This is a genomic window from Kitasatospora sp. NPDC002965 (assembly GCF_040611255.1).
Classification (GTDB): Bacteria; Actinomycetota; Actinomycetes; order Streptomycetales; family Streptomycetaceae; genus Kitasatospora.
In genome coordinates, this window is sequence record NZ_JBEXNT010000029.1 from 1 (window position 1) to 41,825 (window position 41,825).

At 75.0% G+C, this 41,825-nt stretch carries 31 protein-coding genes, 1 tRNA gene, 2 pseudogenes and 1 riboswitch; of the genes and pseudogenes, 12 read left to right on the forward strand and 22 right to left on the reverse strand.

What is annotated here, in order from left to right:
* Positions 1-2,756: pseudogene (locus ABZY91_RS14675) on the forward strand (PAS domain S-box protein); the annotation flags it as partial.
* Between the two features lie 148 nt (positions 2,757-2,904).
* Here ABZY91_RS14675 and ABZY91_RS14680 read toward each other — a convergent pair.
* Positions 2,905-4,566, reverse strand: coding sequence for a long-chain fatty acid--CoA ligase (locus ABZY91_RS14680; RefSeq protein ID WP_355402476.1), 1,662 nt, complete (start codon positions 4,564-4,566; stop codon positions 2,905-2,907).
* A 609-nt stretch (positions 4,567-5,175) separates the two neighbouring features.
* Positions 5,176-6,054: a DUF1906 domain-containing protein gene (locus tag ABZY91_RS14685; protein WP_355402478.1), complete on the reverse strand. Its 879-nt coding sequence runs from the start codon at positions 6,052-6,054 to the stop codon at positions 5,176-5,178.
* Positions 6,055-6,206: 152 nt separating this feature from the next.
* On the opposite strand from ABZY91_RS14685, the gene ABZY91_RS14690 reads away from it, so the two are divergent.
* A complete protein-coding gene (locus ABZY91_RS14690; protein WP_355402480.1) occupies positions 6,207-7,280 on the forward strand; it encodes an EamA family transporter in 1,074 nt (357 codons plus the stop codon).
* A gap of 221 nt (positions 7,281-7,501) precedes the next feature.
* On the opposite strand, the gene ABZY91_RS14695 is transcribed toward ABZY91_RS14690, so the two are convergent.
* The 8 genes from ABZY91_RS14695 to ABZY91_RS14730 all read right to left on the reverse strand — a co-directional run bounded on the left by ABZY91_RS14695 (position 7,502) and on the right by ABZY91_RS14730 (position 16,824).
* Positions 7,502-8,344, reverse strand: a complete 843-nt coding sequence (locus tag ABZY91_RS14695; RefSeq protein WP_355402482.1) for a pyridoxal 5'-phosphate synthase — start codon at positions 8,342-8,344, stop codon at positions 7,502-7,504.
* A 416-nt stretch (positions 8,345-8,760) separates the two neighbouring features.
* Positions 8,761-9,090 carry a hypothetical protein gene (locus tag ABZY91_RS14700; protein ID WP_355402484.1) on the reverse strand — a complete coding sequence of 110 codons (330 nt, stop codon included), beginning with the start codon at positions 9,088-9,090 and terminating at the stop codon, positions 8,761-8,763.
* A 419-nt stretch (positions 9,091-9,509) separates the two neighbouring features.
* Entirely contained in the window at positions 9,510-10,874 is a 1,365-nt protein-coding gene (locus tag ABZY91_RS14705; protein ID WP_355402486.1) for an FAD-linked oxidase C-terminal domain-containing protein, read from the reverse strand.
* A 286-nt stretch (positions 10,875-11,160) separates the two neighbouring features.
* Positions 11,161-12,573 (reverse strand): MFS transporter, encoded by a 1,413-nt coding sequence (locus tag ABZY91_RS14710; RefSeq protein ID WP_355402488.1) that lies wholly within the window; start codon positions 12,571-12,573, stop codon positions 11,161-11,163.
* A 60-nt stretch (positions 12,574-12,633) separates the two neighbouring features.
* Positions 12,634-13,467, reverse strand: coding sequence for a MerR family transcriptional regulator (locus ABZY91_RS14715; RefSeq protein WP_355402490.1), 834 nt, complete (start codon positions 13,465-13,467; stop codon positions 12,634-12,636).
* A gap of 116 nt (positions 13,468-13,583) precedes the next feature.
* Complete coding sequence (locus ABZY91_RS14720) at positions 13,584-14,699, reverse strand: peptidoglycan-binding protein (protein WP_355402492.1); 1,116 nt, start codon at positions 14,697-14,699, stop codon at positions 13,584-13,586.
* Positions 14,700-14,920: 221 nt separating this feature from the next.
* Positions 14,921-15,008, reverse strand: a tRNA-Ser gene (locus ABZY91_RS14725).
* Between the two features lie 64 nt (positions 15,009-15,072).
* Positions 15,073-16,824: a trypsin-like peptidase domain-containing protein gene (locus tag ABZY91_RS14730; protein ID WP_355402494.1), complete on the reverse strand. Its 1,752-nt coding sequence runs from the start codon at positions 16,822-16,824 to the stop codon at positions 15,073-15,075.
* Positions 16,825-17,130: 306 nt separating this feature from the next.
* Positions 17,131-17,278: riboswitch (TPP riboswitch) on the forward strand.
* A gap of 166 nt (positions 17,279-17,444) precedes the next feature.
* On the opposite strand from ABZY91_RS14730, the gene ABZY91_RS14735 reads away from it, so the two are divergent.
* The 4 genes from ABZY91_RS14735 (at position 17,445) to ABZY91_RS14750 (ending at position 21,890) form a co-directional block, all read left to right on the forward strand.
* Complete coding sequence (locus ABZY91_RS14735; RefSeq protein ID WP_355402495.1) at positions 17,445-18,797, forward strand: cytosine permease; 1,353 nt, start codon at positions 17,445-17,447, stop codon at positions 18,795-18,797.
* Between the two features lie 132 nt (positions 18,798-18,929).
* Entirely contained in the window at positions 18,930-19,754 is an 825-nt protein-coding gene (locus ABZY91_RS14740) for a glycerophosphodiester phosphodiesterase family protein (RefSeq protein WP_355402497.1), read from the forward strand.
* Positions 19,755-20,081: 327 nt separating this feature from the next.
* On the forward strand, positions 20,082-20,711 hold the full coding sequence (locus tag ABZY91_RS14745) for an ATP-binding protein (RefSeq protein WP_355402499.1): 630 nt from the start codon (positions 20,082-20,084) through the stop codon (positions 20,709-20,711).
* A gap of 192 nt (positions 20,712-20,903) precedes the next feature.
* Positions 20,904-21,890 carry a DUF5926 family protein gene (locus tag ABZY91_RS14750; RefSeq protein WP_329884908.1) on the forward strand — a complete coding sequence of 329 codons (987 nt, stop codon included), beginning with the start codon at positions 20,904-20,906 and terminating at the stop codon, positions 21,888-21,890.
* A 226-nt stretch (positions 21,891-22,116) separates the two neighbouring features.
* Here ABZY91_RS14750 and ABZY91_RS14755 read toward each other — a convergent pair whose 3' ends face one another.
* A complete protein-coding gene (locus tag ABZY91_RS14755) occupies positions 22,117-22,770 on the reverse strand; it encodes a bifunctional DNA primase/polymerase (protein WP_355402501.1) in 654 nt (217 codons plus the stop codon).
* An 865-nt stretch (positions 22,771-23,635) separates the two neighbouring features.
* On the opposite strand from ABZY91_RS14755, the gene ABZY91_RS14760 reads away from it, so the two are divergent.
* Positions 23,636-25,261 (forward strand): PP2C family protein-serine/threonine phosphatase, encoded by a 1,626-nt coding sequence (locus ABZY91_RS14760; protein ID WP_355402503.1) that lies wholly within the window; start codon positions 23,636-23,638, stop codon positions 25,259-25,261.
* 242 nt (positions 25,262-25,503) lie between these two features.
* Positions 25,504-26,982: an aminopeptidase P family protein gene (locus ABZY91_RS14765; protein ID WP_355402541.1), complete on the forward strand. Its 1,479-nt coding sequence runs from the start codon at positions 25,504-25,506 to the stop codon at positions 26,980-26,982.
* A 94-nt stretch (positions 26,983-27,076) separates the two neighbouring features.
* Here ABZY91_RS14765 and ABZY91_RS14770 read toward each other — a convergent pair whose 3' ends face one another.
* Both ABZY91_RS14770 and ABZY91_RS14775 read right to left on the reverse strand, forming a co-directional pair.
* The gene (locus tag ABZY91_RS14770; protein WP_355402505.1) at positions 27,077-28,597 is read right to left on the reverse strand and encodes a hypothetical protein; all 1,521 of its coding nucleotides are present in this window, start codon (positions 28,595-28,597) and stop codon (positions 27,077-27,079) included.
* Positions 28,594-29,127, reverse strand: coding sequence for a SigE family RNA polymerase sigma factor (locus ABZY91_RS14775; protein ID WP_329885012.1), 534 nt, complete (start codon positions 29,125-29,127; stop codon positions 28,594-28,596). Before ABZY91_RS14775 ends, ABZY91_RS14770 begins: the two co-directional genes overlap by 4 nt.
* A 384-nt stretch (positions 29,128-29,511) precedes the next feature.
* Between ABZY91_RS14775 and ABZY91_RS14780 the strand changes: the two genes are divergently transcribed.
* On the forward strand, positions 29,512-30,579 hold the full coding sequence (locus ABZY91_RS14780; RefSeq protein WP_355402507.1) for a helix-turn-helix domain-containing protein: 1,068 nt from the start codon (positions 29,512-29,514) through the stop codon (positions 30,577-30,579).
* A gap of 75 nt (positions 30,580-30,654) precedes the next feature.
* On the opposite strand, the gene ABZY91_RS14785 is transcribed toward ABZY91_RS14780, so the two are convergent.
* Positions 30,655-31,452 carry a MerR family transcriptional regulator gene (locus ABZY91_RS14785; RefSeq protein ID WP_329948337.1) on the reverse strand — a complete coding sequence of 266 codons (798 nt, stop codon included), beginning with the start codon at positions 31,450-31,452 and terminating at the stop codon, positions 30,655-30,657.
* 252 nt (positions 31,453-31,704) lie between these two features.
* On the opposite strand from ABZY91_RS14785, the gene ABZY91_RS14790 reads away from it, so the two are divergent.
* Positions 31,705-32,445: an aquaporin gene (locus ABZY91_RS14790; protein WP_355402510.1), complete on the forward strand. Its 741-nt coding sequence runs from the start codon at positions 31,705-31,707 to the stop codon at positions 32,443-32,445.
* Here the strand turns inward: ABZY91_RS14790 and ABZY91_RS14795 are convergent.
* The 8 genes and pseudogenes from ABZY91_RS14795 to ABZY91_RS14830 form a co-directional block, all read right to left on the reverse strand.
* A complete protein-coding gene (locus ABZY91_RS14795; protein WP_355402543.1) occupies positions 32,409-33,563 on the reverse strand; it encodes a hypothetical protein in 1,155 nt (384 codons plus the stop codon). The two genes, ABZY91_RS14790 and ABZY91_RS14795, sit on opposite strands and share 37 nt — an antisense overlap.
* 226 nt (positions 33,564-33,789) lie before the next feature.
* Entirely contained in the window at positions 33,790-35,079 is a 1,290-nt protein-coding gene (locus ABZY91_RS14800) for an LPXTG cell wall anchor domain-containing protein (RefSeq protein WP_355402512.1), read from the reverse strand.
* Between the two features lie 417 nt (positions 35,080-35,496).
* Complete coding sequence (locus ABZY91_RS14805) at positions 35,497-36,081, reverse strand: NAD(P)H-dependent oxidoreductase (RefSeq protein WP_355402514.1); 585 nt, start codon at positions 36,079-36,081, stop codon at positions 35,497-35,499.
* A gap of 212 nt (positions 36,082-36,293) precedes the next feature.
* On the reverse strand, positions 36,294-36,722 hold the full coding sequence (locus ABZY91_RS14810; RefSeq protein WP_355402545.1) for an NAD-binding protein: 429 nt from the start codon (positions 36,720-36,722) through the stop codon (positions 36,294-36,296).
* Positions 36,714-37,181, reverse strand: a pseudogene (locus ABZY91_RS14815) (NAD(P)-binding domain-containing protein); the annotation flags it as partial. The gene ABZY91_RS14810 and the pseudogene ABZY91_RS14815, both read right to left, overlap by 9 nt.
* Before the next feature lie 219 nt (positions 37,182-37,400).
* Positions 37,401-37,826, reverse strand: a complete 426-nt coding sequence (locus ABZY91_RS14820) for a hypothetical protein (protein WP_329884899.1) — start codon at positions 37,824-37,826, stop codon at positions 37,401-37,403.
* Between the two features lie 43 nt (positions 37,827-37,869).
* Complete coding sequence (locus ABZY91_RS14825) at positions 37,870-38,286, reverse strand: PPOX class F420-dependent oxidoreductase (protein ID WP_329885010.1); 417 nt, start codon at positions 38,284-38,286, stop codon at positions 37,870-37,872.
* Between the two features lie 293 nt (positions 38,287-38,579).
* Positions 38,580-39,140 carry a heme-binding protein gene (locus tag ABZY91_RS14830; RefSeq protein WP_329884898.1) on the reverse strand — a complete coding sequence of 187 codons (561 nt, stop codon included), beginning with the start codon at positions 39,138-39,140 and terminating at the stop codon, positions 38,580-38,582.
* Between the two features lie 383 nt (positions 39,141-39,523).
* Here ABZY91_RS14830 and ABZY91_RS14835 point away from each other — a divergent pair, with 383 nt between their 5' ends.
* Positions 39,524-40,753, forward strand: a complete 1,230-nt coding sequence (locus ABZY91_RS14835) for a sensor histidine kinase (protein WP_355402547.1) — start codon at positions 39,524-39,526, stop codon at positions 40,751-40,753.
* Entirely contained in the window at positions 40,750-41,394 is a 645-nt protein-coding gene (locus tag ABZY91_RS14840; RefSeq protein ID WP_329884897.1) for a response regulator transcription factor, read from the forward strand. Before ABZY91_RS14835 ends, ABZY91_RS14840 begins: the two co-directional genes overlap by 4 nt.
* Positions 41,395-41,825: the final 431 nt, after the last annotated feature.

Below are 41,825 nucleotides of genomic sequence, written 5' to 3' on the forward strand. Positions count from 1 at the left end.
GCTTCGACGGCCCGGGCTCGTCCACCGAGGGCAAGCCGGACGACAAGGCGGGGAAGAAGGCCGCCGAGCGCGTGCCGGTCGCCCTGGACAAGGTGGTCCGCCGGGCGGTCGAGCACGCCGGCGAACTGGTCGGTGCCGGCCGGGTGCGGTTCTCCGTGCACGCCGCCGCCGTCGAGGTGATCGCCGACGAGCAGCGGCTCGCCCAGGCCCTGGCCCACCTGGTCGCCGACGTCAGCGGCGTCGGCCTCTCGCTGGACGCCGAACCCGCCCTCCCCTCCCCCGGCCTGACCGCGCCCGGACTCAACCCGGCCGGCGGGACCGCGCTGCCCGCCGGCGGCGGGGACGCGCCGATGGTCGTGCTCGCGGCCGCCCAGCGCGGCGAGGTCGCCCGGGTGGAGATCCGCGGCCCCGGCCGCGGCGGCAGCCCCGTCCACCTGCCGATAGCCCGCGCGGTGGTCGAGCGCCACGGCGGGGTGCTCCAGCCCCACGAGCTTCCGGGCCGCGCCGGCACCACGTACGTCGTCGAGCTTCCGCTGGACCCGGCCGCGGCGAAGGCAGCCGCCGAGCGCGCGGGTGCCGAGGGCCGCTCGGACCGGCCCAAGGAGAGCGACAGCGCCGTCCTGCCGGACCTGCCGGGCATCCCGGAACTGCCCACCGCGCGTAGTGAGGAGCCGACCGCGTCGGCCGCCGAGCCGGCCGCCGGGTCCGAGGGCGGGCCGGCCACGGCCGCCGGTCCGGCCGGGGCGACCGGGCCTTCCGATCCTTCCACCGCTTCCGTCCCCTCCGGGAGCACCGGGCCCGCCGGACCTGCCGGACTCTCCGGACTCTCCGGACTCTCCGGACCTGAGCGGGCCGCCGCCGAAGGTGCCCCGGCCGAGGAGCCGACCGCCGAACGCCGTGGCCGCCGCGGCCGACCCGCGGTCGAGGAGGCTCCGCTGGACCCGGCCGCGGACCGGCCGTCCCCCGGACACGCCTCCGGGCCGTCCGACCGGGGCGCCGACCCGTCGGCCGACCCGTCCGTGAACCACGGCGCCGCGCCCGGCGGACCCCAGGCCGCCCCCGGCCCCGTCGATCCGGCCGTACCCGCCGACCAGTGGCCGAACGCCCCGGCACGAATCGAGCGGGCCGTCCCCGAGCAGTGGAACGGCACCGGCAACGACCCCGCGTACGGGCGGCAGGGCCTCGGCGGCCCGGCCGGCCCCGAGAGCGACCCGTGGGGCAAGGACGACGGCCGCTCCGGCACGGCGTACGCGGTACCGGTCGAGACCGGGCACCTCGACCAGCGCGCCGAACAGAACGCCGGACAGCACCCAGAGCGGCAGACCGGCCCGCGGGGCGACGGCGGCCCGGGCCGGGACACCGGCGGCGACGCCGGCCCCCGCGGCCCCTTCGCCCTCGGCCCGGGCACCGGTGCGGCCGAGGCCGGCGCCGACGGCGCACCCACCGACGCCACCGCCGCCAACGCCCCGGAGGGCGACACCGGCCAGGAGCCCAAGCCGTCCCGTCGGCGCCGGGCACTGCCGGGCGCCGAGGACTCCTCCGGCGGGTTCGCCCTGCCCGGCGTCGCCGACTCCCCTCTCTACCCGGGCCTGGAGCACGCCCTGCCCGCCGGCCCCGCGCCCGCACAGCCCGAACCGGCCGCCGCGCCCACCGGCCGGCGCCGCCGCCTGGCCGTCCCGCCCGGCCCCGGCGCCGAGACGCCCGGCACGCCGGACGGCGCCCCGCCGGCACCGTCCGCGCTGCCCGCGCTCCCCTCCGCGTCCCCGTCCGGCCCGTCCGCCCCCGGCGACCAGCGGGAGGACAGCCCCCTCCCGGTCGGCACCGGACTCGGCGAGCTGGCCCCGCCGCGCCCGCTCGGCGCGCCCGGCGCCACTCCGCTCGGCCCGGTCGCCATCGCCCCCGACGCACCGCAACCCGTCGCCGCGAACCGGCCGGCCCCGCGGGTGATGGCCGAACTGCCCGCCGCACCGACCGCCCAGGACGAGGCCGCGTACACGTCGATGCCCGCCCCGGGCGCCGACGGCGGGCCGCGCCGCCTGCTCGTCTGGCCCGAACCCGACCCGGCCACCCGCCAGGCGCTCCAGGACCGCGGCTACCGACCGGTGATCGTCCGCTCCCGCGAGGAGGTCGACGCCCAGGTCTCCGGCTTCCCCGCCGCGCTCTTCGTCGACCCGCTGACCGGCCCGATCACCCGCACCGCGCTGCAGTCGCTGCGCACGGCGGCGCTCAACAGCCGGGTCCCGGTCGTGGTCACCGCCGGCCTCGGCCAGGCCACCCGCGACGCCGCGTACGGCGCCGACCCGGCCGTCCTGCTGCGCGCCCTCGCCCCGCGCGACGGCGAGAACCACGCCCCCCGCGTCCTGCTGGTCGAGGGCGACCCGGACATCGCCGCCGCCATGATCGGGAGCCTGGAACGGCGCGGCATGCACGTCGAGCACGCGGTGGACGAGAACGACGCCGTCGCCCGGGCCAGCAGCGTGCAGCCCAACCTGGTGGTGATGGACCTGTTCCAGATCCGCCGCCGCCGGGTCGGCCTGCTCGACTGGCTGCGCACCAACGACCGGCTGCACCGGACCCCGCTGGTCGTCTACACCTCGGTCGACCTCGACCCCCGCGAGCTGCCCCGGCTGCGCACCGGTGAGACGGTGCTGTTCCTCGCCGAGCGCTCCACCAGCGACGACGTCCAGTCCCGGATCGTCGACCTGCTCGGACGGATCGGCGCCATGGGCGAGGCGGGCGTCGCGGCCGCGGGCTGACCCCCGCGGGGTCCGCTCGTCAGAGCCGCTCGCCGGGTCCGCTCGCCGGGTCCGCCCGCCGGGTCCGCCCGCCGCCGGGAACGGCGAGGGCCGGCCACCCCGTTCCCGGGAGTGGCCGGCCCTCGCCGTTCGTCGCGCCCGCCGTCCCCTACTCCTTGCCGAGCAGGGTGACGTCCAGCCGCTCCGCCGCGTAGTCGGCGCGGATCACCTTCTTGTCGAACTTGCCGACCGAGGTCTTCGGCACCGTCTCGACGATCGCCCAGCGCTCGGGCAACTGCCAGGAGGCGATCCGCCCGGCCAGGAACGCCCGCAACTCCCGGAGACCGGCCGTGGCACCCGGGCGGAGGACCACCGTCGCCAGCGGCCGCTCGCCCCACTTCTCGTCCGGGACTGCCACCACGGCGGCCTCGGCGACCTCGGGGTGGGCCATCAGGTGGTTCTCCAGGTCCACCGAGGAGATCCACTCGCCGCCGGACTTGATCACGTCCTTGGCCCGGTCCGTGAGCGTGAGGTAGCCGTCGGGGGTGATGGTGCCGACGTCACCGGTGCGCAGCCAGCCGTCCTCGGAGAACTTGTCGTCCGGGCGCTCCGGGTCGCTGTCCGCGCCCCCGTAGTACGCACCCGCGATCCACGGGCCGCGCACCTCCAGCTCGCCCGCCGAGGCGCCGTCGTGCGGCATCCGCTCTCCGCCGGGACCGATCAGCCGCGCCTCGACGGAGGCCGGGAAGACGCCCTGGGTGACCCGGTACGGCCACTCCTCCTCCGGCGTGAGGCCGCCGGGCGGCTGGGCGAAGGAGCCGAGCGGCGAGGTCTCGGTCATGCCCCAGGCATGCACGACCCGGATGCCGTGGCGCTCCTCGTAGCCCTCCATCAGCGCCGGCGGACAGGCCGAGCCGCCGATGACCACCATGCGCAGGCTGGAGGTGTCGTAGTCCCCCGCGTCCAGCTCGTCCAGCAGGCCGCTCCAGATGGTGGGCACGGCGGCGCTGACGGTGGGTCGCACCGCGGCGATCATCTCGGCCATCGGCCGGGGCTGGAGGAACCGGTCCGGCATGAGCAGGCTCGCGCCGGACATGAAGGCGGCGTGCGGGATACCCCACGCGTTGACGTGGAACATCGGGACCACCGGCAGCGCGACGTCGCGGGGGGTGAAGGCGAAGTTGTCCCCGGTGTTCACCTGGAGACAGTGCAGGTAGACCGAGCGGTGGCTGTAGAGCACGCCCTTCGGGTCACCTGTGGTGCCGGAGGTGTAGCAGAGCACGGCAGCCCGGCGCTCGTCGATGTCCGTCAGCCAGGGGTAGGAGGACGGCCGGTCCGCGATCAGGTCCTCGTACTCGTGCACGGTGCCCGCGAAGCCGTCCAGCACGGACCGGTCGCCGGGCCCGCTGACCACGATGTGCCTGAGCGTCGGGTTGAGGTCCGGGAGGACCGCGGCCAGCAGCGGCAGGACGGTGCCGTTGACGAGGACGACCCGGTCGGCGGCGTGGTTGATGATGAACGACAGCTGGTTCGCCGGCAGCCGCAGGTTGAGCGTGTGCAGCACCGCGCCCATCGCCGGCACCGCCAGGTAGGCCTCCAAGTGCTCCGCGTTGTTCCACATCAGCGTCGCGACCCGGTCGTCCGCCGTCACGCCGAGCTCGTCCCGCAGCGCGCACGCCAGCTGCGCGGCCCGCGCCCCCACCTCCGCGTAAGTCCGGACCACCGGACCGGTCCCGTCCCAGGTGGTGACGGTCGAACGCCCGTGGATGGTCGACCCGTGCTCAAGAATCCTGGCGACGGTGAGCGGTACGTCCTGCATCGTGCTGAACACGGGTCCTCCTCGACCTGGGCGGCACTGCGGCGGCTGCTGCCCCTGAGAACCGCCCCGGCCACCGGGCCGGCTACTGGGCGGTAACGCGGGCAGCCGAGCCCGATTGTGCCCCGCCGCCTGCCCGATGTCAGTATCCCGACCCCGTTGCCCCGATCACGACTTCGTCCCGGTCCCGCCCGACCGGTCGCCGCGCCGCCCGGGCGGTCGGCCCGGTACCACAGTCCGGAAGGCCCGGTGGCGCGCGCGGGGCGGGCGGGATACTGGGGGCATGGGTGACGGACGTGGCGAACGACGGGTGGGACGGGGGCCGGCGGAATTTCGGGTGCCGTGCCCGTGCTGCTCGGGCGGGGTGCGGACGCAGGCGCGGGTCGGGGTCCGGGCGGACCGGACCGGGACGGGGTACATCCCGGAGACCTGCCGCTACTGCCACGGGCAGGGGTGGTTGGCGCTCACGCTGCGGGAGTGAGCGGGGGGCGGTCCGCCGACCGCCGACCGCCGACGGGCCTTGCCGGGCGGCGGCACGGGTCGGGCCGTTGCCGTCGACCGTTGCCGTCGGGCCGCTGCCGTCGGGCCGCTGTCCGACCCGGGCGCGGCGCGACTGCCGGCCGGTCAGCCGGCCAACGGGGCGTCGACCTGGTTGCGGTCGACGATGAGCGTCGCGCCGCCGTACGTCTCCTCGACGTTGCCGCGGTACTGGTGGACGCGCTGGTGGTCGGCCCAGAGGTCGGAGGTGAGCGGTCCGCCGCCGACGGTGTCGGCGTGGTCGTCCCAGCGCGCGTACCAGAGGGTGTCGGGCAGCGGGGAGCTACCGGCGCGGGCGGCGGCCGCGAGATCGGCGATGCCGGAGTCGAGGCTGGAATAGAAGCCGGACCGGAACCCCGCCGTGTGCAGGCCCTCGGTCCAGCCGAGGGTGAAGTCGACGACGCCCTGACCGCAGGCCGGGTCGCGCATCGGGTACGCCTCGATGTCCAGGAAGACCGGGCTGCCCTCGCCGATCCCGACCGCCCGGAGTCCCGCGACCGCCTCGGCCGCCTCCTCCCGGCCCTGCTGGACGGCCCGGGCCGGGTCGATCCGCTTCGGCTTGCGCTTGAGCTCGCTGCACGGCGCCTGCAGGCCGACGTGCACGGGCAGGAACCGCCAGCCCATCTCGCGGGCCTGCCGGACCCAGTCCGCGGTGAGCCTCGGCTGGGTGCAGCCGCGCTGCCCGCCGCTGGTGTAGATGCCGAGCGCGCCGTACGGCGAGCTGTCGCGCCAGGCCCGCAGGGTCTCCAGCGGCGGCGCGGTGCAGGCGTCGAAGGCGGCACCGGCGTAGAGGTCCCGGGTGCGGAGGGCCGGCGGCCCGAACCGGTCGGGGAGGACGGTGGGGCGGATGCGGGGGACGGCGGCGGCCGCCGGAGCGGCCTCGTCGGCGCTCGCGCCCGGCCCGCCGGCGGCCAGCAGGAGGACGAGGGAGGCGGCGGCGATGGCCGCAGGGCGGAGATAGCGCACGCCGCCTTGATACTGACGGACCGTCGGGCACGGGCGGCTGCCGCGCCGCACGCGCCCTGGAAGCTCACCCTTTCGGACGCACCCGTCCGTATCCGTCCCGATTTTTGTAACGAGCTTGCTGCCCAGTGGCTCCTTACGGCAAACTCGCCAGCATGCCCACGCCCAACCCCACCGGAACCGCCGCCCCGCCGTCGGCCGCAGCCGTCGCCGAGGTCCTTGCCATGCCGCCCGCCCCCGTGGGCGATCCCGTCGGCGAGCGCGGTGGCCGGCGACGAGGCGACGCCCCCGGAGACGGGCTGCCGCCGGACGCACGACCCGGCCGACCGTCCGGCCGACGGTTCCCGAACTTCCTGCGGCGCCCGGAGCGGATCCCGGCGCCGCTCCTCTGTCTGACCGCGATGTTCCTGGTGCAGACCGGGATCGCACTCTCCAAGCCGCTCTTCGGTCCGCTCGGGGTGAGCGGTACGACCTTCCTCCGGCTCAGCTTCGCGGCGGTCGTCCTGCTCGCCGTCACCCGGCCGCAGCTGCGCGGGCGCCACCCGCGCGACCTGGCCGCCGCCGGACTGCTCGGCATGGCCTCCGCAGGGATGACCCTGCTGTTCGCCGGGGCGATCGACCGCCTGCCCATGGGCACCGCCGCGACGATCGAGTTCCTCGGCCCGCTCGCGGTGGCGCTGTTCTTCGCCCGCCGTGCCAGCCACCTGCTCTGGGCGCTGCTCGCGGCCGGCGGGGTGGCGCTGCTGACCCTGCTCGGCGAGGGCGGGGACGGGAGCGGGTCGGGGCTCGACCCGGTCGGTCTGATGTACGCGTTCGGCGCGGCCGCCTGCTACGCCGCGTACATCCTGTTCACCGACAAGGTCGGGGCCGCGTTCCAGGGGTTCCAGGGGCTGGCCGTCTCGATGACGGTCGGCGCGCTGGTGGTCGCGCCGTTCGGGCTCGGCGAGGCCTGGGACGGTCTGACCGAACCGGGGGCCTCGCCGCTGATGCTGCTGCTCGCGGTCGCCGGGGTGTCGCTGCTGCTGCCGGTGATCCCGTACGCGCTGGAGATGACGGCACTGCGGAGGATGCCGCAGCGGGTGTTCAGCGTGCTGGTGAGCCTGGAGCCGGCGGTCAGCGCGCTGGTCGGGCTGGTGGTGCTGGGGCAGCTGCTGGGTGCGTCGCAGCTGGCCGGGATCGGTTGCGTGGTGGCCGCGAGCGTCGGGGCCACACTGACCGGCCGGCGCTGAACCGGCCTGCTTGGACCGGCTTGGTCGGACCTGCCGACGACGGACCTGTCGACGACGGAACGGCCGGCGGGAACACGGCCAGCGGGGACACGGCCGGCGGGCCCGGGGCGCGTACCACTCGGTGCGCGCCCCGGCCCGTTCCCTACGGCCTCACGCCTCACGGCCTCACGGCGTTGCGGCCCTGAGGCATCGCGGCGCCACGGCCTTACGGCGACGGGGCGCTACGGCCAGAGCAGGGTGCGGGACCACTCCGGTGTCCGCACCGGCCCGGTCCGCGTGTAGCGGAGGCGGACGTGGTGGCGCTCCGCGTGGCCCTGCCAGAACTCCACCTCGTGCGCCCAGAGCGTGTAGACCGTGTGCCCCGCGGCGACCGCGTCCGGGGTGGCCTCCAGCCGGCGACGGGCGACCGCCACCGCCTCCTCGTACTCGGCCGGCGAGGCCAGCGGCTCGCTCTGGCGACCGACCAGCGCGCCGATCCGGGCGGCCGGGGACCGCGTCGCGAACTCGGCTGCCGCGACCTGGTCCGCAGCCCGCTCGACGGTGCCGCGGACCCGCACCTGGCGGCCCAGCTGCGGCCAGTACACGGTGATCGCGGCGGCCGGGTGGTCGCCGAGCTGGCGGCCCTTCGGGCTGTCCGCGGCGGCGGAGAAGACCCAGCCGGTGCCGGCGGCGTCGATGTCGCGCAGCACCAGGACCCGGGCGTCCGGCATGCCGTCGGCGTCCACGGTGGAGAGCGTGACCACCTGCGGGTCCAGCACCCCCGCGTCGAGCGCGGTCGCGAGCCAGTCGACGAACAGCGGGCCGGGCTCGGCCGGGGCCGCCTCGGCGTCGAAGGTCGGCAGCGGGCGGGTCATCGGCGGACGGCCGAGCAGCAGCTCGGGCACGGACCTGGGCTCGGGCCGGTGTTCCGTCCCCGGCGCCGCGGCCGGGCCCTGGACCGGCTGCGAGGCCGGCTGCGAGGCCGCCTCCGGGGCCGGCTGCGGGTTCTGCCCGCGGCCCGACTCCGGGCCCGGTACCGGCCTGGTCCCGCCCGGACCGGTCAGGCCCTCCTCCTCCGCTGCCATCGCGCCCTTCCTTCCGGTTGCCGCTGCCGCAGTCCCGCAACGGGCGGGCCACCGGGGCCCGGGCGCGCGGGGTGCGCTGTCGGAGCGCAACCGTACCGCCGCACGGTGACGAACCCGGGCGCGGGCCCTGGAATGAGGGCTCCCTCCGGGACGCCGTCCCGGGCACAGGGGCGGGCCGAGTGCTCGACGCACCGGTCCGGACGCGCCCGTGGGCGGCACCGACGTGCGGTGCCGCCCACAGGACCGGTTCGCGGTGACCCTTTCCGCTACCCGGTTACGCATCTCGCGATCTTTTCCGACCGCTTCGCTTCGATTCACTTCACTGTCTGCCTCGAACCCCGCCGCGGATGCTCAGCTCACCCACGACCACCCACCTCCGGCGCCCCCGCCGGCGATGGTTCACGGTCCATCGGCGCTCAGTTGAAGATCGGGGCGAAGACGACGTTGAAGTTCTTGTTGGACTGGCCGGCCAGGATGGCCCCCGAGTTGTCCTTCACCGCGAGGGTGTTGGCCTGGTTCGAGGCCCCGGCCCCGGTGGCCGTCTGCTGGTTCGAAACGTAGTTGCCGTCGACCGAGCCGAAGATGTTGCCGGTCCCGATGTTGGACACCACCCCGCTGTTGGACCCGTCGTTGGCGAGCGCGCCGTTGTCGGCGGCGGCGGCACCGGCCCCGGCGAGGAGCAGTCCCGCCGCGAGCGGGGCCGCCACCAGAAGACCGGCCACCTTGCGGGTACGGATGCGAGCCATGAGAGCCTCCAAGAAACGGTAAATCGTGCAATGTGTGCGGGAGTTCGCCGGCCAGACGAACACCTGCGGGCTGCGACGCCGAGGGAAAGACTTCCGCAACAAATCGACAAAGCACTACCTCACGGCAGGCTTTTCGCCCTTTAGCGTGATATCCAGCAGCCCGGTGCATAACCCGGGCCCAAACGGAAAGCGCGCCGACACACCGCCACCGACCTGCCGTATCGCCCGAACGGTCGGACACGATCGAAGCTCCAGGGGCGGCGCGACGAGCAGCACACGGAGAACCCGGCGCACAACCCTGGCGCGAAACATCCCTGAACGCGCCCCCTGAAAGTTCGGTCGCGCTACCGTGTCGACATAGTGAGCCATTCTGCGACAGTCTGACAATCCGGTGATTCACCGATCGGCCGGGAATCCGATCAGATCGCTTTACCGGGGTTGAGAATGCCCAACGGGTCGAAGACCGCCTTCAGCTGCCGCTGCAGCTCCCACGCCACCGGACCGAGCTCCCGCGCCAGCCACTCGCGCTTGAGCAGCCCGACCCCGTGCTCCCCGGTGATCGTGCCGCCCAGCTCCAGCCCGAGCGCCATGATCTCGTCGAAGGACCGCTGCGCCCGCGCCGTCTGCTCGGCGTCCGCCGCGTCGAAGATGACGATCGGGTGGGTGTTCCCGTCCCCCGCGTGGCTCACCACCCCGATGGTCAGCCCGTGCCGCTCGGCGATCACCGCGACGCCGGCCAGCATCTCGGCCAACCGTGAACGCGGCACCGCCACGTCGTCGATCATCGTGGTGCCCAGCCGGTCCAGCGCGGGCAGCGCAAGGCGGCGGGCCTCCAGCAGCATCTCCGACTCCGCCTGGTCGTCGGCCGGCACCACCTCGGTCGCCCCCGCGGCCCGGCAGAGATCCCCCACGGCGGCCAGGCGGTCCACCCGGTCCGGACCGTCGAAGGCCACCAGCAGCAGCGCCCGGGTCGACTCCGGAAGTCCCATCTGCCCCAGCTCGTTGACCGCCCGGACCGACACCGCGTCCATCAGCTCCATCAGCGACGGCGTGAAACCGCGCGCCATCACCTCGCAGACCGCTTCACACGCCGCGGCCGCGCTCGGGAACTCCGCCGCCAACGCCAACTGCGGCTCGGGTGCCGGCCGCAGCGCCACCACCGCCCGGACCACCACGCCCAGCGTGCCCTCCGAGCCGACCAGCAGCCGGGTCAGGTCGTAGCCGGCGACGCCCTTGGCCGTCCGGCGCCCCGTGGTCAGCAACCGCCCGTCCGCCAGCACCACGTCGAGCCCGAGCACGTACTCGCTCGTCACGCCGTACTTCACGCAGCACAGCCCGCCCGCGCCGGTGCCGATGTTGCCGCCGATCGTGCAGGACTCCCAGCTCGACGGGTCGGGCGGATAGGCGAGCCCCGACTCGGCCGCCGCCCGGGAGAGCTCGGCGTTCACCACACCGGGCTCGACCACCGCGATCCGGTTCACGGGATCGAGCTCCAGGATCCGGTTCATCCTCACCATCGACAGCACGATGCAGCCGTCCACGGCGTTGGCCGCGCCGGAGAGCCCCGTCCGCGCCCCCTGCGGGACCACCGGGACACGAAGGGCCGTGGCGGTCCGCATGACGTGCTGCACCTGCTCGACCGTCTCCGGGAAGACCACCACGGCCGGGACACCGGCCTCGCAGAACCCCGCCATGTCGCGGCTGTAGGCGGCCGTCACATCCGGGTCCACCGCCAGCGCTCCGGGAGGGAGACCCTCTGCCAGCCGGTCCGTCAGATCACTCATCGCCGCCTCCGCCCGCGCGGCCCGGGCCTGCCGCACCGGTGCCGCCGCTGTGTCGCTCCGTCAACGTGCCGGCGCCCCGGCCTCCCTCGCCGCCGTCGTGCTCGTGCCGTGCGGGGCAGGGGCAGCACCACGGGCCACCGCTCCGGACCGGCCCTCCGACCGCGTCCGGCTCTCGCACTCTGCCCGGCGCCCGGCCACCCGGCAAGTACGCAGCTCCGCGCCCCACCCGCACGCACCCAAGCACCCAAGCGCCCAGGCTCCCAAGCGGCCGGCTACCGGCTACCGGCTACCGCTCAGGGCGGCCGGACGGCCGCAGCGCCCTGGAGCCCAGCGCGGCGAGCCCTGCCGCGGCGGTGGCCGACGCACAGAGCACCGTCGGCACCCGGGCGCCGGCCGCGTCGGCGAGCAGGCCGAGAAGACCGGTCGAGACCACCAGCGCCGCGCTCTGCACGAGCGTCAGCAGTGCCTGCACCCTGGACAGGTGGCCGACCGGTGCGGCGGCCAGGACGAGCGGGCCGAGCCGGCCGGCGAACAGTCCCGACCCCACCCCCGTCACCACCCCGCCCAGCGCGGCCACCCCGGGGTCCGGCGCCCAGGCCAGCACCGCGACACCCAGGGCCGCCGCACCGAGCCCGACCCCCGCCACAGCCCCCGGCCCGACCCCGGACCTCGCCCCGGACACGGCCCTCCCCGGCCTCCGACGCGAACCACCCCGGCCCCGACCGCCGCGCAGCGACAGCAGGACCGCCACGGCGAGCACCCCCGCGCCCTGCCCGCCCGCCACCAGGCCGGCCGCACCGGCACCCCACCCGCGCTCCCGCGCCAGCAGCGGCACGAGCAGCGAGCCCACCGGCAACAGGACCCCCGCCGCCGCCCCGGTGAGCAGCAGCGCCGCCCGCAGCAGCCGGTCCCCCTCCGCCGACCGCACCCCTGCGGCCGCCTCACGTAGCAGCCCGGGCACGACGCCGGCTGCCTCCGCCACACGCTCCCCCGCCCCGCCCTTCGCCGGGGCCGCCTCCGGGGCCGCCGGAGCCACCTCCGCGTCCCCTCTGACCCGCACCCGCAGCAGCACCAGCAGGAGGACCGCGAAGCTCACCGCGTCCGCCAGGGCCGCCACCGGCAGCCCGCCCACCGCGACCAACGCCCCGCCGATCGGCGCCCCGAGCAACGCGGCCACCTGACCAGCGGCCTGACGCAACGCCAGAGCGCGGGGCAGTTGCCCGGGCTCCACCAGCCGGCGCGGCATCGACCCGCTCGCCGGAAGGTAGAACGCGTCGACCACCCCGACCACCACGGCCGCCACGACCAGCAGCCGGAGCGGTGTGCCCCGACCGCCCGCCGCCACGGCCAGGGTGAGCGTCGCGGCCAGCATCACCGCGTCCCCGGTGAGCATCACCCGGCGTGCGCCCCACCGGTCGGCGACCGCACCGCCCAGCAGGACCAGGACCGTGCGCGACACGGTGATCGCCGTGAGCACCAGGCCGGCCGCGCCGCCGCCGTGCGCGGCCGCGGCCCAGCCCAGGGCGAAGTACAGGGCGGCGTCGCCCAACGCCCCGACCTGGGCACCGGCCAGCCAGAGCAGGTAGGACCCCGGCAGGCCCGGGCGGCTCGTGTCGTCGGACCCGCCCCGGTCGTCGGATCCGCTCGGGCTACCCGGGCTGCCGGCTCCGTCGGGCGCGGTCGCACCGGTGATCGTCATGCCGGCCGACGCTAGGACCCTCGACCGGCTTGAGGGCAAGCGCTCCGACCGATGCGGCGCCTACGCCCGGCCCACCGGCTCCTGGAGCTCGGTCACCCAACCGGCCGGGTCGTCCGGGCACTCCAGGTAGAGCTCCCGCGCGTACCCGGCCGAGCGGTACCCGTTCTCGTCGATGAACCGCGCCAGCGCCTGGAAGGAACCCAGCGTGTCGTCCATCGAACCGCGGTGCACCACGGTCACCGCCTCCTCGATCTCCGGCAGGTCGACCACAGCGAAGCCGTGCTCCCCACCCGGCTCCACCGAGGCCCCGACCGGCACGGCCACCCGTACCAGCACCGCCGCCCCGTCCCCGTCCGGGAGGTCCTCGTAGCAGGCGACGGACGGTCCTGTCTCCGCCACTCCGGCCGCCGCCAGCCTGCCGCAGAGCTCCGCGAACAGCGGCCCGACCACCGGCCCGACGTCCTCCGGCTCGTAGCTCGCCGCGACCGCCGTCAACTCGGCCACCCGCACCGACGGCACGCGCTTCACCACGACATCGTGCGTGGACATGGTCCCCTCGCTCTCGATCGTCCGGAGCCTCGCCTCGACCCGGGTCAGCCGCTCCGCGTCCGCCGCCATCGCTGCGGCGAGCTCGGCCCGCCGCAGCCGCAGCATCCCGCGCAGCTCGGCCGCGCCCACCTCCTCGTCCAGGACGGCCCGCACCTGCTGCAGCGTGAAGCCGAGGTCCTTGAGGGCGATGACGCGGTTGAGCCGGGCGAGTTGGGCCGCCTCGTAACAGCGGTAGCCACTGACCGGGTCGACCCGGGCCGGGCGTAGCAGCCCGATCGCGTCGTAGTGGCGCAGCATGCGGACCGACACCCGGCCGTGCTTGGCGAAGTCTCCGATGTTGAACATGATGCCTCCAGTGCAGACCCTCACACCGTGTCATGGTCAAGCAGCGGGACTCCGCCCTCCCTGCACTCCTCCCGGTCGCCCTCTCGCCGTCGTCGTGTCCGGACCGTCCCCGCCGCTCAGTCCGTGACGTCGAACCCCCGCCGGTCCCCCAGTGCCTGCAGGCTCCGCTGCCCGGGGATCCCGTTCGCGTCACCGCCCGAGTAGCCGAGGCTGCGCTGGAACGCCGCGTACGCCTGCACCGACCGGGTGCCGAGCGAGCCGTCCACCCAGCGCTGCTCCAGGAACCCCTCGTCGGCCAGCGCCTGTTCGACGATCCGGACCTCGCCGCCGTACGTCTGGTGGCCCTGCTCGGCCCCCGGATCGGTACGCGCCGCCGCCACGACGTGGGCCAGCGAGACGCGCCGCGGCGAGGGCAGCCGGCCGAGCAGCCTGCGCAGCGACCCCTCGCCCGGGACCCCGTCCGCGTCGGGCCCCGACAGGCCCAGACTGTGCTGGAAATCCTGGTAGTTGAGGGTGTCGGCGTCCCGCCAGTCCTGGTCCGGCCCGGACTGGTAGTGCCGTCCGAAGCCCTGCCGGACCAGCGTCTGGCCCACCTCCAGGACGTGCGGCCCGTGCGCCCCGTAGCCGTACTCCAGGCCGTTGAGGGTCACCCGGTACCGGGCCGGGCCGGCGGAATCGGCCCGCGGCGGGGGCACCGGCGCCCCGCCGCCCGCCTCCGCCACGATGCCGGGCAGCACGACCTCGCGGAACTGTCGCGCCCGGACCTCCCCCGGGCAGGCCGTCCCGCCGTCCGACCACTCCGGGAACATCCGGTGCACCCCGAACCCGGCGGCGTCCGAGGACAGGCAGGCCCGTAGCGGGATGTCGTGCCGCTGGTGCAGCCAGACCCCGAGCGCGATCAGCGCCCTCACCTGCGCGTCCGTCCACGGGTCGGTGCTCCGGTCGTCACTCGCCGACTCGATGCTCACCGCCCCGGTGCCGTCGGCCCGGCGGTTGGCGCGCATGTTGGCGTCGGCGCGGGTCTCGGTGCCGACGAACTGACCGACCGAGCCGTCGTACCCCACCCCGAAGTGCGACTCCAGGTTGGTCGAGTCCCGCCAGTACTCGTACATCCGCCGCGGCGTCCACGGCGCCGCCACACTGTGGAAGATCACCTGCGTCGGCGTGATCGCCGCCTGCTCGTCCGACTCGGGCTGGAGCTCCATCTTCTCCGCACCGGGGTACCAGGCCATCCGTCTCTCCTCGCCAGGCCCAGGGCAGTCCGCCCCTTGCATCCGGCTAAACGAGACGCACACCCCCACACGAGGACACCTCTGCCCCAAACCCCCCGTTCAGGTGAAACCGGGACAACTCCGATCCCCCGGGCCCCACCTCCCCCCACCCCCGAAAACACCGAAGGCGGGTGCCGGAAGCTTCCGGCACCCGCCTTGAGCAGGTGGTTTTCTCCAACCAGCGGAGAGCGTGGGATTCGAACCCACGGTACGGGGTCACCGCACGACAGTTTTCAAGACTGTTCCCTTAGGCCGCTCGGGCAGCTCTCCAGGCGGAGGTCAGCCTAACGGGTCCGGCGGGCTTCGGTGCACCGGGTTTCGGGGCGGGGTGGGGTCAGTTGTCGCCGACGCGCTCGGCGAGGGTGACCTTGGTGTTCAGGGTCTGGCCGTTGCGGGTGTACTCGACGTCGACGGTCTCGCCGGGCTTGTGCGTCCAGATCTTGCTGACCAGGGCGGGACCGTTCTCGATCGGGCTGCCGCCGAGCTTGGTGATGACGTCGCCCGGCTTGAGGCCGGCCTTGTCGGCGGCGCCGCCGGGGGTGACGGCCGGGGTGCCCTGGATGTCGCGGGTCTGGATCTGGGCGCCGTCGCCCTTGTAGTCGTCGTTGCGCAGGACGTCGAGCTTCGCGTACACCGGCTTGCCGGTCTTGATCAGGGTCTCGGCGACCCACTTGGCCTGGTTGACCGGGATCGCGAAGCCCAGGCCGATGGAGCCGGCCCGGCCGTTGCTGGAGGCGTTGGACTGGATCGCCGAGTTGATGCCGATCACCGCGCCGCCGGAGTCGAGCAGCGGACCGCCGGAGTTGCCGGGGTTGATGGAGGCGTCGGTCTGCAGGGCGTTCATGTAGGAGGACTGGGCGCCGGTCTCGTCGCCGGAGGCGACCGGGCGGTCCTTGGCGCTGATGATGCCGGTGGTGACCGTGGACTCCAGGCCGTACGGGGCGCCGATGGCGATGGTGGAGTCGCCGACGTTGACCTTGTCGGAGTCGGCCAGCGGAAGCGGCGTCAGCTTGCCCTTGGGCGGGCTGTCGAGCTTGATGACGGCGACGTCGTAGCCCTCGGCGCGGCCGAGCACGGACGCGTTGTAGGACGAGCCGTCGGCGAACTTGACGGTCAGTTTGCCGCCGCTGGACGCGGGCGCGACCACGTGGTTGTTGGTGAGGATGTGGCCCTCGGTGTCGAAGACGAAGCCGGTGCCGGTGCCCGACTCGCCGTTGCCCTGCGCCTTGATGGTGACGACGCTGGGCAGCGCCTTCTGCGCGATGCCGGCCACCGAACCCGGGGCGGCCTCGTTCTTCTGGGAGTTGTTGGCCTGGACGGTGGTGCTGGTGCGGTCGGCCGCGGCGCTGACGCTCTTGTCGTCACGGTCCGCGACGACGACGCCGACCGCGCCGCCGGCGATGCCCGCGACCAGGGCGACGGCCGCGACCAGGGCGATCAGGCCGCCGCGCTTCTTGCGCGGGCCGCCGGGCGTGGGGGCGCCGGGGTACTCGGACGGGTAGCCGAGCGGGCCGCCGGGGCCGCCGGGCGCGCCCGGGCCGCCCGGGGTGATGTCGTGCGCGGCCCAGCCGCCGAGCGGCTGGCCGGCGCCGAACGGGTGGTGCTGGCCGGTCGCGCCGTGGCCCTGCGGCGCGGCCGGGGCGCCGTACGGGTCGTGGGCGGCGAGGGCGGCCGGCGGGACCGGCGTGCCGGGAGCCGGCGTGGCGTACGGGTTGCCGACCGGCGCGGTGGGCGCGACCGGGGCCGGTGCCACCGGGGCGGCCGGCGCGGGCGGCAGGACCGGCGGCGGGGCGTCGAGGTACCCCGCGTCGGCGGCCGGCGCCGGGGCGGCCGGCGCCGGCTCCGGGGCGCTGACCTTGCTGAACGCCAGCGTGGGCGTGAACCCGCCGTTGCCGCCGTTGCCGCCGTCGGCGGCCGGAGCGGCCTGATCGGACGGGGACCGTTCGGCAGCGGGCGTCGCTACGGGGGAGGGGACGGCCGCAGACTGCTGCGCCGGACCGTCAGGACCGGGAACCACCACCCCCTGGCCGCCGGAGGGCTGCTCCCCCTGCGGCCCGGTGGACCCAACCTCGCGCTCGGTGCTCACGGACGACCTCCATAGCTGACAGGACCAACAACCATAGTTTTTCGCACACTCGATTCGATTGCCGTAAGGAGGCTTCTGAAGAAGTCATAAGAATCCTTAGGCCGTCCAGACAAACCCCGGAACATCCGGCCCCGCGGGCCCCCTGCGCGCCGGCTCCGCGCCCGGGCCACAGCCCCTTCGTACCCCCACCGCACTCCCGCCACGTTCCTGCCGCACCCCCGCCGCGCCCCTGCCGCACTCCGTCGGCCCCGGCCTCCGGCCCCCTGGCCTTGGCGTTCTCCGCCGTGCCGGTTAGCCTGTCGCTCAAAACTGACACGCGGGAGCTTGGACCCACCAGGCTGAGAGTGCGCCGGTCGACCGTACGCCACGGAATCCGCGGGCGGGCGTCGAGGGGGCGCAGACCGCCGGAACCTGTCCGGGTAATGCCGGCGTAGGGAGTATCGGCCATGCCGCCTGCTTCGCCATCCTCGTCCTCGGGCACGCCCGCGTCCAAGGGTCTGCCCCCCTCCGGGGACGCCGGGGGCACCGTCCCCGGTTCCCGGGCGGCCGATTCCGGCCGTCCCGCCGGTGCCGCCGGTGCCGCCGTCCTGGACCGCCCCGCGGCACCGGACGGAGCCCGTGTGGAGGCGCCGCTGGTGCTGGACACCGAGCCGCCGCGCACGCTCCGCTTCCGCGACCACTTCGCGCTCTGGATGAACCTCGGCGTCTCGCTCATCGGCTTCACCACCGCCGCCACCGTGCTCGGAGCGCCGGGCAGCGAGCTGTCGCTGGCCGCCGCCGTGACGGCGATCGTGGCCGGCACCGTGGTCGGCACCGCGATGCTCGGGGTGGCCGCGTTGATCGGCGCCCGCACCGGCGCGCCCGCCATGGCGAACCTGCGCGGGCTGTTCGGGACCCGGCTCTCGTACGTGCCGACGGTGCTCAACATCGTCCAGTGCATCGGCTGGGGCGTGTACGAGCTGCTGGTGATCGCGATGGGCGCGCAGACCGTCGTCGGCACCGGCGGCTACCGCTGGGTCTTCGTCGTGCTGGCCGGCGCCGTCACCACCGCGCTGACCATCTGGCCGCTCGGCGCGATCGCGGTGCTGCGCCGCTTCGTCGCCGCGGCGGTGGCGGTCGCGATGGTGTACTTCACCGTCCAGCTGGGCCGCAACGGCGTGTCCGACCCGGGCGCGGGCAACTGGCACGGCTTCCTGAAGGCGACCGACGCGATGATCGCGGTGTCGATCTCCTTCGTGCCGCTGGCCGCCGACTACACCCGGCACTCGCGCACCCCGCGCTCGGCGTTCTGGGGCAGCTTCTCCGGCTACACCGTGGCGCAGGTCTGGTGCTACGTGCTCGGTCTGTTCGCGCTGCTCCAGGCGGACGGGGACGCCACCCGGATCTTCGACTCCTTCCTCGGCGTCTGGGCCGGCTGGCTGTTCCTGCTGGTGCTGGTGCTCCGCGAGACCGACCAGTCGTTCGCCAACGTGTACTCGACCGCGATGTCGATCCACAACCTGCTGCCGAAGGTCGACCGCCGGGTGCTGACCGGGGGCACCGGGGTGCTCATCACCGTGCTGGCCCTGCAGATCACCGAGTTCACCGACTCGTACTACGCCTTCCTGGGCCTGATCGGCTCGATCTTCGTGCCGATGTTCGCGGTGCTCGTGGTCGACTACTTCCTCGGCGCCGGCAGGCGCGGCTGGAACCTCTCCGCCGACGCGCCGTCCCGCTGGCTGATGCTGCTGCCGTGGGCCCTCGGCTTCGCCACCTACCAGCTGATCGCACCGACCGCGATCGCCACCTGGTGGACCGACTTCTGGACCTCTGCCCAGGAGGCGCTGCACTTCACCCCGCAGGAGTGGACCTCGGCCTCGCTGCTCGGCTTCCTGGTGCCGGCCCTGGTCACCTGGGCGCTCACCCCGCTCTCCCGGAGCAGCGCCCCGGGCACGACGGACGGCGCGGGCGCCCCCGGCACCGTCGGGCGCTGACCCGCACCGTCGGGCGCTGACGCGCACCCGGAACGGCGCGCTCGCCCGCGCTCACCTCCACACCCGAAGACGGCCCCGCAGGTTGGGGCCGTCTTCGCTTTCGTGTCACTTCCGCGGCCTATCGTGGACGGTGTGACCAGCCCAGACCTCTCGCCCGCGACGGCGCGCACCGCGCCGCCCGTCCAGGTGATCGCCCACCGCGGTTCCTCGCACGCCCTGCCCGAGCACACGCTCGCCGCCTACCGCCGGGCGCTCTCCGAGGGCGCGGACGCGCTCGAGTGCGACGTCCGGGTGACCGCCGACGGGCAGCTGGTCTGCGTGCACGACCGCCGGATCGGCCGGGTCTCGGACGGCCGGGGCACCGTCTCCGCGATGACGCTGGCCGAGCTGGAGGCGCACGACTTCGGCGCGTGGAAGACCGGCCGCCCCAGCGACGACCCGGAGCTGCGCGGCGTGCTGCGGCTGGAGAGCCTGCTGGAGCTGGTGACCGACTGCGGGCGCCCGGTGGACCTCGCCATCGAGACCAAGCACCCGGTCCGGTTCCGCGGCCGGGTGGAGTCCGAGCTGCTGCGGACGCTGGACCGCTTCGGAATCGGCGGCGCCGGGGAGAGCGGCCGGTCCCGGGCCCGGATCATGAGCTTCTCCTCGTTGGCGCTGGCCCGGGTGGGCGCGGCCGCACCGGAGTACCCGCGGGTGTTCCTGTTCGAACGCGGCCTGGCACTGCGCGGACGGCTGCGCCCGGGTGCGCCGCTGCCGGGCGGCGCGCGGATCGCCGGGCCGGGCATCGAGCTGGTGCGGGCCCGGCCGGGGCTGGTGACCAGGCTGCGCGAGCTGGGCCACCAGGTGCACGTCTGGACCGTGGACGAACCGGCCGACGTCGAGCTCTGCCTGGAACTCGGGGTGTCCGCGATCATCACCAACCGCCCGGCGGAGGTGCTGGCCCAGCTCGGTCGGTGACGCGCCCCACCGCCCGCGGAAATACCCGGCCCCACCCGACCGGACGGTGCGGTGAACCGTTCAACCACCTGGACCGGTTGATCGTCTTGGTAGGGGCTCAAACCTTCCGACGGCGATTTCTGACGCAATTACGGCACTTTCACGACGCAGGGTGAGCATCGAATCACCTGCCGCGTACCGTCCGTCGCCCGGCTTGAAATGTCCGTGCAGGATCGCCGTCCGGTCGTTTCCGACGTATTGCCAAGGGGCATCCATCCCTCGGCATACGCTGAAGGAGGTCCGGGGGTGGCGTTGATGGTGGCGCGTGAAGTGCCGACTTCATCGACCATGGCAGTGCCGCACGGCCCAGCGAGCGTCGGGGCCGCGCGGCGCCGGCTGCGTCGAGATCTGGGTGACCGGCAGATACCGGAACCGGTCATCGATGATGCTGTTCTGATCCTTTCGGAACTGCTGAGCAACGCGTGTCGTTACGCGCGACCGCTCGGCCCGCTGCCCGCCCTCGGGCGCGGCGCCCGGGCCGAGATCGTCGAGCCGCGGCTGGTCGGCGTACCGTCCCGGACCGCCGGTTCGGGCGAGGACCGCTCCCCCGCACCGGGCGGCCACGGCGGCGGTACCGGGCCCACCGGCGGAGCCGCCGGGCACGGCAACGTCGGGCACGGCAACGTCGGGCACGCAGGCACGGGCGGCGGCGAGGAGGACGGCGGCGTCCTGGTCCGCTGGCAGATGCACGCCGACGGTGTGCTCACGCTGGAGGTCACCGACGGCGGGGCACAGACCCGTCCGTCACCGGCCAGCCCCTCACTCACCTCGCACGGCGGCCGCGGGCTGGGCATCGTGGACCAGCTGGCCAGCGACTGGGGCGTGCGCGACGCGCCCGGCGAGGTGACGGTGTGGGCGGCCCTGCCCGCCCGGGCCCGCCACGCCAGGCGGACCGGCGGCACACCCCGCAGCGCCTGAGCTCCGTCCCGCACGGCGCCTGAGCATCGTCCCGCACGGCGCGTGAACACGGTCCCGCGCACCGCCCGGACGCCGGGCGCGGCCCCGGACCGGGCGGACGGGCGCCCCCGCACCCCGGCGTGCGCCCACGCGCCCGGAGAACGTCAGTAGGCTGCCCGGAGCACACCACCACCTCCCCGGGAGAGCCGCACCATGGGCAAGAAGGCCGCCAAGAAGGCGCCGCAGCGCAGCCAGTCCACCCCCGCCGTCACGGGCGAGATCCCCGTGGTCGGGGCCCGCGAGAACTGCCCCTGCGGTTCGGGCCGCCGCTACAAGGCCTGTCACGGCCGCGAGGCCTCGCACGCGGTGCAGGAGCTGGTGCACCGCCCGTTCGAGGGCCTGTCGGGCGAGGCCGACTGGGTGGCGCTGCGCGAGCTGGTACCGGCCGCGACCGTCCCGCTGACGCTCGCCGCCGGCGTGGCCGCCACCGCCAACGGCGAGGTGCCGTCGGTGACGCTGGCGACCGTCCTGCCGCTGGCCTGGCCGGCCCTGCGCCGCCAGGACGGCTCGATCCTGCTGGGCCTGCAGACCCAGTCGGGCTCCGGCGACCTGAGCCGTGACCTGGCCGACGCGCTGGAGCTGGCGCTCGCCGCCGAGCCCGGCACCCCCGTGCCGTCCCGCCGGACCGTCCCGGGCGGCCCCCGGCTGCAGGACCTGCTCGACGCGGACGCCCCCTTCGAGCCCGCCGTGCACACCGGCTTCGAGTTCTGGCTGGAGGACGCCGAGACGGCCACCGGCGAGGTGGCCGCCTCCCTGGAGCGTGCCAACGCCTCGGCGATCCCGACCGAGAAGCTCGCCGGCGTCGACTCCGCCTACTGGTGCGGCACCCCGGACAAGAACCACCTGCGCTGGGTGATGACCGTGCCGGAGGAGCAGCTGCTGGACGCACTGGCCCGGCTGACCGCCGCCGACCGGTCCTCGCTCGGTCAGGACACCCGCCTGGTCGGCTCGTTCCGCGCGCACGGCCTGACCGTCCCGGTCTGGGACCTGCCGCTGTCGATGACCGCGGCCGACTGCGAGAAGCCTGCCGCCGAGTTCGCCGAGCGCCTCGCCGAGACGCTGGCCGACCCGTCCCCGCTGACCGCCGAGGAGCGGCGCGCCCGCGCCAACCTGGTGAACCGTCAGGTCACCCTGAACTAAAGGCGCACGGAAGGCGGACGGGGCGCGCGGAGATCCACGTGATACGCGTCACATTGTTCGCCGCGACCCGCAATTTCCGGGCTGCGAGGGCGTCTTGGAAATTGGCGCGGGCGCAGATCCTTGTTACTGTCTAAAGAGTCCGGTCGCTGGTGCATCCCCCGTCGCCAGCGGCCGGATCTTTTGTTTTTCCGGCCGGCCCACCCCGGAACGGGTGGGCCGTGCCCGATCAGTACGTGGGCCGACCGCTGTCCAGCTGGACCGCCGCCTCCACCAACTCGCCCAGCAGCGGCCCGACCTGGGGAAGCCAGACGCCACCGTCGGCGCCCTGACGCGGCGGCAGCACCCACCGCACCCGGTCGCCCGCACCGCCGCCCGGCGGCAGCGGCAGGAAGCCTCCGCTCCCGTGGTAGCGCAACGAGCCCGGCACCCAAGGGAGTTGGGCCAGCATTTCGCCGAGCGCGTCGAGCGAGTAGGGGGCGACCAGCATCGCGTACCGGCCCGGCATGGCCATCACCGGTCCGAGTGGCAGCCGGAGCGCGGCGAGGTAGGCGAGCGCGCGGGCCCCGGCCGCAGCCGGCAGGCTGACCGCCGAGACGGTCCGGCCGGTGGCGACCAGCGGCGGCGCGTCCGGACAGCGCTGCTCCCACCACCAACGCACCATCCGGGCATCGGTGGTGGCCGCGAGCAGCGGCGGGTCGTGCGGGTGGACGCCGGGTACGGGGCAGTCCGGGTCGCCGCAGGAGCAGTGACCGCCGACGAGCTGCGTGCCGGGGACGACGGGCCAGCGGTACTCGGTGGCGGCCGTCAGGGCCGCAGCCAGCCGGGACACCCGGGCCGCCGACCGGCTCCTCGGGTTGTCGCGCATGGGGTTGTCGCGCATTGGCACCCGTTCCTTTCCGTGACCGCTCGGTGGCTCCGGACCGCGGGCTCCGGACCGGGCCGCCGGCGCGCGTCCGGGAACGCCGCACCGGCCCGGAAGCGGGCGGCGGGCAGGGCGAACGGCAGGGCGAACGGCGGTGCGGGCGTGGAGCACGCAGTGGAGCAGGATGTGAAAGGGCCGCGGAATAGAACAGCCCTTGGAACGAGAATCCCGTATGCGACCGGATGGACGCCGCCCGGGCGCGGTTGGTTCCACCGTACGAGTGAGTCACTTCCCGCCGGCCCGGCCTGCGGACGGCGAAAGCATACGATCCGGACGGCCGCCGGAGCCGTCCTCACGGTTCTGCCCGCTTCTGGCTGCTCCATGCCCGGACGACGGGGCCGTCGCGCTCGGGCGACAGGGCGGTCACGCCCCGTCGCGACCGGCCGCGAGCAGGCCGCCCACCGGGGATCACTGCCGGTGGAAACCCGGTGGGAGCGCGGCGGGAACCCGGTCCGGGCCCGGCAGGGGCGCGGTCCGGACCTGACGGAACGCGGCGGAGGACCCGCGGGAGAACCAGGGGGAACCGGCCGGAGCGCGGCGCCGACCGGGAGCGCCCCGGAGGTGACCGGCCGGCGCGCGCACGAACCGAACACGCCCCCGAGCCGGGTCCCCGGGAGCAGGACGAACAGGCCACCGGCCTTGTCATGGCTCTGGACATGCCCCGAATGGCCTGTGTAGAAGTGGTGGCATTGCTGTCGATCAATGACGAGTAGTAGCGAATCGAGGCGAAACGCGCCCTTTTGGCCGTGATCGCTCCAAACGGCCGTCCATGGGAGTTCCGCATGATCCGCGTGACACGTACCACCGCGTCAGGAGTGGCGGCATGACCGAGTCCCACCCAGCGTCGACCTCCTCCGAGCCCGCCGAGCCCGCCGGCGCCAGCGGCCTCTCCCTGCTCGACCCGCCCGGCTTCACCGGCCCGGTGCCCGGCACCGGGGGGCCGGGCGGACCCGGCGGACCCGGCGGACCCGGCGGCGCGGCCGACAGCGATCCCGCCGGCCCGGCCGGCGAGCGGACCGCGTCCGACGGCCGGGCCGCGCCGGACGGGACGGCGACCCCCGGCGACCGGACGACACCCGACGACCGGACCGCGCCCGGCGAGAAGGTCGCAGCGGTCGACGGACGGACCGCGCCCGCGTCCGCGGTGCAGGACCGTTTGGCCGGACAGCTGTCCGATTTCGCGAGCCTGCACGAGCACACCGAACTGCTCGCCCGCGCCCGCGGCGTCGACGCCACCCTCGCCGCCGTCCTGGCCTCCGGCACCGAACTGCTCGGCGCCCGCCGGGCCCTGCTGGTCACCGCGCTGCCCGGTGGCCCCGGCCAGCCGCTCGGCCTCGGCCTGAACCGTGCCAGCCTGGGCTCGCTGGAGACGGTCCCGCCGGACCAGAGCCTGGTCGCCCGGCTGTTGCGCGAGCACGACCGGCCCGCCGAGCTGCAGTCGTACGACCTCGCCCACGACCCAGCCGTCGGCGCCCGGCTCCGCGAGCTGGCCGCCGGCCTCGGCCTCGGCGGCTGCTACGGCCTGCCGCTGGCCACCGAGGAGGACGGCCCGCTGGCCGCCGCCCTCTGGTTCTACGACGAACCCGCCGCACCGACCGACCGCCGGCGCGAGCTGGCCCGCCGCTACTGCGAGGTCGCTGCCCCGCTGCTGGCCAAGCAGCTGGACGCGGAGAAGGTCCGGCGCACCACCGAGGCCCTGCGCCGCGGCCTGCTGCCCGACCGCCTCCCCCAGCCCGCCGGCCTGCGGCTGGCGGCGCGGCTGGTCCCGGCCGGGCTGGACCGCTCCTCCGGCAGCGACTGGTACGACGCCATCCCGCTGCCGGACGGCACGGTCGGCCTCACCGTCGGCTCGGTCTCCGGCGACGGGCCGGGCGCCGGTCCCGGTTCCGCCCCCGGCGCGGCCGCCGCGATGGGCCGGGTCAGGTCCGCGCTGCGGGCGTACGCGGTGCTGGAGGGCGAGGACCCGGTCTCGGTCCTCGGCGACCTCGAACTGCTGCTCAAGACCACCGAGCCGGCCCGCAGCGCCACCGCCGTCTACGCCTGGGTGGAGCCGGAGGAGCGCCGGATCACCCTGGCCGGAGCCGGCCACTGCCCGCCCGTGCTGGTCACCCGGTACGGCGCCGAGTTCGTCGAGACCTCGCTGTCCGCGCCGCTCGGCATGCTCTCCTGCTGGGAGGCGCCCGGCGTCGAGCTGACCGCCGAACGGGGCGACACCCTGGTGCTGTACACCGAGGGCCTGGCCCGCCGGTTCGGCCCGACCCTGCACGCCGGGCAGGCCGGCCTGCGCCGGGCCGCCGCCGACGCGCCCCGTGACGTCCGCACCGACCCGGACCGGCTCTGCGCGCACCTGCTGGCGGTCTGCGCCGGACGGGAGGAGGCCGCCCCGGGCTCCCCCGCCCCCGGTCAGGCCACCGACGACCTGCTGCTGCTGGCGGCCCGCTTCGAGTGAGGGCGTCCGGGCCGGTGCACCGGCCCGGGGCACCGGCGCCCCGGGCCTCCGCCGCCTTCCGGACCTTCCGGGGGCCGCCGGACCGGCCGGAACCGAACGGCCTCGAACGACCCCGAACAGTCGAGCGGCCGGGCGTCCGTACCATGGACGCACGGCCGCCCAGGTGTGTCGCGATCCGACACGACCGAAGCGGCACCACGCGCAAGGAGGCGACGTACGTGACCGAGGACCGCACCCCGGCGGTGGCCGAGAACCCCGAGGCCGCCGGCGGCGACGAGCAGCCGCAGCAGTTCAAGGGCCGCAAGAACGGCCTCTACTCCGAGGTCTCCGACGAACTCGCCGCCTCGATGAAGTCCGGCTGGGCCGACACCGAGCTGCACGGCCTGGCCCCGATCGCCCAGGCCCCCTACACCGCCGAGCGCCGCGCCCGGCTCTCCGCCGCCTACCCCGGCGAGCGGCTGATCGTCCCGGCCGGCAACCTGCGGGTGCGCGCCAACGACACCGAGTACAGCTTCCGTGCCGCCAGCGAGTACGTCCACCTCACGGGTGACCAGACCGAGGACGCCGTGCTGGTCGCCGAGCCCACCGGTGACACCGGCCACGCGTTCGGCCTCTACCTGCTGCCCCGCTCCGACCGCGAGAACGGCGAGTTCTGGCTGGACGGCTACGGCGAGCTGTGGGTCGGCCGCCGGCACAGCCTCGCCGAGCAGGAGCAGCTGCTCGGCCTGCCCGCCCGCGACGTCCGCAAGGCCGCCGACGAGCTGGCCGAGCACGCCCGGACCGGCGGCGCCCCGACCCGGATCGTCCGCGGCTACGACGCCGGCCTGGAGGCCGCACTCGCCGACGTGCTGGACGCCGACCGCGACGCCGGGCTCAAGGAGTTCCTGAGCGGCCTGCGGCTGGTCAAGGACGAGTGGGAGATCGGCGAGCTGCGCGCCGCCTGCACCGCCACCGTCAACGGCTTCACCGACTGCGTCCGCGAGCTCGGCCAGGCCGTCGCCACCTCCGAGCGCTGGATCGAGGGCACCTTCTGGCGCCGCGCCCGCGTCGAGGGCAACGACGTCGGCTACGGCTCGATCTGCGCCGCCGGCCCGCACGCCACCACCCTGCACTGGGTCCGCAACGACGGCGACGTCCGCCCCGGCGAGCTGCTGCTGCTCGACGCCGGCGTCGAGACGGCCACCCTCTACACCGCCGACGTCACCCGCACGCTGCCGATCGGCGGCCGCTTCGACGAGCTGCAGCGGAAGATCTACGACGCGGTCTACGACGCGCAGGAGGCCGGCATCGCGGCCGTGAAGCCCGGCGCCCGCTTCCGCGACTTCCACGACGCCTCGCAGCGCGTGCTCGCCGAGCGCCTGCTCGCCTGGGGCCTGCTGGACCCCTCGGTCCACGACGTCGAGAAGGTCCTGGAGCTGGGGCTCCAGCGCCGCTGGACCCTGCACGGCACCGGCCACATGCTCGGCCTGGACGTCCACGACTGCGCCCACTCCCGCACCGAGGAGCACGTCGACGCGCTGCTGGTGCCGGGCATGGTGCTCACCGTCGAGCCCGGCCTCTACTTCCAGCAGGACGACCTGACCGTCCCCGAGGAGTACCGCGGCATCGGCGTCCGGATCGAGGACGACATCCTGGTCACCGCCGACGGCAACGAGAACCTCTCGGCCGGCCTGCCGCGCCGCGCCGGGGACGTCGAGGCGTGGATGGCCTCGCTCGCCTGACCCCGCGGGCCGCTCGCACCCCGGGAACCGTCGCAGCCGCGGGGCCCGGCTCCCCCCTCCGAGGGGGGAGCCGGGCCCCGCGGCCCTGCGTCGTCTACTTCACGACCACCCGCACCGGGATGGTGCGGGTGCCCACGACGCTCCCCGGCCCCTGCTGGGGCACCACCATCGCCGTGAAGGTCACCGGCATCACCCCCGCGCCGTCCTGGGGGGTCAGCTTCAGCCGGAACTTCAGCGTCACGCTCTGCCCGGGCGCCAGGGCGACGATTCCGTTGGACCCGTCCCTGGCGGGCTTGGTGATCCCGATGTCGTACGTCTGCCAGGCACCGGCGCCGTCCTGCCGCTCCACCGTGCCGCGCACGGCGGAGCCCGCCCCAGCGGCGGGCGCCCCCGGGTACGGCTCGGCGTAGACGAAGGGCACCATCGCCGCGTAGTCGGTCTGGCTGGTGTTCTTGTACGTGACCGTGACCGGCACCGCGCTGCCGTCGTTCGGCACCTGCTGGCCGACGCCGATCCCCTCGACGCTCACGCTCACGTCGTTCTGGTGCGGCACCTGCACCGGCGCCGGGTGCCCGCTGACGTTCAGCGTGTCCAGGAGCGACACCAGGCCCGCCTGGTACTCCGGCTTGAGTCCGTTGGCCACGATGAACACCTGGTCGGCCGACAGCCCCCACAGCTGGGCGGTGAACGTGTCGGCGCTGGTGCAGGCCACCTGCCACTGCGTCTTGTCGATCGCCCGGCCGGCCACGATGTCCTTCGTCCGGACCGGTGCGCCCACCGACGCGTACGGGCCGGTGGGGATGTAGGGCCTCCCCCAGATCGGGCACGTGGGCTGGTGCCCCCACCCGGAGGTCGAGCCGAGGTCCGCCGTCGTGGGCCAGGTCGCGCCCTCGACCTCGCTCGCCGAGTCGTACACCACGACGGAGACGCCGTACGGCTCGCAGGAGTCCGGCGACCAGCCCGGCTGGGCGCTCGTCGGCGCCCCCGGGCTGAGCACGCAGACCCGGTCGTCGGTCGGCTTGGGCGGTGACACCCGCCAGCCCGGCGGGACCTTGAACTTGACGCCGCGGAAGGTGTACGGGACGGCCGCCGTCTGCGGCGGGGCACTGCTGCTCGACGTGCTGGTGACCGGCGGGGTGCCGCCGGAGGTGCTCTGCGGCACCTGGCCGCCGAGCGGCGCGCCGGTCGCGCCGCCGGTCGGCCGGTCGCCCGGCCCGGCCGCCTCGTCCGCGTCGGCCGACGGGGAGGCGTCCGCGGTCGGAGCCGCCGTGGGGCTCGGCTCCGGTGTCGGGACCGGCGTCGGGACCGGTGACGGCGTCTCCGTGACGGTCACGGTGGCGGCCGGGCCGGGGTCCTGCTGCCTGGCCACGGTGTCGCCGCGGAAGCCGAGCACGCCGAACGCCAGCGCGGCGGCCAGGGCGAACAGCGGGACGGCTGCGAGGTAGACCGGCCGCAGCCGGCGGACCCGCCGGTTCGGGGGCGCCGCCGGACGGAGGTCGTGCGCGCCGATCTGCGCCGCGCGGGCGCTCATCGCCTCGCGGAGCAGCCGTTCGACCGGGGTCTCGTCCGGCCCGTCGTCGCCGCCGCCGGGACGGCGGGGAAGCCTGTCGGTCATCGAACCTTCTCCAGATGCTTTTCCAGGGCGTCCAGTGCCCGGCTGGCGGTGGACTTCACGGCGCCCCGGGAGAGTCCCAGGGTTTCGGCTATCTGTGCCTCCGAAAGGTCGGACCAGTACCGCAGCACCAGCACCTCGCGCTGACGCGTGGTCAGCTCCTGCAGGGCGACCAGCACCCGGCGGTGCTCGTCGTTGAGCACCGCGTGGTCCTCCGCCGACGGTGCGTCCGCCTCGTGCGGGGGAACGTACTCGCGCGCGGTCTTGCGGCGGCGCAGCATCGACCGGGCGCCGTTGACGACCGAGGTGCGCAGGTACCCGAGCGCGTTGTCGAGGTCGTCCAGCGTTTCCCCGTGTCGCTGGTAGAGCTGGGTGAAGGCCTCCTGGACCACGTCCTCCGCCAGGTCCTGGTGGTCCACCAGCAGCACCGCCATGCGTACCAGGCCCAGCCGGTGCGCGTGGTACAGGTCGGTCAGGGTGGGCCGTTCCTCCTCGGCCGCCGACCGCCCTCCGCGGAGCAGCCTGAAGCCCATGCGCCGTTGCGCCGGCCCCTGCTCCCCGACCGGACCGGCGGGCGCCTCGGCCTCCTGCGCGCCGAACAGCAGCCCCGTCAACCCGGCGAGGGAGAAGCGCCGCCCCCCACCCCGTCCCGCGATCGGCCCGATGGCCATGGACATGTACGTTCTGCTTTCCCCCAGGACGGCTCCCGGCGCGAACCGGCCCCGTCATGACACGTGATCAAGGTTGTGATCTGCGGGAATACTGCCAGTACCGGTTCTCCGGCTCCCCCCGCCCCCGTACCTATGGACGTGTGGGGGCGCCCGGGGTTGCTGCCCGGTTCCGGGAAATCGGATCCGGCCGAAACGGCTACACTCCCCGACATCCCGCCAGCCGCGCCGCCCGCCCGAGGGGACCCCATGGCCGACCAGCAGACCACCGGGCCGGTGGCCGTCACCATCGGACGGCGCCCGGAGCCGGTCCACGACGTCGCCGTGTACGCCTTCGACGGCATGACACCGTTCGAACTCGGCGTCGTGGTCGAGGTGTTCGGGCTCGCCAGGCCGGAGCTGAGCGGGCTGCTCGCCGCCCCCTGGTACGGGCTCAAGGTCTGCGCCGACCGCCCCGGGACCCCGCTCCGCTCCGTCGGCGGCTTCTCCCTCACCGCCGAACACGGCCTGGACGAACTCGCCGCCGCCGACACGGTGGTGGTGCCCGGCGTGCCGAACGCCTTCGGCGGCGTGGGCGCGCCTCCCGGCCGCCAGGCCGGCGGGGTCTCCCCGGGCCTGGTCGCCGCGCTGCGCACCGCGCACGAACGCGGCGCCCGGATCGTCTCCATCTGCTCCGGAGCCTTCGCACTCGCCGCCGCCGGCCTGCTGGACGGCCGCGAGGCCACCACCCACTGGCGGTACGCGGAACTGCTCCAGCAGCTCCACCCGGCGGTCCGGGTCAACCCCGACGTGCTGTACGTGGACAGCGGCTCCGTCCTGACCAGCGCCGGCAGCGCCGCCGGGATCGACCTCTGCCTGCACCTGGTCCGCCGCGATCACGGCGCCCGGGTGGCCAACAGCGTGGCCCGCCGCTTCGTCGTGCCGCCGCACCGGGACGGCGGCCAGGCGCAGTTCGTCGAGGCCGCGGTCCGGCCGGTCGAGGAGGGGGACGACGGGATCGGCCGCTCCATGCAGTGGGCGCTGGACCACCTCGCCTCGCCGCTGACCGTCACCTTGCTGGCCCGGGCCGCCGGGATGTCCGACCGCTCCTTCCTGCGGCACTTCACCGCCCGCAACGGCACCAGCCCGATGCGCTGGGTGATCAGCCAGCGCATCGCGGCCAGCCTGCCCCTCCTCGAAGCACCCGCCGGGACCGTCGAGGAGATCGCCGTCGCCGTCGGCTTCGAGAGTGCCGCCACCTACCGGCACCACTTCGGCCGGGTGATGCGCACCTCGCCCACCGCCTACCGCCGCTCCTTCGGCCACGGCGGCGCCTGAGCCCGGGGGGTCCGGGGGGTCCGGGGCCCCGGCGGGCGTCCCGTGGGGGAGGACGGCCGGGGCCCGGTCATCGGGTCACGCCTGCGTCCCGGTGCGGAGGGCCGCGTTGGCGAGGATGGCGTCGTGCAGCCACTGCGCGAGGCCGGGGGCGAGCCCGTCGTAGACGGCGGTGAAGCGCGGGTCGGCGACGTACATCTCGGCGAGGCAGCGGTGCATCTCGTAGCCGCACGCGTAGAAGTTGTCGGTGATCTGCTGCCGGTGCGCCTCGGCGAGGTCCGCCGCCGGGCCGCCGCCGGCCGGTTCACCGGCGGTGAAGGCCTCGGCCAGACGGGCGTTGAGCGCGTCCCCCTCGGCCTTGATCCGTTCCCAGTCGGCCTTGCCGTAGCCGCCGGTGCGGCGCCGGGACTCCGCCCAGGCGTCACCGGAGCCCCAGCGCTGCTCGGCTTCGGTCTCCCACTCCTCGCGGTAGGAGTCGCCGAAGACCTCGAACTTCTCCTCCGGGGTCAGCTGAATGCCCATCTTCTCTGCCTCCATGGCGTGTTCGACGGCCGCGGCCAGTTCCTGGAGACGGGCGATGCGGTCGGTCAGCAGTCGGTGCCGGCGCCGCAGGTGCTCGCTCGGGCTCACCGAGCCGTCGTCCAGGACGGCCGCGATCTCCTCCAGGGGGAACCCGAGTTCGCGGTAGAACAGGATCCGCTGCAGCCGGTCGAGGTCGGCCTCGTCGTACCGGCGGTAGCCGGCCCGGGTGCGGCCCCGGGGGGACAGCAGGCCGATCTCGTCGTAGTGGTGCAGGGTGCGGACGGTCACCTTGGCGAACTTCGCCACCGCGCCGACCGCGTACCCCGTACGGTCGGGCCCTTCGCCGCCGTTCATCCGGGTTCTCCCTTCGTGCTGCCCCACTCTCTTTCCTCCCGTTGCGTGAGGGTCAAGTCCAGTTTCACGGGTGCGACGCGCGCGCGCCCCGCGCGCACGGCCCACGTGGACGCCCGGCACGCGCGGCCCACGTGGACGCCCCGCGCGCACGGCCCACGTGGACGAGTCTCCGAGCGGGCGGACCGGCGGCCGGTCCGGATTGGACGGAGCCGCCAATTGCCGGGCCGTGCGGGCGGCGGCCAGCATGGGCGCATGACCACCCGTCCCGCTCCGCCCCTGCGCCGCCGGCTGGCTGCGGAGGCGGTCGGCACCGCGGTGCTGGCCGCCGTCGTGGTCGGCTCCGGCTTCCGGGCCGACGCGCTGACCGCGGACGCCGGGGTGCGGTTCCTCGCGAACGTGGGGGCCTCGGCCGCCGCCCTGGCGGTGCTGATCGACCTGTTCGGACCGGTCTCCGGCGGTCACCTCAATCCACTGGTGACGGCCGGGTGCTGGTGGACCGGGCGACGGACACCCACCGGTCTGCCGCTGCGCGAGGCGACCGCGTACGCCGCGGTGCAGACCGTCGGCGCGCTCGCGGGGACGGGACTGGCCGACGCGATGTTCGGGCACCCGCTGTTCGAACTGTCCGCGGTGCCGCGCGGGGGCGGGGCGCTCCTGCTCGGCGAGGCGGTGGCCGCCGGAACGTTGCTGCTGGTGGTGACCGTGTCGGCGGGCGGCGGCCGTCGGCGACCGGTGTCGACGGCGGTCGGGCTCTGGGTCGGGGCCGCCTGCTGGGCGACCTCCTCGGGCGGCTTCGCCAACCCTGCCGTCACGCTCGGCCGGGCGTTCACCGACGGCTGGACCGGCATCGCCCCGGGGTCCGTCCCGGGCTTCGTCCTCGCGCAGACCGCGGGTGCCGGGGCCGGGCTCGCGCTCGCGGCCCTGTCGACCGGCAGGGTGCACCGGGCGGCGGACGGTCAGGCCGTCACCGGTTCGCGTTCGGGTTGCGGCTGAACGGACCGTGGTCCCCCACGCCCGGACCGCCCGCGCGGCCCGCGCCGTCGCCGGTCGGGCCAGAACAGCACGTACCCGGCGGACACCACCACGAAGGCCAGCCTGGCCAGGCCGCGTGCCGCGTCGGACGGGAGCAGCAGCGTGCCTCCGTACAGCGAGGCCAGCGCGATCCAGCTCCACCACGGCACCAGGCGCTGCTGGCCGACCGTGTCCCAGAGCAGGGTGCCGAGCAGGATCGACGCGGTGTAGTACGTGTAGACGCTCGGGTCGAGCAGGATCCGGGCGTCCGCCCCGAGCAGCACGACGGCCGGCCAGCGGCCCCGCCGGACCGCCAGGCAGCCCAGCGTGAGGCCGAGCGCGAACTGGGCCGGCCGGTCCCACCACGGGGTGGCCGGGTCGGTCACCCCGAACCAGCGCAGGGCGGAGGCGGGCTGGTTGGGGATGGTGAACTTGGCGGCCGCCATGGTGTCGAGGTCGCCCAGGTAGAACGGCAGCCAGGCGACGGCCACCAGCCCGGCGAACCAGAGCGCCGTCCGCAGCCAGGCCGGCCGGGGCAGGGCGAGGATCAGCGGCGCGAACGCCAGCGCCCACGGCTTGGAGTCGACCGCCAGCGCCAGGAAGACGCCGACCAGCCAGGCCCGTCCCCGGCTCAGCTCGTGCACCGCGAGGGTGGTGAAGAAGAGCGCCAGCACGTCGTCCAGGTGCGCGAAGCGGACGGACACCTCGACCCACATCGGGATGAACGCGAGCCCGGCGATCAGCAGCCGCTGCTGGAGCCGGCGGTGGTTGGTACCGGTGCCCAGGTAGTGCCGGGCCGCGGTGCGGCCGACCAGGACCAGCATCGCCAGGCCCAGCCCGGACATCACCGCCTCGGCCAGGACCGCGCCGGTGTGTGCGGGGAACGGGCCGAAGAGCCGTGCCACGGCCAGGCTGACCGGGCCGATCTGGAGCTCGGGGTGGTGTGCGTAGAGCGAGAGACCACCGTCGGGCCGGTCGCTGAAGAGCAGTTCCTCGCCCTGCCGGAGGTAGTGCCAGGAGAAGCCGCCGCTCGGTTCGACCAGCAGGAACCAGAGCACCGTCCAGGCGACCAGCAGGACGTGGTGTCGGCGGACCGGCAACCCGGCGATCCGGCCGGTGGCCGCCCCGTAGTCCGTACCGGCCCGTCCCGGACGCCCCGAACCCCGTTCCCGCACACCCACCTCGTCCGCCGTTCCGCCCCCTCGGCCCGCCATCCTAGGTGACCTGACGAAACCGCCCGTGCCCCCGGGGTGCGGGAGCACGGGCGGTATGCGTCAGCGACGGGCGTCAGCTGTGCGCGTCGTCGACGGGCGTCGGCGGTGCGGCTCAGCCCTGCTGGGCGGAGCGACGGCGGCGGAGCACCACCAGGGTGCCGACACCGGCCGCGAGGACGGCGCCACCCGCGATCGCGATGGCGGTGGTGTTGTCACCGCCACCGGTGGTGGCCAGCGCCTTCTCGGCGTTGTCCGCGTTGGCGTTCGCCTTGACCACGGCGGCCGGGGTGATCGGCGGCGGCGAGACCTTCGGGATGCTCACCGGGAAGTCGATCGGCTCCCGCGCACCGGTGCCGCTGGGCGCCGGGGTGGGGCTCTCCGGAGCCGTGGTGGCCGGAGCCGTCGTGGCGGGCGCGGTGGTGACGGGGGCGCTCGGCGAGGTGCTCGCGCTCGGCGTCGTGCTGGCGGACGGCGTCGTGCTCGCGGACGGCGTGGCCGTCGTGGACGGCGTCGCGGTCGCGGACGGGGAAGCGGTCGTCGTGGCCGACGGGCTCGCGGTGGTGCTCGGGGTCGCCGTCCCGCTCGGGGTGGTGCTCGGCGTGGTGCTCGGGGTCACCGTGGCGGACGGCGAGGGGGTTCCCGTCGGCGTCGTGGTGGCCGACGGGCTGCCGGTCGGCTTCACCGTCGGGCTCGTGCTGGGGGTGGTCGGCTTCGTCGTGGACGGCGTGGCGGTCGGGCTCGGCTTGCCGCCGGGCACGATGGTGAAACGCTCGCCGTGGATGCCGTCGCAGCTGAACTCGCCCTCACCGATGGGGGTGTTGCCCTCGGCCGCCGCGGAGAAGACCACGGGGACGACCCCGGCCGTGCCGAGCGGCGCGTCCTTGGTCACCGCGACGCGGACGGTGAGGGTGAGGCTCTTGCCCTTCTTGACGGCGAGCAGCGAGTTCTCGTAGTCCGGGTTGCCGTTGACGAGCTTGCTGAGCAGGAACAGCACACCGTCGTCGTCGGTCTCACCGCCGCCCGGGGCGGGGGCGGCGGGCAGCCACGTCTTGGTCTTGTCCAGGCCCTCGGGCAGCTGGTACTCGACCTTGAGCTGGTCCGCGCGCAGGTTGCCCTTGGCGTTCTTGAACTTGAGCAGCGGGTAGAAGACGAAGTCCGTCTTGGTGTCGTTGTCGATGGTGAAGCTGAACTGCTTGGACTCGCCGCCCGCGACGAAGGTGCTCGGCACCCCGTCCAGCGACAGGTCGAGCTGGCGGGAAGCCGCCTTGGCGGCCTGCGGCGCGGCGGCCGACGGCGAGCCCGTGGCGGCGGCGACGGCACCCTGGGCACCGGTCAGGGCCATCGAGGCAGCCAGCGCGGTGGCACCGGCGAGGGCGAGACTGCGCGGTATGGAGATGGACACGGGAGACCTCACGAGAGTGTCCGGGCAGGACCCGGGAGCGCGGGCGGACGCTGCTGTCCGAGCTGCCTTCCCCCCGCGAAGCTGGAAGTCCGACGGAGACTACCGAAGGAACCAGCCACTCGGAAAGGCGGGTGCCGTGTTGTCCCGCACCCCGCCCGATATCTGCCCAATTGACCCAACTCGGCCCCCTGACAGGGCTTTTGATCCTTTCCGTCAGATGCCCACGAAGTGACCGGAACACGCCCGTGGGGACCGTGTCGTACACCTCCGTGGCTTGAACCCGACGGCTCCAACGCGTGCGACCTCCGTCCGGTTCCGGGTGACGGCCACCGGTTCGCACCCGGCCGACGGCCGGACCGGCTCCGCCCTCGCCGCCGTCACCCGCCGTCACCCGCCGCCGGGTGCCGGGGTCCGGCGTCAGCCGGCGTCCGCGAAGAAGGACTTGGCCGAGATCAGCGCCTGCTCGTCGTCGAGCACGTCCCCCGGCCGGGTGCCGTGGCCGAGCAGCGCGCCGCCCCAGCGCATGCCCATGTACTCGGCGACCAGCCGGAGCGTGCCGACCAGCGGGTCCGCCTTGTCCGGCTCGGTGGCGTAGGCGGTGACGGCCCAGATCGTGCCGCCCGCCATCCGGGCCCGGAAGTCCGCACCGGGGACACGGAGCCAGGCCGACCAGTGGTCCAGGTAGAGCTTGGCGCTGGTCGGCAGTGCGTACCAGTACAGCGGTGCGACGAAGACCAGGTCGGTCGCCGCCGACGTGGCGTCCAGCAGGGTTCGTTCGTGACCGGTCGGCTCCTCGTAGCGGCCGTCGCCGGTGTGCCGGCGGTCCTCGAACGGGGGCAACGGGTGGTCGCTCAGCCGCAGCCACCGCTGCTCGGCGCCGAGCGGCAGACTCGCCTCGGCGGCCAGCCGGGCGAGCTGCTCGGAGTTGCCGCCGGCCCGTGCGCCGGAGTCGAGGAAGAGGAAGGAACGCGACGCGGCGGCGCCGGTGCGGTGCTCGGACATGCGGGACCCCCGTGGGACGCGTGGCCGGCGGAAGGTGCGCGCGGCCCGGTCGCCACAGCTGCCCCACCGGCCTCTGGTGCCCCACACCAACCCGGGCCCCCGCCGATCTGTTCCGGCCCCGGGGGCCGGTCCGGCCCGTCGCCCGCCCCCGGCCGTGCCCGGCGCCAGCCCGTGCCCCGCCCCCGGCCGTTCCCGGCGTCCGCCGGTCGGCGCTACGCCGGCAAGCCGGCCCGGCGGCGGGCGACGGCGGCGACGGCCGCCCAGTCCTTCTCGCCGTCCCCGTGGGCGAGCGCGTCCAGGAAGGCGTCCCGCAGCACGCTGCCGAACGGCAGCGGGACGTGCGCCGCGGCGCCCGCGGTGAGCGCGAGGTCGACGTCCTTGAGGCCCAGCGGAAGCCTGAACCCGGCCGGCTCGTAACGGCGTTCGGCCACCATCGAGCCGTAGCCGGTGTAGGCCGGTCCGGGGAAGAGGGTGCCGGTGAGCATCTCGACCAGGTCGGTCGGGCGGACCCCGTTGGCCTCGGCCAGGCTGCACGCCTCCGCCAGCGACTCGATCGCGCAGGCCAGCAGGAAGTTGGTGCTGATCTTGGCGGCGTTGGCCTGGACCGGGCGGTCGCCGAAGTGCCAGGTGCGCCGGCCCATGGCGGCCAGCAGCGGCTCGACCGCCGCCAGCGCGTCCGGGCTCCCGGCGGTCAGGATGTCGAGCGTCCCGGCCGCGGCCGCCGGTGGCCGGCCGAGCACGGGTGCGGCGACGTAGCCGATGCCGTGCTCGGTGTGCAGTGCCTCGGCCCGTTCGGCGAGCGCCACCGAGACCGTGGCCATGTTGACGTGCACGCCGGCGGCGGCGCCGGCCAGCAGCTCCGGGTCGAGCAGCAGCCGTTCGAAGGCCGTGTCGTCGGCGAGCATGGAGACCACCACCCCGGCGGCGAACACGTCCGCCGGCCCGTCGGCCGCCTGCGCGCCCCGGGCGACCAGCTCGGCCACCGGTCCGGGCGAGCGGTTCCAGACCCGGACGGTGTACCCGGCCCCCAGCAGGTTCGCCGCCATGCCCCGGCCCATCGCGCCCAGTCCGACGAAGCCGACCGTCGTCCCGCCCATCGCACACTCCTGCTGCCGCCCGGTGGGCCGGTCGTCCGGCCACGATGCGCCCGACTGTACGTCAGCGGGCGACGACCGGCCCGGCGGGCGGGCGCGCCGTTCCGGTCCGTCCGTCGCGGGTCCAGTCGCGGGTCCCGTCCGGGCGGCGGCCCGGGCAGCGGCTCGGGAAGCAGCTCACGAATCGGTTCAGGAGTCGGTTCAGGAATCGGCTCGGGTGCCGGCTCAGGCGCAGGCCCGCTCCGGCAGCCGGCCGGCGGCGACCGCCCGGCCGGCCTCAAGGTGTGCGACGACCCGGCCGCGCAGCAACTGGTACTGGGCCTGGAGCCGGCCCGGGCGCTGCGGGCGGGCGACCGGGCGGCCGGGGCCGACCCGCTCGTCCGGGCCGAACCGCGACCGGGTGAGGTCGACCTCGACGCCGGCGGCGGACCGGTTCCACCAGTGCAGGTCCGTCCGGACGCCGCCGGCGTACACCTCGCCCATCATCAGTTCGCCGCCGAGCAGGTCGTGCACCACCAGGGCGGTCGCCCCGCACTGGCCGCGGGCGGGGTTGTCGGGACGCCAGTGGGCCAGGTCCTCGGGCGCGCAGGTGTCGACACCCCAGGAGGAGCGGATCGCACGTTCGATGTCGTTGAGGGTCCACGCCGTCATAGCGGGAAGCCTGCCACGCGGCACTGACAGCGGCACAGGCTTTTCAGTGGGCAACCCCGTGTTCTGCGCTGACCTTCTCGATCTTCACCCGTACGAGGAGCTCGCCGGGGACGCCGTTGCGGGCGCCGTACTGCTCGGCGAGGTCCTCCCCCATGTACCGGGCGGCGATCCGGGTGGCCCACTCCCGCACCTCGGGCAGGTCGTCGACGAGCCGGGCCGTGCCCTGGACCAGGACGTAGGAGAACGGCGGCCGCTCGTCGTCCACGCAGAGCATCACCCGGCCGTCGCGTGCCAGCGTACGGCCCTTGACGGTGGCGGCACCCGTGTTGAAGACGATCTCGTCACCGTCCAGCAGGAACCAGACCGGCGCCACGTGCGGGCGGCCGTCGGCCCGGGTGGTGGCGATCTTGGCGGTACGGGTGCCGGCGGTGAGGAAGGCGCGCCATTCGGCCGCGGTCATGTCTGCCATGCCCCCATCCTGACCGCTCGGACGGCGCGGCGCGCGGATGTCCGGCCACCTTGTTCGCGCCGGAGTGCGCCGTGGTGCCCCGGAGCGTGCCGAACCGCACCCACCCGCGCGGGGCTCGTACGGCCCCGGCCGGGGCAGGTGCGTGCGGTGCGCGCCGGGCCGGTCGGGGGCCCGCCCCGGCGCGCACGTCCCGTGCCGGGCGTCCGGCTGCCCGACGAGGGCCTCGACGCCCGTTCCCTGCCGAGGCCGCGCCGCCCGCGATCCGGCGGGCGTCGCGGCACCCGCTACTTGCCGAGCGCCGCGACGCCCGCCTGCGCGAACTGCTCGTCGAGGTCGCCGCTGGGCGCACCCGCGACGCCGATGCCCGCGACGGGCGCGCCCTTGGCCTGCACCGGGGCGCCGCCGGCCAGGAACAGGGTGCCCGGGATGTCCTTGAGGTTCGGCGCCTGCGCCAGCCGCTTGGCCAGCTCGGAGGTGGGCGCGTTCCAGGAGACCGCCGTGAACGCCTTGCGCTCGGCGGACTCCGGCGACTGCGGGCCGGCACCGTCGCCCTTGAGCAGGACCCGGGTGATGCCGTCCCGGTCCACCACCGCGACCGAGACGCGCTGGCCGGCCTTGGCGGCGGCGTCCAGGGTGGCCTGGGCGGCCTTGGTGGCGGCCTCGATGGTCAGGCCGGTGGTCTGGGTGAGGTTCTTGTTCTGGGTGTCGGCCTTGACGGCGGCCGCGACGGCCGGGGTCTCGGAGGAATCGGCGCTGGCCGAGACGGCGCCCACGGTGGCGGCGGCCAGCGCGGCGGCGGCGACGGTGCCGGTCAGCACCTTGGCGCGGGCGGAGGTCTTCTTCATGGTCGGGCTCCTCGTCGGATCGGTGGTGGGGACGGGATCGATCCTCCGGTTCCGGCCCCCCGCGCCACATCGGCGTTCCGGACACCGCCCGCAGGCATGATGGACGACGGCCCCGTCAGCCGATCGGTTGATGCGCGACCGGGCCGCACGGGTCACCATCGAGGGATCGGCGCAGCTCGGCGCCGTACCCGCGCGCCGCGACCGGGGCGGGCGGACGGAACAGGCGGCGGAGTGAGGAGGGGCCCGTGGACCATGTCGGCCGCCCCCTCGCAGGCCCCGGCCCGGACGGCCCCGGCCCGGACGGCGACGCCTCCGACGCGCCCACCGGTCACGGCCCCCGCCCGCACCCCGACGCGCACGTCCCCGACCCGGACGCGGGCCGGCTGGCCGTACTGCTCGACTCCGCCTTCCTGCTCCTGCTCGCCACCTCGCTCAGCCGGTTCCTCACCCATCACCCCGGCAACCCGCGCATCCCCTGGGTGCTCGGCCTGAGCATCACCCTGGCCGTCGCCCAGCCGGTCGGCTCCTGGCTGGCCCACCACCGCCCGCCCGCTCCGGGGCGCCGCCGCCGGCTCTGGCCGCTGACCCTGGTGACCGCGATCTGGGTGGTACTGGTGCTGATCGCGCCGAGCTTCGCGTGGTGCGCCGTCCCGCTGGTCTACACGGCGCTGCGGACCCTGCCGGCCCGGGCGGCGATCCCGCTGGTCGCGGCACTGACCCTGCTGGTGGTGGTCGGCGAGGTGCGGCTGCCCGGCGGGGTCGACGCCAACCTGCTCCTGCTGCCGCCCGCCGTCGCGGCCCTGGCCACCTCCGTCTTCCTGTACATGGAGCGACAGGCCGAGCGGCAGCGCGCGCTGATCGCCGACCTGGTCCGCACCCGGCGCGAGCTCGCCGAAACCGAGCGCCGGGAGGGCACCCTGGCGGAGCGTGAACGGCTGGCGATGGAGATCCACGACACCCTCGCCCAGGGGCTCTCCAGCCAGCAGATGCTGCTCCAGGCCGCCGACCGCACCTGGGACGGCGACCCGGCGACGGCGCGCGCCCACGTCCGTACCGCCGCCGACGTGGCGGCCCGGAACCTCGCGGAGGCCCGCCGCTTCGTCCACGACCTCGCACCCGCCGAGCTCGCCGACGGCCGCACGCTCGACCAGGTGCTCCGCTCGCTCGCCGAACGGGAGTCCGCCGAGAGCGGGCTGCCGGTCCGCTTCCACCTGGACGGCGCACCCGCCCCGCTGCCGGCCGCCGCGCAGGCCGCGCTGCTGCGGATCGCCCAGGGGGCCCTGGCCAACGTCCGGGAGCACGCCGGGGCGTCGGCCGCCGCGCTCACCCTCTCCTTCCTCGGCGACCAGGCCGTGCTGGACGTCGCCGACAACGGCCGCGGGTTCGACCCGGCCTCCCCCGGAACCTCCTCCGCCGACGGCAGCGCCCCCGCCTCCTCCCCCGCCGGCAGCCGCGGCCACGGCCTGCCCGCGATGCGCGCCCGGCTGCGTCAGCTCGGCGGCGCCCTGACCGTGGAGAGTGCCCCCGGCGAGGGCACCGTGGTCTCCGCCGCGGTCCCGCTCGCCCCCCGTCCCCCCGCCGAGCAGCGCCGACAAGCCCCGGAGCCCCGATGAACACCGACCCCGTGCCGTCCCCGGTCCGGCTGCTGGTCTGCGACGACCACGCCGTGGTCCGGGCCGGGTTGCTCGCCCTGCTGGCGAGCGCCGGTGACATCGAGGTGGTCGGCGAGGCGAGCAGCGGGGAGGAGGCCGTCGAGCTGGCGGCGCGGCTCGCACCGCAGGTGGTGCTGATGGACCTCCAACTCGGCGACGGCATCGACGGGGTGGAGGCCACCCGGCGGATCACCGCCGCTCCTGGCGCGCCGCACGTCCTGGTCCTCACCACATACGACACGGACGCCGACATCACGCGGGCGATCGGCGCCGGCGCCACCGGCTACCTGCTGAAGGCCGAGCGGCCGGAGGAACTGTTCGCCGCGGTGCACTCGGCCGCGCAGGGCAGGACGGTGCTCTCCCCGCCGGTCGCCTCCCGGGTGATGGCGCAGATGCGGGCGCCGGCGCCACAGCCGACCGAGCGCGAGCTGGAGATCCTCGCCCAGCTCGCCCAGGGGCTCGGCAACCGGGAGATCGCCCGCGCGCTGTTCATCAGCGAGGCGACCGTGAAGACCCATCTGGGCCGGATCTACGAGAAGTTGGGTGTCGACACCCGGGCGGGCGCGGTGGCCGTCGCCAAGGAGCGCCGGCTGCTGCGCTGAGCGTCCGGGCGGCCCCGTTCGGTATCGGCGGCGACGCGGAATGCCGGATTTCGACGAGGGCCCACGGGCCTCCGGCCGGCGCCCCCGCCGCCTGCCGCCGCCCCCTCCCCCGCTCCCTCCTCCGCTCCCTGCGCGAACGGCCCTTTCCCGGCGGCGACTTCCCTCGACCCCGGTCCACACCCCAGAATGTGGATGTTTCGTGGATCTCACTATTGACAAACCAACCATGCGGTTTGTTAACGTAATGATCAACGACGCCCTGCAGACAGGGGGCCTGCCGGGCCTGTGCGGAGCGCTCTCGCCGGAGAGCGGAGCCAGGGGGGACGGCGGGAGTCCGGGGAGTCGGGGGGAGCGGCGCATCGAGCCGTGCGAACGCGGCGGGGGGGGGGGGCCGGGGGGCGCGCGCCGCGCCGCCCCCCGAGAACCCCCCC

What these genes read in the sequence shown, in the direction of transcription:
- ABZY91_RS14690 (WP_355402480.1), top strand. Translation starts at nt 6,207, where the DNA reads ATGCCCACGCCCAACCCCACCGGAACCGCCGCCCCGCCGTCGGCCGCA.
- ABZY91_RS14695 (WP_355402482.1), bottom strand. Translation starts at nt 8,344, where the DNA reads ATGGCAGCGGAGGAGGAGGGCCTGACCGGTCCGGGCGGGACCAGGCCG.
- ABZY91_RS14700 (WP_355402484.1), bottom strand. Translation starts at nt 9,090, where the DNA reads ATGGCTCGCATCCGTACCCGCAAGGTGGCCGGTCTTCTGGTGGCGGCC.
- ABZY91_RS14705 (WP_355402486.1), bottom strand. Translation starts at nt 10,874, where the DNA reads ATGAGTGATCTGACGGACCGGCTGGCAGAGGGTCTCCCTCCCGGAGCG.
- ABZY91_RS14710 (WP_355402488.1), bottom strand. Translation starts at nt 12,573, where the DNA reads ATGACGATCACCGGTGCGACCGCGCCCGACGGAGCCGGCAGCCCGGGT.
- ABZY91_RS14715 (WP_355402490.1), bottom strand. Translation starts at nt 13,467, where the DNA reads ATGTTCAACATCGGAGACTTCGCCAAGCACGGCCGGGTGTCGGTCCGC.
- ABZY91_RS14720 (WP_355402492.1), bottom strand. Translation starts at nt 14,699, where the DNA reads ATGGCCTGGTACCCCGGTGCGGAGAAGATGGAGCTCCAGCCCGAGTCG.
- ABZY91_RS14745 (WP_355402499.1), top strand. Translation starts at nt 20,082, where the DNA reads ATGGCAGTGCCGCACGGCCCAGCGAGCGTCGGGGCCGCGCGGCGCCGG.
- ABZY91_RS14750 (WP_329884908.1), top strand. Translation starts at nt 20,904, where the DNA reads ATGGGCAAGAAGGCCGCCAAGAAGGCGCCGCAGCGCAGCCAGTCCACC.
- ABZY91_RS14755 (WP_355402501.1), bottom strand. Translation starts at nt 22,770, where the DNA reads ATGCGCGACAACCCCATGCGCGACAACCCGAGGAGCCGGTCGGCGGCC.
- ABZY91_RS14760 (WP_355402503.1), top strand. Translation starts at nt 23,636, where the DNA reads ATGACCGAGTCCCACCCAGCGTCGACCTCCTCCGAGCCCGCCGAGCCC.
- ABZY91_RS14770 (WP_355402505.1), bottom strand. Translation starts at nt 28,597, where the DNA reads ATGACCGACAGGCTTCCCCGCCGTCCCGGCGGCGGCGACGACGGGCCG.
- ABZY91_RS14775 (WP_329885012.1), bottom strand. Translation starts at nt 29,127, where the DNA reads ATGGGCTTCAGGCTGCTCCGCGGAGGGCGGTCGGCGGCCGAGGAGGAA.
- ABZY91_RS14780 (WP_355402507.1), top strand. Translation starts at nt 29,512, where the DNA reads ATGGCCGACCAGCAGACCACCGGGCCGGTGGCCGTCACCATCGGACGG.
- ABZY91_RS14785 (WP_329948337.1), bottom strand. Translation starts at nt 31,452, where the DNA reads ATGAACGGCGGCGAAGGGCCCGACCGTACGGGGTACGCGGTCGGCGCG.
- ABZY91_RS14790 (WP_355402510.1), top strand. Translation starts at nt 31,705, where the DNA reads ATGACCACCCGTCCCGCTCCGCCCCTGCGCCGCCGGCTGGCTGCGGAG.
- ABZY91_RS14805 (WP_355402514.1), bottom strand. Translation starts at nt 36,081, where the DNA reads ATGTCCGAGCACCGCACCGGCGCCGCCGCGTCGCGTTCCTTCCTCTTC.
- ABZY91_RS14810 (WP_355402545.1), bottom strand. Translation starts at nt 36,722, where the DNA reads ATGGGCCGGCGCACCTGGCACTTCGGCGACCGCCCGGTCCAGGCCAAC.
- ABZY91_RS14820 (WP_329884899.1), bottom strand. Translation starts at nt 37,826, where the DNA reads ATGACGGCGTGGACCCTCAACGACATCGAACGTGCGATCCGCTCCTCC.
- ABZY91_RS14825 (WP_329885010.1), bottom strand. Translation starts at nt 38,286, where the DNA reads ATGACCGCGGCCGAATGGCGCGCCTTCCTCACCGCCGGCACCCGTACC.
- ABZY91_RS14830 (WP_329884898.1), bottom strand. Translation starts at nt 39,140, where the DNA reads ATGAAGAAGACCTCCGCCCGCGCCAAGGTGCTGACCGGCACCGTCGCC.
- ABZY91_RS14840 (WP_329884897.1), top strand. Translation starts at nt 40,750, where the DNA reads ATGAACACCGACCCCGTGCCGTCCCCGGTCCGGCTGCTGGTCTGCGAC.